This is a genomic window from Myxococcus llanfairpwllgwyngyllgogerychwyrndrobwllllantysiliogogogochensis (assembly GCF_006636215.1).
Lineage (GTDB): Bacteria > Myxococcota > Myxococcia > Myxococcales > Myxococcaceae > Myxococcus > Myxococcus llanfairpwllgwyngyllgogerychwyrndrobwllllantysiliogogogochensis.
Window position 1 is genome coordinate 1 of sequence record NZ_VIFM01000019.1, and the last position, 57,671, is coordinate 57,671.

The window sequence follows — 57,671 nt, forward strand, 5'->3', positions numbered from 1 at the left end:
GTGTATAAGAGACAGCGGCGGGTGGCGCTCGCGTCGGCGCTGGTGGCGCGGGCCCGGGACGTGGGCGTGGAGCTGCGCGAGCGCACGCAGGTGCTGTCGCATCGGCGCGTCGCGGACGGGGTGACGCTGGAGACGGCGGACGGACCCGTGGAGGCGCGGATGCTGGTGGCGGCGGACGGGCTGGGCTCGCCGCTGCGGCGCGCGGAGGGGCTGGAGGTGGCCACGGAGGGGCCTCGGCGCTTCGGGTTGCGCAGGCACTTCCAACTGGCGCCGTGGACACCCTACGTGGAGGTTCACTTCGCGGACGGCGTGGAGGCGTATGTGACGCCCGCCGGAGCGCGACGCGTGGGGCTGGCCTTCCTATGGGAAGACGGTGGCGTGGAGGGGCGCGTGGGCTTCGACACGCTGCTCGCGCGCTTCCCTCGACTCCAGGAGCGACTGCTCGTCGCGGCGCCTGACTCGCAGGTGCGCGGCGCGGGGCCGCTGGCGAGGGTGGCGCGGGTGCGCGTGGCGGACCGCTTCGCGCTGGTGGGCGACGCGGCGGGCTACGTGGACGCGCTGACGGGCGAGGGCCTGTCCCTGGCCTTCGCGTGCGCGGAGTCGCTGGGGACGCTGCTGCCGGACGCGCTGACGAAGGGGGCGACGCGCCAGGTGCTGCGCCCCTACGAGCAGCGCTTCCAGCAGGTGTTTCGCAAGTACGCCTGGGCCACGCGCGCGCTGCTCATGCTGGCGCGAAGGCCCGGGTTGCGACGCCCCATCGTCCGGCTGCTGGGGCGAAGCCCATGGATGTTCGAGAGAATCCTCCACGCCGTCGTGGCGTGACGGGCCCTACTTCGGCATCACCCACCCGACGAACAGCTCCACGGAGCGCTCCAGCAGGGGTTCAATGGAGTCGCTCCGGGTCTTCTTGCGCAGGGGCCCCTCGTTCCACAGCGAGGCGAGGCCGTGCACCCAGGCCCAGACGGTGAACGCGAGTGTGTCCATGTCCACCTTGCCGCCCGTGGTCTCCTTCGCCAGCTCCTGGAGCCGCCCGTAGGCGCGCATGCCCTCCGCGTGGAGGCTCGCGTACTTCTCCTCGTCCCCCCACTCCTGCCGGAACATGACGCGGTAGTGCGCGGGATGCTCCACGGCGAAGCGCACGTAGCACCGGGCGAGCGCCCGCAGCTGGTTGTCCGTCCGGGGGGCTCGGATGCTGGACAGCGACTCGTCCATCCGCTGGTTGAGCGCCCGGTAGCCCTCTTCCGCCACCGCCGCCAGGAGCGCATCCTTGTCCCGGAAGTGGTGGTAGGGCGCCGCCGCCGTCACACCGGCCCGCCGGGCGACCTCGCGCAGGGACACCGCGCCCACGTCCTCCGTCGCGATGAGCTTCAGCGTCGCGTCCACCAGGGCCTGGCGCAAATCTCCGTGGTGGTAGGCGCGCTTTCGCGGCGCCGCCGGTTTCTTCCCGACCCGAGTCGTCATCGCCCCTGCCCTCTTCCTGGGATGTCGTTCATCTTGACACTGCTGAGATTGCCTCTTATCTGAACAGTGCTCATATAGACTGGGAGACGCGGGATGCGCGCATTCGTGACGGGTAGCACGGGCCTGTTGGGTAACAACGTGGTGCGGGCGTTGGTGGCGGGAGGACACACGGTGCGGGCGCTGGCCCGCTCGCCGTCGAAGGCGCGCAAGGTGCTGGGGGGCCTTGCGGGCGTGGAGGTGGTGGAAGGGGACATGCTGGACGTGAAGGGCTTCGCGGCCGCGTTGGAGGGCTGTGACGTGGTCATCCACACGGCGGCCTACTTCCGTGAATACTACGCGCCCGGCGACCACTGGCCGAAGCTGTATGCCATCAACGTGAAGGCCACGGTGGAGCTGGCCGAGGAGGCCCACCGGCGCGGGGTGAAGCGCTTCCTGGACATCAGCTCCTCGGGGACGGTGGGGACGAAGCCGGACGGCTCGGCCGGAGACGAGCAGACGCCGCCCGCACCCGTCGCCTCCTCGAACCTGTACTTCAAGAGCAAGGTGGAGTCGGAGCGGGAGCTGAATGCCTTCAGCGCGCGCTCGGGTCTGGAAGTGGTCTACATCCTGCCGGGGTGGATGTTCGGGCCGTGGGACGCGGGCCCCACGGGCGCGGGCCAGTTCGTGCTGGATTTCCTCGCGGGGAAGATGCCGGCGCTGCTCGACGGCGGCTCGTCGCTGGTGGACGCGCGCGACGTGGCCGAGGCCACGGTGGTGGCGGCACAGAAGGGCCGTGCGGGCGAGCGGTATCTGGTGGGCGGTGAGTTCGTGGACCTCGTGACGCTCTCCCAGGCGCTCGAGCGGGTGACGGGGGTGAAGGGGCCGCGCCGGACGCTGCCGCATGGACTGGCGGTGGCCTTGGGCGCGTTGGGGCAGACGTGGGCCCGCCTGACGGGGGGACAGACGTCGCTGACGGTGGAGGGTGTGCGCGTCATGCACGCGAAGCTGAGCGTGGATTCGACGAAGGCGCGGCGGGAGCTGGGCGCGTCGTTCCGTCCCCTGGACGAGACGCTGCGCGACACGGTGACGTGGCTGCGCGAGCACACGCTCAAGGCCGCGCCCGTGCTGGAGAAGCCCCAGGTCGCCACTTCCCCTTGAAGAGGCCTGCGCGTCGTCACGCCGGCCGTTACGATGGGTCCCCAGCGCGCCCTGGCCGGAGGGCTCGGTCGCTTCGATGGAGTGTCGTGCCCATGCCCCTGGACCGCCAGTCCCCCACCTCGACGGTTCTGTTCCTGTTGCTGTGCGCGCCGCTGCTCGGTGGCTGTCTCTTCGCGGGCCCGAGTCACCAGGGGCCGCCGCTCGCGCACTTCGATGGCGAGAAGTTCCACAACCTCGGGGACGCGCCGGAGCTGAAGACGACGGAGCTGGTGGAGGCGGCGCTGAAGGAGCCTCGCGGAGAGTGGCGGGAGTACGAGGAGCTGACGCCGGGCAGGCCTCCTCCGACGCGGGTGGGGCCGGGCCGGCTGCGGGTGACGCTCATCAACCACGCCACCGTGCTCCTCCAGGCGGACGGGGTGAATGTGCTGACGGACCCCATCTACTCGGACCGGCCCAGCCCGGTGCCCTGGGTGGGGCCCAAGCGCGTGCATCCGCCGGGCATCCGCTTCGAGGACCTGCCGCCCATCCACGTGGTGGTGGTGAGTCACAACCACTATGACCACATGGATTTGCCCACGCTGCGCCGGCTGGAGGAGGCGCACCATCCGCGCTTCATCGTCGGCCTGGGCAACAAGGCGCTGCTGAAGGGCGAGGGCTTCCGGAACGTGGAGGAGCTGGACTGGTGGCAGTCCACGGACGTGACGCCGGAGGTGAAGGTGACGGCGGTGCCCGCGCAGCACCGCTCCAACCGGGGCCTCACGGACCTGTCCGAGACGCTGTGGGCGGGCTACGTCGTCTCCACCACGGGAGGGCCGGTGCTCTTCGCAGGGGACACGGGCTTCGGTCCGCACTTCTCGATGATGGCCGCGCGCTTCGGGCCCATGCGGCTGTCGGTGCTGCCGATTGGCGCGTTCCGTCCGCGCATCATCCACAAGGTGCACATGGGGCCGCGCGAGGCCCTCGATGCGCACAAGGTGCTGAACTCCTCCACGTCCGTGGCCATGCACCACAACACCTTCCCGATGGCCTTCGACGGGCAGGACGAGGCGAAGTTCCTGCTGCTGCGGTTGCTGGCGCGCGAAGAGGTGCGACCGCGCTTCTGGGCGCTGGGGTTCGGCGAGGGGCGCTACGTGGAGCCGCTGCCGACGACCGCCGCGGCCCTCGCGGGCATCTGCCACCCGGATACGGTGGTTTCCGAGTAGCCGCTTCAGCGATTGAACGGAACTTCCTGGACCCAGTTGAAGCCTCGGTTGAGGAGCTGGAGCTGGGAGGTGTCCACCTTGCGCACGCGGACGTGGAGGGCGGCGCCCTCGAAGGTGCCCTGGATGACCAGGTGCTCCGGGTCTGGCTGCTCCAGGGTGAAGGTCGTCTTCTTCGCGTCCTCGCCCCGGCCTTCGGCGAGGACGAGCGTCCGGGTCTCCGGGCTGCCCGACACGTGGTAGCGCTGCGTGGAGTCGTCCATCTTCCGGAGGGTCATCCGGAAGCGGCCGATGGCGAGGCTGCGCCAGCGCGAGGTGTCGCCCAGGAGCGGGGGCAGCACCTGTCCATCCCTCGTGAAGGATTCGACCTCATAGAGGCCGTAGAGCGGCGGCAGCGGCGCGCCATCTCCCCACTTCGCGTGGCCCTCCAGGTTCCGGCTGGCGTTGGAGTAGAGCAGCCAGCCGATGAAGAGGAGCTTCACGCCTCGCAGCGCCCAGGTGACGCGGGAGGAGAAGGCGAAGGGCGTGTCGAGCACGGCGGGCTGGGTGGCGCGGTTGAAGACGAAGACGTCGGCCAGGCGTCGGAGGTCGGGCAGCAGCAGGAAGACGGCGTACAGCAGGAGCAGCGTGGAGTAGAGCTTGACGGGGACGTCGTAGAAGAAGTTCAGCGCCACCACGTTGGACATGACGCCGACGACCACCAGTGAGCCGAGCGTGGTGGTGCGTCGGAAGAGGAGCAGCAGGCCTCCCAGCACCTCCGCTCCCCCGGTGAAGAGGTTGTAGCCCGGGGAGAAGCCCATGAAGGTCCACAGCAGCCCCATGGGAGAGAACTCGCCCAGGGGCTGCGTGAGTCGGTCCACGGTGGGGAAGGGGAACTGGGACTTGAAGACCTTGGCGAAGCCATAGGACAGCATGGCGAGGGCTAGCATGTAGCGGACGTAGACGCGCAGGAAGTCGTGGGCCTTCACGTACAGGGTGCGACGCCGGTCGATGACGGACCACACGCTCGCCGCGATGAAGGCGAGCACCAGGCAGAGAGCCGTCTGCGCGTAGTCGATGGCCTTGTCTCCGCTGCCGGACGTGGCGATGGAGAGCTCTTGCTCGTAGCCGACCACATGCCGGGCGACCCAGGGCACGACGACCTGCCAGAAGCCCGAGATGGCCGTGGACAGGGGCCTGTCGATGAAGGGGAGCGCGTCCAGCGGGAAGGCGAAGCAGTAGATGAGGACGAAGGCGCAGACGAAGCGGAATGCGATGCGCTTCGCGGGGCTCCACGACTCGGGCGCCGGAGGGGCGGGGACGGGCGCCGCTGGCACTGGAGCGACGGACCCTGGCTCGGAGTGAAGAGGGGTGGCGGTGGTCATGAAGGGCTCCTGCGCCCAATCGTAGCCAGGGAGCACGGGGTGCCCAAAAGGATGATTGCCCTGTGGCGCGCTCGCGGGAGCCCGCTCCGTTCCTCCGAGGCGCCTACCGCGCCTTGCGCCGGGCCTTTGTCCGGCGTGTCTTGGGCGCGGTGAGTCCACGCTGCTCGCTGGCGGTGCGCAGGGACTCGATGAGGCGGAGCGCCGCGGGGTTCTCCGGGGCGCTCGCCCGCTGCACGGAGTAGATGAGGTTGACGACCTGCTGGCGGCTCGGGGCCTGGGGCACGACGACGGTGCCCTGACGGGCGGCCTGGGCGACGCAGTGGTCGGGGAGGATGGACCAGCCGTGGCCGGCGGCCACCGTGCCCAGCACCTCTTCCAGCTCCTCGAAGTGGTACGTGCCCCGCACGGAGCGGGGCTGTCGCCCGTAGTGGCCCTCGAACCACTTGCCGAAGACATACTCACACTCGTCATACGTGATGAAGGCCAGGTCCTCGAAGGCCGCGAGCGACGGGAACGCGCGTCCCCGTGCCTGGGGCGGACCGACGAGCACCAGCTCCTCGCGCCACACGGGCGCGGTCAGCAGGCGGCTCGATACGTGGGGCAGGTAGACGAAGCCCACGTCACAGACACCGTCCTCCAGGGATGAGAAGACCTGGTCCGCCGTGGGGAAGCGCAGGGAGTACGGCGCGGAGGCCCGCTCACGGGAGAGGAGGGGATAGAGCACATAGCGGCCGAAGCCGCTCACCGAGGCGATGCGCAGCGGTGCTGGCTGGGTGTCGCCCTCCTTGAAGGTGCGCGCGAGTCGTCCGAACTCGTCGAAGAAGCGTTCACAGAGCGCATGCAGCTTCGTGCCCGCGTCGGTCAGCGTGAGTCGCCGCGTCGTGCGGTCGAAGAGCACGGTGCCCAGCTGCTGCTCCAGTTGATGAATCTGGTAGCTCACCGCCGGCTGCGTCCGGTGCAGCACCGTCGCCGCGCGACTGAAGCCCCGCTCGCGGCTCACCGTCAGGAAGGTCTCGAGATAGCGAGGGTCCAGGTCCATCGAACCATTCTATCGGCTCCATCCAGTCTATCCATTGGATTGATGGCGCGGAGCGCTCGCAGGATGCCCTCCACATCGCGAGGTGCGCGGTGTCGGAGGTGGAGTCATGACGGGTTCATGGAGTCGGACGCTCGTGTCGCTGGGCTGTCTATGGGTGGTGCTGGGTTCGAGTCCGAGCGAGGCACGTGAGCCGGAGGTGTCCTCGGGCAAGGTGGGGTCGCGCACGGTGGCTCCAGCCCGAGGCTCCTCGCGGGCACAGGTATCCGCCGCGGAAGAGGCGCGCCCGTCGTTGGTGGTGTTCCTGGTGTTCGACGGGCTGCGCTACGACGACCTGGAGCGGTGGCGCCATCGGATGGGGCCGGGAGGTTTCCGCAGGCTGCTGGAGGGCGGCACCGTCTTCGACTCCGCGCGCTATCCCTATGCGACGACGAAGACGTGTCCGGGCCACGCCACGCTCGCGACGGGGGCCTTGCCCGGCGCGCACGGAATCATCTCCAACGAGTGGTACGAGCGGGAGTCCGGCGCGGAGGTGAGCTGTGTAAAGGACACCGCGAGCCCACCGCTGGATGACCCGAAGGGAAAGGGCGTGTCACCCCGGCGACTGCTGGTGCCGACGTTGGGAGACCGGTTGCTCGCGACGCATGGGGCATCGTCGCGCGTGCTGTCCGTTTCCTTGAAGGACCGCGCCGCCATCATGCTCGGAGGCCACCGGGGACAGGCGTACTGGTGGGGCGCGAAGGGCTTCACGACGAGCCGTCACCACGCGGAGCAGCTGCCGTCCTGGGTCTCCACCTGGAACCAGGCGCAGGTCTCCCAGAAGGGTGGAGTCTGGGCACGAGGCGCGGAGCCCGGGGCGTACGGCGCGCTGGGGCCCGATGACGATGCGCGCGAGCGTCCACCCGAGGGCCTGGGGCGGACGTTTCCGCATCCCCTCACCACGGAAGACGCCTTCCTCTACACACCGCTGGGCGCGGAGAAGCTGTTCGAGTTCGCCCTGGCGGGCCTGCGTGCCGAAGCGCTGGGGAAGCGTCCTGGTGCGAGGGACCTGCTGGCCATCGGCATGTCGAGTGTGGATGTGGTGAGCCACGCCTTCGGTCCGGAGAGTCACGAGACGGCGGACATGATTCTCCGAATGGACAGGGCGCTGGCCGCGTTCCTGGCGACGCTGGAGCGGGAGCTCGGATTGTCGCGGGTACTGGTGGCCATGAGCGCGGACCACGGGATGGCGCCCGCGCCCGCGCGAGCCGAGCAGCGGATGCCAGGTGCGCTCGTGACGCACGCGGTGGACGCGGCGCTGGACCGCGCGTTCGGACCCGAGGATTGGGTGGAGGCCTTCAGCACGCCGCACCTGTATCTGCGTCAGTCGCGGCTGAAGGCGCGCAAGGTGAGGTTGGAAGATGCCGTCGAGGTGAGCCGCGAGGCGGTCCAGGCGCTGCCTGGCATCTCCGATGTCGTCTCCGCCTCGGACGTGAGCGCGGGCCGTGAGCGGGGCTTCGCTCGAAGGGTGCGCGGGGAGTACGTGCCGGCGCGGTCCGGGGAACTCGTCATCATCGCGGACCCGCATGTGCTGCTGGACCCAGGGGAAGACCATGCGAGCACGCACGGCACGCCGTACGAGTACGACATCCACGTGCCGCTCATCCTCTTCGGCCAGGGCCTCCCCGCCGCGCGGCATGGGCGGCCCGTCACTCCGCTCGACCTGGCGCCCACGCTGGCGACGTGGCTGGGCGTGACGCTGCCGGAGGCCTCGGGAAGTCCGCTTTGCGAGGCCCTGGCGCCTGGGACGTCCGTGCCCGCGAGCTGCGCCGCGAATGCCGCCGCCGCTCGATGAGGGCGAGTGAGGAGGCGGTGGCGCCGCTTGACTGCCCGCTTGGGTGTTCCTGGACCTGACACCTCTTGTTTCGCGTCCGGGTCAGACGCCCCTGGTAGATAGGGGGCCACGTGGACGACGACCGGACCGGACAGGACAGCAGGCCCCCCAGGAAACAGAAGCGACCCCGGAAGGTGTCCGCCCGCTATCTGGAGAACGTGGCGCTGCACTACCTCAAGCGCTACGCCTCCACGGTGAGCCAGTTGAAGCGCGTGCTGGTGCGCCGGGTGGACCGCTCGGTGAAGGAGCACGGCGGAGACCGCGCCGAGGCGCTCGGGTGGATTGACGCGCTCACGCAGAAGCTCGTCCGCAACAACCTCGTCAACGACGACGCCTATGCGGGGATGAAGGCGCAGTCACTGCGCGCCTCGGGGCGCAGCACGCGGATGATTGCCCAGAAGCTGCGGATGAAGGGCGTGGCCTCGGACCTGGTGCAGCGCAAGCTGGCGCTGGCCACCGCGGAGGTCTCCGACGAGGACGCCGCGCGCATCTGGGCTCGGAAGAAGCGACTGGGGCCCTTTCGCAAGGACCTGGCCACGCGTGAGGAGAATCGCAAACGCGACCTTGCGTCGCTGGCTCGCGCGGGCTTCTCGTTCGGCGTGGCGAAGAAGATCATCGACGGAGCACTCGACTAGCGCTGCGACGTCCGGCCCGGCGTGAACTCCCATGCCGTGATGCCGCGAAGCAGTTTTGCGGAAAAGAACGCAGCTATCAAGTTGCAAAAGTCTCCCGTACTTCCCCGCGTGACTGGAACACCTCCAGTCCCTCACGGGAGTCACGGGATGAACGCGACGAAAGACCTGCGGACAGTCACGCTCGATGGCCTGCGAATGCACTGCACGCTGATGGGCGAGGGCCCTCCCCTTGTCCTGCTCCACGGCTTCACGGGGACGGGCGCGGACTGGGTCCATGTGTTCGACCTGGAAGTGCTCGCCCGCAGGTACCGGCTCATCATTCCGGACCTGCGGGGCCACGGCCGGACCGACAACCCGTCAGAGGACTTCACCACGCGCCAGTGCGGGGTGGACGTGCTCGCGCTGCTGGACTCGCTGGGCATCGAGCGGTTTCGCGCCATCGGCATGAGCCTGGGCGGCAACACGCTGCTGCACCTCGCGACGCGTGCACCGGGCCGCCTGGAGCGGATGGTGCTCGTCTCCAGCACGCCGTACTACCCCGCGCAGGCGCGCCGCATCATGGCCACCTTCACGGAGGAATCGCGCACCGAGGCCGAGTGGGCGGACATGCGCTCCAAACACGTCCACGGAGACGCGCAGATTCGCGCGCTCTGGCGACACGGCCGAGGCTTCGCGGACAGCTTCGACGACATGAACTTCACGCCGCCGCTGCTCGGCACGGTGCGCGCGCGGACGCTGCTCGTCCAGGGGGACCAGGACCCGCTCTATCCGCTGGAGCTGTCGGTGGAGCTGTATCGCGCCATTCCCGCGTCCCGGCTGTGGGTCGTCCCGGGCGGGGGACATGGCCCCATCTTCGGGGAGCAGCATGAGGACTTCGCGCGAACGGCGCTGGCGTTCCTGGAGGAGCCCGCGCCGGCGTCGTGAGGTGGCGATGCCCCCGTGTCAATTCGTGGGGAGCAGCTTGCGCGCCAGGGCGATGAAGGCGCGCAGCGGCGCCGACGCGCGGGCCCGGTGGGGGTAGTACAGGAAGATGCCCGGGACGGAAGGCGCCCAGTCCTCCAGTACGGGCACGAGGGTGCCCGCGCGCAGGGCGGGGGCGACCTGCAGCTCCGCCAGATAGGTGAGCCCCACGCCCGCCACCGCCATGCGGTACATGACCTCGGAATGGTCCGTGGCCAGCCGGCCCTTCACCTGGATGCGCAGCTCCTTGCGACCCCGCTCCAGCTCCCAGTGATAGGGCAGGCTCGTCGTGGGCGCGCGGTAGGCGATGCAGTCATGTTTCGCCAGGTCCTCGGGGTGCATCGGGGTGCCGTGGCGCTTCAGGTAGGAGGGGGAGGCGAGGACCATGAAGCGGAAGGCGGGCGTGAGACGCACCTGCACCATGTCCTTCTCCACGGCTTCAATCAGCCGCAGTCCCGCGTCGAGCCCCTCCTCGACGATGTCCACGAACCTGTCGGACAAGCGCACCTCCGCGTGGACATGCGGATTGTCCCGGAGGAAGCGGGGCAGCACCGGCTCGATGATGCTGGCGAGGGCGATGCTGGGCACCGTGAGTCGCAGGGTGCCGGTGAGCTGCGTGGTGTCGGCGGACAGGTGCTCGAGCGCGTTGAGGGCGGACTCCAGTCCCGGGGCGGCGCGCTCCAGCAGTCGCTGGCCGGCGTCGGTGAGCGACACGTTGCGCGTGGTGCGAAAGAACAACGCCTGTTGGACCCGCTCCTCCAGCAGCCGCACGGACTGACTCACCGCGGAGGTGGAGACGCCCAGCTCCTTCGCGGCCCGGGTGAAGCTCTTGTGCCGTGCGACGGAGACGAACACGGCCAGCTCGTTCAGTGGGGTCAGTGCCATTGTGAAGCCATTCTAAACAGTGCTTTCGCGCCGTGCCTCTTCTCCGAAAGGCCCTCGGGCGGCAGTTTGAGGTCATTCACGGAGGCACACATGACGACGACGAACCGCATCGACTCGCTTTCTCGCTACCACCTGTTGGGGCGCTCGGGGCTGCGGGTGAGCCCGCTGGCCCTGGGGACCATGACGTTCGGCACGGAGTGGGGCTGGGGGAGCCCCAAGGACACGGCGCACCGCCTGCTGGCCCGCTACCTGGAGGCGGGGGGTAACTTCCTCGACACGGCGGACGGCTACACGAACGGGACGAGCGAGGAAATCATCGGGGACTACTTCGCGAAGCAGGGCGGGCGTGACGGCGCCGTCATCGCGACGAAGTTCACGGTGAACACGTCGCCGGGAGACCCGAACGCGGGAGGCAACGGCCGCAAGAACATCCACCGCGCGGTGGAGGGCTCTCTGCGCCGGCTGAAGACGGACTACCTGGACCTGTACTGGATGCACGCGTGGGACGGCATCACTCCGATGGAGGAGGTGATGAGCACGCTGACGGACCTCGTGAGGGTGGGGAAGATTCGCTACATCGGTCTGTCGGACGTGCCGGCCTGGTACTTCGCGCGGGCGCAGACGCTGGCGGAGCGCGAGGGCTGGGAGCGCGTCGTCGCGTTGCAGTTGGAGTACTCGCTGGTGGAGCGCAACATCGAGCGGGAGCACATCCCGGCCGCGCTGGAGCTGGGGGCGAGCATCACCCCGTGGAGCCCGCTGGCGTCGGGGTTGTTGTCGGGCAAGTACACGCGAGAGGGCCTGGTGGCGAAGGGAGAGGGGCGACTGCCGGCCGTGCAGGGCCGAGGCAACCCGGGAATGGAGAAGCTCTTCACGGAGAAGAACTGGCGCATCGTGGACACGCTGATGGAGGTGGCGCGGGAGCTGGACAAGCCGCCCGCGCAGGTGGCGTTGGCGTGGGTGACGCGGCGGCCGGGGGTGGCGTCCACCATCATCGGGGCGACAAAGCTGGAGCAACTCGAGGCGAACCTGCGTGCGCTGGACGTGGAGATTCCGGAGGCGCAGTCAGCGAAGCTGGACGCGGCCGGTCGCCCGGAACTCGTCCACCCGTACATCTTCTTCGAGAACGCCTTCTTCACCAGCGGCATGTTCACCGGTGGCACGTCCGTCCGGGCCGAGCCGACGTGGTTCCGCCCGGCGGTGCGCTGAAGCTCGGGAAAGCTGGAGGCTGGTTTCAGTCGGTGCGCTGAAGGGCGCGCCAGAGCCAGCCCCAGCGCAGCTCCAGGTCCTCGAAGGGTGGGACTCGGATGAGGGCGTCGTGCTCGGTGTAGACGCCCAGCTCTGCCCATTGTCCTTCACGTAGCTCGCTCACGGTGAGCGTGCGTGAGTCCAGGTCGATGAGCCACAGGTGTTTGATGCCGAGGCGCGCGTAGAACGGGCGCTTGATGCGCAGGTCATACGCGCGTGTCGACGGCGACAGGATTTCACAGACCCAATCGGGCTCCGTGGTCCATTGTCGCTCGGGAAGACGGGCGACGCGCTCTCTCCGCCAGCCCGCGAGGTCTGGGATGAACTCCGGGGAGCCTCCGGCCTGCACGCCGGGCTCGACCATGAGCCACCAGCCGCCCGGCCCTGGGTTTCCGAGCTGGAACGGACCATCCAGCTCACCAAAAAGTCTCAGCCCGAAATAGACATGCCCGCCACCAAGGCGGGCATGCGTGTACAGCGCTCCATCGATGATCTCGCCCACGACGCCCTCGGGCAGAGCCTCGATATCGGCGAGGGTCGCGACACCCTCTGTCTCGCGCTTGCCGTAGGCCATGCCCCGAGTGTGGAGATAGCAGCGCTGTCTGACAAGCGGACGCAGGAGGCTATATCCCGGCTGCGGGTTCCACGAACGGCCAGAGTTCGCCGAGCCTCAGCTCGAGGTCTTCGAACGGAGGAAGGCGGACGACGTCCTCATCACTGTAGACCCCCACTTCCATCCAGTGTCCATCGCGCAGCGCGCTCACTGTGAGGGTGCGTGCGTCCAGGTCGATGAACCACAGATGCTGGATGCCAATCCGTGCGTAGAACGGGCGCTTGATGCATGTGTCATACGCGCGTGTCGACGGTGACAGGATTTCACAGGCCCAGTCCGGCGCCACGGGCCACGAACCCGCGGGTAGTCGTGCCACCCGGTCCTTCTTCCAGCCCGCAACGTCTGGAATGAACTCCGGTGAGCCCTCCAGCCGGATGCCGGGCTCCACTTGAATCCACCAACCTCCGGGCCCGCTACGGCCCTTCTGGAAGGGCCCCCAGAGCAGGGCATGCAGACTTCCAAGTGTGTCCATATGCCCAGCACGCGGCTGGGCATGCACATACAATGTTCCTTCGATGACCTCGCCCACGACGCCCTCGGGCAGAGCCTCGATATCGGCGAGGGTCGCGACACCCTCTGTCTCGCGTTTGCCGTAGGCCATGCCCCGAGTGTGGAGATAGCAAAGCCCCCTGACAAGCCGCGCCGCTGACGGCGTCCGTTTACAGCTAGAGCTTCAACTTCTTGAACACGGATTCCGGGATGCTCTTGATGATGAGCATGATGAGCGCCCAGATGCCGGGAACGTAGACCTCGTTCTTGCGTGCATCCGCGGCGCTGAGCAGTCCGCGCGCCACCTTCTCCGGCGAGGCGAACAACTTGTTCTTCGGCAGGTGCGCCGTCATCGGTGTGTCCACGAAACCCGGCTTCACCGTCACCACCGCCACGTTGGACTTCGCCAGGCGGTTGCGCAGGCCCTGCAGGAACACGGTCAGCGCGCCCTTCGACGTGCCGTACACGTAGTTGCTCTGCCGGCCGCGGTCTCCGGCCACCGACGAAATCACCACCAGCGTGCCGGCCTTCTGCGCCTCGAAGCGGTTGGCCAGCACCGTCAGGAGCGACGCCGCGCTCAGGAAGTTGGTGCGCAGCACCGCCTCCGTCGCCGTCCACGAGCGCTGCGCCTCCGCCTGGTCTCCCAGCACGCCGTGCGCCAGCACCACGCCGTCCAGCCCGCCCAGCGCCTGGAACGCCCCGTCCACCAGCGCCTCGTGCACCGCGAAGTCGTTCAGGTCCACCGCCTTCGACTCCACCTTCGCGGCGCCCCGCGTGGCGGCATCCTTCGCCACCGCGTCCAGGTTCTCCGCGTTGCGGCCCACGAGGTACAGCGAGGCACCGCGAGCGGCGAGCAGCCGCACCGTCGCCTGGGCAATGGCGCTGGTGGCGCCGAGGACGAGCACTTTCTTCATGGGGTCGGCAATCTCGGAGAGAGGTCAGCGAAGCGCAAGCAGGGACTTGGGATGCGGCGCTCCGGAAGCGCGCTCCGATTCCAGCGAGAAGGGCATGGCTACCGGATTCATCCGCCGCCAGAACGATGAGGAGAACGCCGGGTCGATGTACCCCGCGAACTCCGCGCGACGCGGGAAGTACTCCGCGAAGCTCTCCGGACTCATCCGCGCGTCCTTCGCCGGATACACCGCGCCGCCCGCCTCGCGCGTCACCCGGTCCAGCTCCTCCACCAGCCGGTACGTCTTCTCCCCCCGGTTGGCGAAGTCCATGGCCAGCGTCACACCCTGGCGCGGAAAGGACATCCACCCCGGCGAAGGGAGGTCACCGAAGGTCTTCAGCACCGACAGGAAGCTGGGCAGTCCGCCGCGCGAGCTTCGCTCCAGGATGTCCTTCAGCGCGTCGCGCGCGGTGGAGTAGGGCACCACGCACTGGAACTGGAGGAAGCCCCGGCTGCCGTAGATGCGGTTCCACGCGTAGATGGCGTCCAGCGGATAGAAGAACGGGTCGTAGTGCGTCAGCCGCTGCTTGGGCTTGCCGTTCTGCCGGTGGAAGTAGAGCCAGTTGAACGCCGACACCGACAGCCGGTTGAGGCAGAAGGCCGGCATGTCCATCGGCACCGCGAGGCCAATGCCATGCGACAGGTGGCTCTTGGCCAGCGGGAGCCCGTCGAACTGCGGTGGCGCGAAGTTGCCCCGGTACAACAGGCCCCGTCCCACCTTCTTGCCGCGCGCCAGGCAGTCCACCCACGCCATGGTGAACTCGTGGTCCGCCTCGGACTCGCGCGCCACGACGAGGAACTCGTCCAGGTTGCCGAAGGGCACCGTCTCCTGGAGCACGTACGGGTTGCTGATGGGCTTGAGCTGCACCTCCGCCCACGTGACGAGCCCCGTGAGGCCCAGGCCGCCAATCGTCGCGCCGTACCAGTCCGGGTTCTCGTCCGGCGCGCACACCCGGCGGCTGCCATCCGAGCGCACCAGCTCGAAGCGGCGCACGTAGCGGCCAAACGTCCCGCCCCGGTGGTGGTTCTTCCCGTGTACGTCGTTGGCGATGGCGCCGCCCACCGTCACGTACTTGGTACCCGGCGTCACCGGCAGGAACCAGCCCCGCGGCGCCGCCAGTCGCAACAGCGTGTCCAGCGTGACGCCCGCCTCGCAGCGCACCACGCCCGTGGCCGCGTCGAAGGCGATGAGCTTGTCCAGGCCCGAGGTGAGCAGCAGCGTCCCGCCCCCGTTGAGGCAGGAGTCGCCATAGCTGCGCCCCAGCCCGTGCGGCAGCACGGAGCCAGAGACTTGCGGCAGCGCGTCCGAGCGCCACGTCAGCGCCTGCGTGCGCTGCTCGACTTGGGGGTAACGCCCCCAGGACTCCAGTGACTTCATCGCGGAAGCCCTCTCACGTGGCCGCCCACAAGACCAGGGCGGAGACGAGCCCCACCGCGTAGCTCACCTTGTCCTTGAGCGCGAAGACGAGCGGGTCCTCGTTCACCTGCCCGCGATGCGCCAGCACCCAGATGCGGCCCACCCAGTAGAGCATCACCGGGCACAACAGCCACAGGCGCTCCGGGTGGTCGTAATAGACAGTCACTTCCTTCGACGTGATGTACAGCGCCAGCACCAGCACGGACACCTGGCCTGCCGCCGCGCCCAGGCTGGCGAGCTGCTCGTAGTCCTGCGCCAGGTACCCGCGCCCGTGCGCGGACGTCTCGTTGGACAGCCGCAGCCGGCGCACCTCGCTCAGCCGCTTCACCAGCGCGAGCGACAGGAACAGGAACATGCTGAACATGAGCAGCCAGCTCGACGTGGGCACGCCCACCGCCAGCGAGCCGCCGAAGATGCGCACCGTGTACAGGCCCGCCAGCACCAGCACGTCCAGCATCACCACCTGCTTGAGCCGCAGCGAGTACGCCAGCGTCAGCGCGTAGTACGTCGCCAGCAGCGCCGCGAAGGCGGGCGGCAAGAGCAGGCACACCGCCGCCCCGGCCAGCAGCAGCACCGGCGCCAGCACCACGCCCACGCTCACCGGCAGCGAGCAGGCCGCGAAGGGGCGCTTCTTCTTCGTCGGGTGCCGCCGGTCCGAGTCCAAATCCAGCAAGTCATTGAGCACGTACACGCTGGACGCGCACAGGCTGAACGCCACGAAGGCCAGCACCGCCTGGGCCAACAGATTCGGCGCCGCGGCCTTGTGCGCCGCGAGCACCGGCACGAAGACGAGCGCGTTCTTCGCCCACTGGTGCACGCGCAGCGCCTTCACCCAGACGCGCGGGCCCACCTTGGGCTTCTCGAAGACGCGGTGGACCTGACGCCCCAGTCCCCGGGCCTTCTCCAGCACGCCCGCCGGCGCGTGGACCACCACGATGTTTCGCGACTCGCGCCACAGCGGCACGTCCACCGCGTCGTTGCCCGCGTAGTCGAACGTGCCCAGCGCGGCCTTCAGCTTCGCCAGCTTGCGCGCGCCGGAGAGGTTCACCGTGCCGTCGCTGGCGTGGACCTCCGCGAAGATTCCCAGGTGCGCGGCGACGGCCTGCGCGATTCGCTGGTCCGCCGCCGTGGCCAACACCAGCCGGCGGCCCCGCGCCTTCTCCTCGTGGAGGAACGCGAGCAGTTCCTCGTTGTACGGCAGCTGCGCGGCGTCCAGGCCCGCCCGCCGGGCGACCTCCGCCTTGAAGTACGCCTTGCCCTTGAGCACCCACAGGGGCAGCAGCAGGAGCAGCCACGGCGCGCGCTTGAAGAGCACGAGCAGGTTCTCGTGCAGCGTGTCGGTGCGCACCAGCGTCCCGTCGAGGTCGACGGCGAGCGCCACGTCGGGCGAGTCAGCGGTGAGGGGTGTCTCGGGAAGCATGGGCAACGGGGGCGAAGGCTACCCTGTCGGACCGCTCCTGGGAGCGGGAAGGGCGCGCGGCCCCCCGCCCGCCAGGGCACCGCTCAGTCGAGTCGGGCGATCAGCAGGGTTTGAAGGGGGAGGTTTCGGATGGGTCGGCTGCTCTCGATGCGGTAGCCCGCGTCGTCGAGGAAGCCCTCCACCTCCGCGGGCGTGTAGGCGTCAGCGCCGGAGGTGACGAAGTAGTGCAGGCCGATGAGGGGCGCGGAGCTGGCGGGGTCCTGGATGTCCTCGCGCAGATACTCCAGCACGGCCAACGTCCCCTTGGGGGCCAGCGAGGAGCGGATGCGGCGCAGGAGCGCCACGTTCTGCGCGGGCGTCAGGTGGTGCATCACCTGGAACAGCAGCACGCCGTCATAGAGGCCACCCAGCTCCGCGGAGAGGATGTCCCCGGCCTGATGGGTGACCAGGTGGCTCAGCCCCGCGGAGGCGATGATGTCCCGGCCCACTCGGACGCTGCCTTCCAAGTCCAGCACCGTGGCCTTGAGGCCCCGGTGGCGCAGGCACAGCTCCGCGGCGAACCAACCGTGCGCACCGCCCAAATCCAACAGGTGTCTGGCACCCCGGGGCAGGGGGATGGCGCCGACGACTTCCGGGGCCGCCAGCCGGGCGAGCTGATGCATGGCGTGGATGTAGTCGCGCCAGCGCGGGTCCTCCGGCGCGAAGTCGTGGATGTCCACCGCCTCGCCCGAGCGCACCACGCCCTCCAGCCCCGTCCACCAGTCCCACTGCGCGTAGTTGAACTCCAGGAAGGCGCCCACGTACTTGGGCGAGCGCGGGTCCAGCCACCGCTTGGAGCGCGAAGCCAGCCGGTAGCGGCCGTCGCGCTGACGCTCCACCGCCTCGCACGCCACCAGCGCCTCCAGCAGGGAGCGGGTGCCTTCCGGGGACAGCTTCAGCCGCGCCGCCAGCGCCTCCGACGTGGCCGCGCCGTCCGCCAGCGCGCCGTAGATGCCCAGCCGCACGCCCGCCATCAGCGTGCGCGACGCCATCATCCCGAAGAAGGCATGGGCCAGGGGTTGGGGGGCCAGGTTGAACCAGTCCGCCACTCGCTCCAGCAGGTTGTCCGCCTTGAGCCCCAGCCGCATTCGTGCGCCCCCTAACGCTTCTTCCGGGGGAGGGCCAGGCCGGCCAGTCCCACCATCACCAGCGCGGCCTCCACGCCCATCAGGCAGCCCACCTGCTCCGCCTTGCGAACCCCTGTGTAGCGGCAGGTGCCGTCCTCGCAGGAGAAGCGCGGCGAACAGTCTCCGCTGCTGCGACAGACGGTGTTCACCCGCCCCGTCCCGTCCTCCCCTTCCGGGTTGTCCCGGTCGGGTCCGCCCTCTCCAGTGGATGCGTCCGGGAGGGGGATGATGATGCCTCCGTCCCCCGATGACTGGGCGAGGGCGACGGCGGGCAGCAAGAGGGGGAGGCAGGCCAGCAGAGACAAGCCCTGGGCGCGGACAAGGTGACGAAGGGACATGACGGGGTCGTCACCCTAACCGCCCCGCCGCACAGATGCATCCACCGTGGAAACCGGAACTCGGGGGTAGATTGTCCCACCCCACCGCCTTCATCTGGTAGCGTACGACCCGCGATGGCCGCCCCCAGAATCCTCGTCGTCGATGACAACCCGGAGCTTCTTTCCCTCCTCACGCAGCTGTTCGAGGACGCGGGCTACGAGGTCGTCGGCGCCAGCCGCGGCAGGCAGGCGGTTGACGTCGCTCGGGCCAATCCCCCCGGCGCGGCCGTCTTGGACATCCTGCTGCCGGACATGATGGGCTACCACCTGGCGGACGCGCTGAGGAAGGACAACCCCCAGCTCCCGCTGCTCTTCATCACCGGCGTCTTCAAGGGCGGCAAGCACGCGCTGGAGGCCCGGCAGAAGTACCAGTCCGCCGGCTACTTCGAGAAGCCGTTCGAGGCGCAGAAGCTGCTGGAGGCCGTCACCAAGGTCCTCCCTCCGGAAAAGAAGGCCCCGCCCGCCGGCTCCCTCCAGGACGCCTTCGAGGTGGAGCTGGACATCGACGTGGAGGAGGAGGGCCCCCAGGATGTGATGGAGCTGACGGGCCGCATCAAGGTGACGGGTGGCGGCAACATCACCGCGGAGATTCGCGGCGCCAACCTCACCGCCAGCCCCATGCAGAAGGTGCCGGCCACCCAGGTGCGGCGGCCCACGCCGGGCCATCCGCCGGACTCTCCTCCCGCGGGCTCGGGCGCGCCGGGCAGCCGCCGGGGCGAGCTGAAGGACAACCTGCCCTCGTTGCTCACCGCCTACTACCTCTCCCGTGAGACGGGCGAGCTGGGCATCCAGCGCGGCAAGGTGAAGAAGGTCGTCTACTTCGAGAAGGGCATGCCGGTGTTCGCCCTCTCCAACCTGCTGGCGGACCGCTTCGGGCAGTTCCTCGTCCGCGTGGGGAAGATCAAACCCGAGCAGCTCCAGGACGCCTCCGCCGTGGCGGGAGCGACGAACCGGCGCACCGGCGACGTGCTGGTGGAGCGCGGGCTGCTCAAGGACACCGAGCGGCTCTACTACGTGGGCCAGCAGGTGAAGGCCGTCATCTACTCGCTCTTCGCGTGGGAAGAGGGCACGTATCTGATGAGCTTCCGGGAGAAGGCCAGCTCGGAGTCCATCAAGCTGGACGTGCACCCGGCCAACCTCATCGTCCGCGGCATCAAGAAGCTCTACAAGCCGGAGCGCCTGCGCCGGCTGCTGCAGCCCGAGGACCGGCTCATCCCCGCGGTGGCCCCGGCGTACCAGCTCAACGAAGTGGAGCTGGAGCGGTGGGAAGCGGAGCTGTTGCCCAAGATTGACGGCAACCGGACCGTCGCGGAGCTGCTGGCGTTCGCCAACCGCCCCGAGCACGTCGTCTACGGCTTCCTGGTGGCGATGATGGCGCTGGGCATCCTGGACAAGCGCTCGTAGCGCGTCCGGGTCGCCGGGCGGGCGCCTGCTTGGAGCCTGGGGCGCCCGGGGTGGCTTGGAGCTCGAGCTCAGCCGCCCGTCAGGCGGGAGCCAATCCAGAACAGGCCGAGCGCACCGGAGCCCACGGCGACGACGCGCTGCACCCAGGTGGTGATGCGGTCGTTGAGGCGGGTGAGGCCCTCGGCGAAGAGCAGGCCCACGGTGCCCATGCCGATGAGGATGCCCAGCGCGAAGCCGGGCAGGTACGTCCACGCGGCCAGGCTCATGCTTCCGCCGACGAGCAGCGGGGGCAGGGCGAGCAGCAACGAACGCACGCCGCTGACGGCCATCAGCGCGCCGGCGGCGGTGCTGACGGTGTGCACGTGCTCATGCGGCTCCTTGGAGTGGCCGGGCAGGTGGGGGTGGCCGTGGTTCAGGCTGTTGGGGAACAACAGCGCCGTCACGGCGAGGGCCACCAGCACCGCGCCGCCGAAGATTTCGGCCCAGCGCTCGAAAGTCTCCGAGAGGCCCACGCCGGCCAGGAGGCACAGGGAGGCGATGCCGCCCAGCATGGCCGCGTGCCCCAGCGCGAAGCGGAAGGCGGTGGCGATGGCCGCGCGACGCCGGCCCCCATTCAGGGTTCCGAGCGTGGCCACGGCCGCGCAATGGTCCGGCCCCACGGCGTGGAGCAGGCCCTGGGACAGACCGAGCAGGAAGGCAAGGAGAATGGGCTGCACGACGCGGCACCCTAGCCGCGCTTCCCTCCGGAGGCCAGCAAGAGGTACCTACGCGTCATGTGGACTGCCTTCCGACCGCTGCCGGCCGCGCTTTCACTCGTGTTTTGTTGGGTCCTCTTCACCGGGTGTGACTCGGGGAAGAAGCAATTCCAGGAAGCCAATGCGCAGTACGAGGCGCTGGTGGACCGGGGCGTGCCGCCGACGGACCCGGCGTGGGACGCGGTGGTCGCGTCGCTGGAGAAGGTGCCCGCGAATTCGCGCTCGCGTCCGGAAGCCGACAAGCGTCTTTCGGCCATTCGTGGCCTGCGGGGCAGCCTGCCTCCGCGTCCGTTGGCGACCCCCGGCGCGACGGGGCCCGGCACCAGCGAGGCGGACGTGAAGCGCGCCGCGTGCGAGGCGCTGGCGAAGAAGCTGGGGCAGGCGTCGGACGAGGCCACTCGCGAGCCGCTGCACAAGGCGCTCGAGCAGTGTCACGCGGACCTGGTCCGGCTGGAGGCCAAGAGCCACCCTCCCGGGGAAGAAGGCCACGAGCATGGGAGTCCGCCGCATTGACGCCGTGTGACGTCGCTCACGGATGATTGAGAACACGTCGGGTTTGTGGCTATGGAGCGCGCATGCCCATGCCCCAAGCAGGTGACGCGGCTCCCGACTTCGTGCTTCAGGACCAGGACGGCAACTCCGTGACGCTCTCGCAGCTCGCGGGGAAGAACGTCGTCCTCTATTTCTATCCGAAGGATGACACTCCCGGATGCACCGTGGAGGCGTGCAGCTTCCGCGACGAGCACTCGGTGCTGGAGGCCGCTGGAGCGGTGGTGCTCGGCGTGTCCGCGGACAGCACCGCGAGCCATCGCAAGTTCGCGACCAAGTTCAACCTTCCCTTCCCGCTGCTGGCGGACACCGAGCACCAGGTGTCGGACGCCTACGGCGTCTGGGGGGAGAAGTCGCTGTATGGACGCAAGTTCCTGGGCATCAACCGCGCCACGTTCCTGATTGGACCGGATGGCAAGGTGAAGCAGGTGTGGCCCAAGGTGAAGGTGAACGGCCATGTGGTGGAGGTCCTCGCCGCGCTGGGGGCGAAGCCGAGTGCTCCTGTGTCGGGCGGGTCCGCGTTAGAGGTGGAGGCGGCGGCGCCCGAACTGCCCGCGGCGTCCGTGAAGGACTCGGAGTGGGTAGATGAACTCACTCCGCTCTCGGGCACTCCGTTGACGGCGCCGGCGCAGGTGACGAAGTTCGAGCCCGCGAAGCGGAAGTCCGCGGCGACGAAGGCTCCCGCGAGCAAGGCCGCGTCGCAGGATGAGACCCCGGCCGGAGCGGCTGTCGCGGTGACGACCGCGCCCGAGAAGAAGGCCGCGCCCGCGAAGAAGCCGGCCTCCGAGAAGAAGGCCGCGCCTGTGAAGACCGAGCCTGTGAAGGCCGCGCCCGAGAAGAAGGCCGCGCCCGCGCAGAAGACCTCCGCGAAGAAGGCAGCGCCTGTGAAGAAGGCGGCCGCGCAGAAGACCTCCGCGAAGAAGGCCGAGCCCGTGAAGAAGGCGGCCGCGAAGAAGACCTCCGTGAAGAAGGCAGCGCCTGTGAAGAAGGTGGCCGCGAAGAAGGCCGGGCCCGCGAAGAAGACCTCTGCGAAGAAGGCAGCGCCTGTGAAGAAGGCAGCCGCGAAGAAGGCGTCTGCGAAGAAGGCCACGCCCGCGAAGAAGACCTCCGCGAAGAAGGGGGCCTCGGCGAAGAAGTCCGCTCCCGCGAAGAAGTCAGCTGCGAAGCGGAAGTAGCGGAGCGCTGCCGTGAAGCAGGCCACTTCCCAGATGCGTGGACGCGGCGCCTCAAGCCTCGTCCCCGTATCTGGGGATGTGGCGCCACGGAGCACTGCCTGTGCGGCGACGACCGTCGTACTCGGACGCACGGTGCTTTGAACCAGGCAAGGGAGCAGGGACTCGCCGCGCAAAATTTGCGGCGAGACGCGGGCTTCTGTCCCGAAGAAGTCTCAATCCACCGTGACCATGAAGAAGACGGTGCGCGAGCGCCGAGGAGGGCGTAACTGAGCAAGCGGCCCAAGCGGCCGCCGTGTACCCGCCTCGTGGTTTGGACACCAGACGTGCCCATTCTCCTGGGATGCGGGGGACTTGAAGACAGACATCCGAGGAGTGGGACATGCGCGAGCGGAATTTCCGGCGGTGGGCTCAGGTGGCGGCGTTGACGGTGGGTGTCATGGGCGCGGTGGGCTGCGGTGGCCTGCCCGAGACAGGGGGCAAGCAGCCGGGCGAGAGTCGCGGCGGGCCGTTCGCTCAGCGTGGCATCCAGCCGGATGCGCTCCTGGACATGCAGGGCAACGTGCATCCCGAGAAGTCCCCGCCCTGGTTGATGGTCGCGGACCGGGGCCACAACGGCACCATCAAGGACATTGGCTCCAGCATCGACCCGCGCACGCCCAAGCTGGAGGGACAGCAGAACAAGTCTCTCTGGGACGACAAGGGGAAGATGATGGAGGACCGGTACGGCAGCGAGGGTGGCGCCACCTTCGCGCCGACGGCACAGGGGCTGGGCGGCGAGGATGGCGCGCTTCAGAGCGGCTCGACAGACTTCAACCACGGTTGGGGTTACCGGCCGCTGGGCTGGCAGGACCGCAACGCTCGGCTGCGGCGCTAGGTTCGACTCGGGCGGACGGCTGATTCTTCGCCGGCATCCGCGTACGAGGATGGGTATCCATCCCTCTGGGGCCTGAATGGCTCGCCGGAGGGATGGACACATGAACCAGGGAAACATTCGCCGCTGGCTCCTACCCGGCGCGCTGGCCGTGGCTTCGTTGGTGGGCACGGCGTGTCACCGGGAGGAAGAGCGCGTCCGTCGGGAGATTCCCAGGACGGGCGGCCCCTATCAGGGCGTCGCCAATGACTCGCAGCCCTTGAGCAGCTTCGGCCCGGGAACGGGTGGCTCGGGCACGCCCGACATCGCGCCCGTGCAGGACATCGTGGGCACGAACCTGCCGCCCACGGCGGTGGGCAATGTCCCTCCGCGTGTGGAGCCCGGCATCGCCGCGGGCTCACCGACAGCGATTCAGAAGGAGCAGCAGGAGCAGGACGCACCGCCCCAGGGTGCCCCACCCGCGAAGAACACGACGGATGGAACGTCGGCCCCGAAGCCAGGGGATGCTCCTCCACGCGAGGACTCCCAGGTGCCGCACTAGCTGCTCGGTGCACGGGGCCGGTGCCCCGTGGCGCTCAGCGAGACGCGAGCATGACCTCGGTGGGGTCCTTGCCCGCGAAGGCGCTGTCGAGCCCCTTGGCGAGCGCGTGATGCTCGGCGCCTCCCAGGGTGGCAAGCCGGTCCTCCGCCGGGTGCGCGAAGCGCGCGGCGAGCACATCGAGCCTGCGGTGCGCCTCGGTGATGCGTTCGCGCGGAATCCTGCCGGACTCCACCGCCTTCACCACGGCCTCGATGGCGCGACGCTGCACCTCCGCGTGGTGGCACACGAGGAACAGGTCCACGCCCGCGAGCGTGCCCTGCACCGCCGCCTCCTCCACCGTGTAGTGGTCCGCGATGGCCTTCATCTCCAGGTCGTCGCTGACGAGCACGCCGTCAAAGCCCAGCTCCTCGCGCAGCACCCCCGTGAGCACGCGCTCGCTCATCGTCGCGGGCACGCCCTTGTCCAGCGCGTCGAACAGGACATGGGCCGTCATCAGCGAGGCCAGCCGCGCCTGCGCGAAGGCCCGGAAGGGCACCAGCTCCACACGCCGCAGCCGCTCCAAATCATGCGCCAGCCTGGGCAGCGTCAGATGGCTGTCCGTGGTCGTGTCACCATGCCCGGGGAAGTGCTTGCCGCAGGAGGCGATGCCACCGGCCTCCAGGCCCCGCGCGAGCGCCACACCCAGCCGCGCCACCTCCTCCGCGTCCCGGCTGAAGCTCCGGTCCCCAATGACGGGATTGGCCGGGTTGGTGTCCACATCCAGCACCGGCGCGAAATCCCAGTCGAAGCCCACCGCGCGCAGCTCGTGCGCCAGCAGCCGCCCCACGCGCTCCACCAACCGGGCGTCCCCGCGCTGTCCCAGCTCGCGCATCGGGGGCAGGGCGGTGAACGGCGCCCCGCGCAGCCGCGCCACCCGTCCTCCCTCCTGGTCCACCGAGAGGATGAAGGGCCGACCCGCGCGCGTCTTCAGCTCGCGGCACAGCGTCGCCGTCTCCTGCGCCGTACCCACGTTGCGCTTGAAGAGGATGGCGCCATAGACGCCGTCATCCATCAGGGCCGCCAGGTCGGCGTCGATGCGAGTCCCAGGAAAGCCCACCATGAACAGGCGGGCGCAGTCGCGGTAGAGGGCGGAGGCGGTCACGGGACGCAGTGTCGCAGAACCCGGGCCTCAGCTGGATACCGTTCCTTCGCGGTCCGCACCGGGCGTCGTCTGCCCGTCACCTCCCGGGGCGGTCATGTCCGCTGGCCGCCATCCCGGTCCGCCCGGGGCAGGGGTCGCCCGGCTCCTCCACGTGGCTTCCGGCGGGCTCCTCGCATCGTCATGTTGAGGCACGGCGGCGAGGCGCCAGCGCGGGATGCCAGGGCGCCTGCCCGTCCACCTGTCGGGGGAGCACGGGACGATGATTCAAATCGAGCGGGTGTATCACCACCTGGAGCCGCACGACTCGGAGGGGGCTCGCTTCCTCGTCGAGCGACTGTGGCCGCGAGGTATCAAGAAGACCCACCTGAAGCTGGATGGCTGGCTCAAGGACGTGGCGCCCAGCACGGAGCTTCGCAAGTGGTACGGCCATGAGCCCGCGCGCTGGGAGGAGTTCCAGCGCAGGTACGCCCAGGAGCTGCGGGAGCATCGCGAGGCCCTGGCGCCGCTCGTCGAGGCGGCCCGACGGGGAGACGTGACGCTGCTGTTCAGCGCGCGGGACGAGGACCACAACAGCGCCGTCGTCCTGAAGGCGCATCTGGAGCGCGGGCTGCGTCCAGCCAGGCGGCGCTCGCGCCAGCACCCGACGGTGCATTGACACAGGGGCTTGTTCCGCCACGGACGGCTGCTACAAGGGCCCCGGGATTCCGAGGCACCTTCCGCGCCTCCGTTCAATCGAGGCCCTGATGGATTTCGCCACGCTCGAGCTGTCTCCACCCTTGCTCCAGGTCATCGCCGAGCTGGGTTTCCAGGCCGCCACGCCCATCCAGGCGCAGAGCATCCCCGTGTTGCTCAAGGGCAAGGACCTGGTCGGCCAGGCGCGCACCGGCAGCGGCAAGACGGCGGCCTTCGCGCTGCCCATGCTCCAGCACGTCCAGCTCCAGGACCGACGCCTGCAGGGGCTGGTGCTCTGCCCCACGCGAGAGCTGTGCGCCCAGGTGGCGGGAGAGATTCGCAAGCTGGGGCGCCGGCTGCCGGGCCTTCAGATATTGGTGCTGGCGGGCGGCCAGCCCATCCGGCCGCAGTTGGAGGCGCTGGAGAAGGGCGTGCACATCGCGGTGGGGACGCCCGGCCGGGTGATTGATGTGCTGGAGCGCGAGGCGCTGGAGACGAAGCGCCTGGGCACGGTGGTGCTGGACGAGGCGGACCGGATGCTCGACATGGGCTTCCGCGAGGACATGGAGCGCATCATCGGCGCGATGCCGTCACGGCGTCAGACGGTGCTCTTCTCCGCGACGTTCCCTCCGGACATCGCGGCCCTGAGCCGCGCGTTCCAGAAGGACCCCGTGCGAGTGACGGTGGAGGACACCGAGGCCACGCCCGCGATTCGTCAGGTCCGCTACGACACGAAGCCCGAGGACAAGACCCAGCAGTTGCTGCGCGTGCTCCGGCTCTACCAGCCGTCCTCCGCCATCGTCTTCTGCAACCACAAGGCGACGGTGGTGGAGCTGACGAAGGCGCTCTCCGACGCGGGCGTCAGCGTGGACGGACTCCAGGGGGACCTGGAGCAGTTCGAGCGGGACCGGGTCATGGCGAAGTTCCGCAACCTCACCACGCGGGTGCTCGTCGCCACGGACGTGGCGGGGCGAGGCATCGACGTGGAGGCGCTGGACGCCGTCGTCAACTTCGACATGCCCTTCCAGCCGGAGCCGTACGTGCATCGCATCGGACGCACGGGACGCGCGGGGCGCACGGGGCTCGCGATTGCCCTGGTGGCGCCGAACGACAAGCGCAAGGTGGAAGAGATTGAGCAGTCGCTGGGCCTGAAGCTGGAGCCGGGCGACGCGGCGGAGCTGGAGGCCGCGGCGTCGAAGCCGGGTTCGCTCGGCTCGGATTGGGAGACGCTCTACATCTCCGCCGGGCGCAAGGACAAGATGAGGCCGGGAGACATCCTCGGCGCGCTGACGGGTGAGGCGGGTGGCTTCGCCGCCACGGACGTCGGCAAGATTGAAATCCAGGACCACATCTCCTACGTCGCCGTCGCGCGCCGCGTGATCAAGGTGGCCTTCCAGCGCTTGAGCGAGGGCAAGATCAAGGGCCGCAAGCACAAGATTGAGCGCGTGAAGTAGCCGCCCGCGGAGAACGAACCCGCACGCGGAACGGGCCAGGCCCGCACCTTCTGGCCCTCCCACCCGCGACGGGTGACTCCGTCATGCGGGAATCCTCCAGTGCTGAGTGGCTTGCCGCTTCTGGGCGGGATGCCTCCCGTGGAGGTTCGCCGCGCCAGGGCAGCACCCTGCCGTGCGGTGGCGCCGAGGACCGGTGCCCTCACGGCGCATGACCTGATGCGGGCTCGTGCCTCGCACGACCTGGGAACGAGGTGGATGGCCCGGGCCGTGTCACGTGTCGCGGCGGGGTGACGGGACTCCCCGCTTCCAGCCCGCATGAATTTGTGGCGTCCGTGCATCAGCTTCGAGTCTTTGCGATGGCTGTCTGACGAATGCCAGGTAAAGGCAATCGCGAGAGGGCGTCGCTCTGCCGACACGATGAAATTTCTATGAGTGTGTTGCCCGGCCCGAGGACCGCGTGACGGCCTTCGTTCGTGGCGCTCTCGAGAAGGCAGGTCGAATTTCCTGGACGCGGCGGTGTCCACCGTCTGCCTGTCCTGTGCGGGTATCTCCGAGGGCGCAAGTCATGGATGGCAGTTGTGCAATGTTTTTGCCCGACGAGAGACGCCAGACTCGCCTCGTGGTTGTCTGACTGGGGTCATCAGGCAAATTCATACAGACGTGGCCCCATTTGTTGGGGGGCCACGGTTTTCGCAACCCTGTTTTGTTTTCCAGCAAAACAGGCGGTGCCGCTTTATGACTTGCAACGCACGACAATCTTTGGCATCTATTTTTCCCGCATCGCGTCAAATAGAGGGGAAACGGGTTATGCCAGTTTACGTCTCGCTTTCCAGGAAAACGTCATTGGCTTGCGGGCGCGCGAGTTAGAGGTTCCAGTGTCAGCGAACGATAGTGTGGTGAAGGACGGCCTGGCTGGGATCCAGGCGCGTCTGGCCCGTGTGCTTGCACAACGGTTGGGAGTCGATGCGCGCCAGTTGGACGTGCGCGAGAGCTTCAGCAGGTATGGGCTGGACTCCGTGATGGCCACGGGTTTCATCGCGGAGTTGGGAGCGATGCTCGGGCGGCCGTTGTCACCCACGCTCGCCTGGGAATTCCCTACCCTGGAGTCCCTGGCCGCGCACCTCTCTGGAGCGCGGGCTCGCCCGACCTCGCAGGTCCTTCCCAGACACTCGATGGGGGATGAGCCCATCGCGGTGATTGGCATGGCGTGCCGTCTTCCCCAGGCCCCCAATCCAGAGGCGTTCTGGCGTCTGCTCGCGGGCGGGACGAATGCCATCTCCGAGGTCCCCGCCGAGCGATGGGACGTCAACCGTCTTTATGATCGCGACCCCGCGGCTCCCGGCAAGGTGACCTCCCGCTGGGGCGGGTACCTGGACCGGGTGGATGGGTTTGACCCGCTCTTCTTTGGCATCTCACCCAAGGAAGCGCTCCACATGGACCCGCAGCAGCGGCTCATGCTGGAGCTGACCTGGGAGGCATTGGAGGATGCGGGCATCCCAGCGGACCGGCTGCGGGGCTCGCCCACGGCTGTCATGTTCGGCGCCGTCTGGATGGATTACGAGGCGCAGCTGCAGCGGCTCGGCTTGCGGCGCATCTCTTCGTACACCGCCACGGGTTACCACCACAGCATCGTCGCCAACCGCATTTCCTACGTCCTGGGTTTGCGGGGGCCGAGTCTGTCCATGGACTCGGCGTGCTCGTCTTCACTGACGGCGGTGCATCTGGCCTGTGAGAGTCTTCGCAGGGGCGAGTCGACCCTGGCCCTGGTGGGCGGCGTGAACCTGACGCTCGCGCCCGACAGCACGGTCGCCCTGTCCAAGCTCGGCGCCCTCTCTCCGGACGGTCGCTGCTACACCTTCGATGCTCGCGCCAACGGGTTCGTACGGGGCGAGGGGGGCGGTGTGGTCGTGCTCAAGCCCCTCTCCCAGGCTCTCGCGGATGGCGACTCCATCTGCTGTGTCATCCGAGGCAGCGCCCTCAACAACAACGGTGGAAGCAACGGCCTCACCGCGCCCAACACCAGCGCCCAGGCGGAGGTGATTCGCCAGGCCTGCGCTCGCGCGGGGGTCGCGACGACCGACGTGCAGTACGTCGAGGCGCATGGCACCGGCACGCAGCTCGGTGACCCGATGGAGGCCCGCGCGCTGGGCGAAGTGCTCGGTGAGGGGCGGCCCGTCGACAAGCCCCTTCACATCGGTTCGGCCAAGACGAACGTCGGCCACCTGGAGGCCGCCGCGGGCATCACCGGGCTCATCAAGGTCGCCCTGTCCATCCGGCACCGGGCGCTCCCTCCGAGCCTCCACTTCGAGACGCCCAATCCGCTCATCCCTTTCGAGGCGCTGCGGCTGGAGGTCCAACACACCCTGACGGATTGGCCGGAGCCGGACCGGAAGCTCCTCGCGGGGGTCAGCTCCTTCGGCTTCGGCGGCACCAACTGCCACGTCCTGCTCGAGGAGCCGGACGCGCCCCGAGCCGAACTCGTGCGCGTGTCGGCGGAGAGTCCGGAGGCGCTCCGGGCCGCGGCGCAGCGGCTGTTCGAGCGTCTGGACGGCGCCATCCACCAGCCCTGGTCCGAGCTGCTGCGCTCGGCGGCGGACGAAGACGGGGCGCACGCGCATCGCCTGGCGATGACGGTCCGGTCGCGCAAGGACCTGCGCGCGAGCCTCCAGGCCTTCCTGTCCGGAGAGGCCCGGGCGGGCGTGTGCGTGGGCAGCGTGGGGCCCGAGCACGGCTGGAAGCCGGTCTTCGTCTTCTCCGGCCATGGCGCGCATTGGCCCGGCATGGGGTTGTCCCTCATGCGCACCGAGCCGGTGTTCCGGGCCGTGCTGATGCGGTGTGAGCGGCTCATCCAGCAGAACGTGGGCTGGTCGCTGCTGGAGGTGCTGGGCGCGGAGGACTCGGCGGCGCGGCTGAAGCGAATCGACCTCGCGCTGCCCGCCATCGTCGTCCTGGAGATGGCCCTGACGGCGCTCTGGCGCTCCTGGGGCGTCGAGCCCGCGATGGTGATGGGGCACAGCATCGGCGAGGTGGCTGCGGCCCATGCCGCGGGCATCCTGGGCCTGGAGGACGCCGTTCGCGTCGTCTGCTTCCAGAGCCGGCAGATGCACCGGCGCAGCGGCGAGGGCGCGATGGCGCTCGTGGCCGTGCCCTGGGCCGAGGCCGCCGAACTGCTGGTGGGCTACGAGGGGCGGCTGGACCGCGCCATCGACTCCGGCCCGGACTCGACGGTGCTGTCGGGGGAGCCCGCGGCGCTCGCCGAGGTGCTCGCCGCCCTGCAGGCGCGTGGCGTGTTCTGCCGCCAGGGAGACATCGACGTGGCGGCGCACAGCCACCAGATGGACGTGCTGGGTGAGGTGCTCATCGAGGAGCTGCGGGGAATTCGTCCCGCGTCCGCGCGCCTCCCCATGGTGTCCGGTGTCACCGCCGCGGTGCTGGAGGGTGCTCAGGCCGATGCCCCCCACTGGCAGAAGAACATCGCGATGCCCACGCTCTTCACGGGCGTGCTCACCCACGCGCTTGGCGAGGGGCACCGCGTCTTCCTGGAGGTGGGCCCCCACGCGATTCTCAAGCACCCCATCGAGTCGACCCTGCGCCACGCCGGCCAGCCGGGGCTGTTCGTCCCCACCCTGCGTCGACAGGAGGACGCGCGGGGCACGATGCTCGACACCCTGGGCGTCCTGTACGTCCACGGCCAGCCGGTCCGCTGGGAGTCGGTTTCCAGGGGGAGCGTGGAAGAGGGCGAGGCTTCGGCGCGGGTGCTGCCCCTGTCGGCCCGAAGCCCCGACGCCCTGACGTCCCTGGCCTCCGCCTTCCGTGACGTGCTGGGCGAGGCCTCCGGTGCGTCGCTCGAGGACCTCACCTACACGGCAGGCGTGCGCCGCGGTCAGCTTTCGCACCGTCTGGCGGTGGTGGGTGGCTCGCGGCGGGAGATGGCGGAGGCGCTGGAGGCCTTCGCGCGTGGCGAAGCCCATCCGGGCGTGAGCCACGGGAAGGTGAGTCCGGAGGGGAAGGCCAAGGTGGCGTTCGTCTTCCCCGGTCAGGGCTCGCAGTGGCTGGGCATGGGCCGCCAGCTCCTCGCCGAGGAGCCTGTGTTCCGCGAGGCCATCGAGGACTGCGAGCGCGCGATGCGGCCCCATGTGGACTGGTCGCTCACCGAGGAGCTCCTCGCCGAGGAGCCTTGCTCGCGCCTCCAGGACATCGACGTCGTGCAGCCGGTGCTGTTCTCGATGCAGGTGGCGCTGGCCGCGCTGTGGCGCTCGCGGGGAATCACGCCGGATGCGGTGGTGGGCCACAGCATGGGCGAGGTGGCCGCGGCGCACGTGGCCGGCACGCTGAGCCTGGAGGACGCGGCGCGCATCATCTGCCTGCGCAGCCAACTGCTTCGCGGCAAGAGCGGGCAGGGGGCCATGGCCGTGGTGGAGCTTGGCCTGGAGGAGGCCCGCGCGGCCCTGACGGGCTACGAGACGCGGCTCTCCGTGGGGGTGAGCAACAGCTCGCGCTCGACGGTGCTCTCCGGTGACACGGAGGCCCTGGAGGCGCTGCTGCCCACGCTGGAAGGGCGGGGCATCTTCTGCCGCCGGGTGAAGGTGAATGTCGCCTCACACAGTCCTCAGATGGACTCGCTGAAGGACGACCTCCTGCGTGTGCTGGAGGGCCTCGCGCCCCAGCCCGCGCCGGTGCCCATCTACTCCACTGTCACGGGGCAGACGAGCGACGGGGGCGACTTCCATCCGGCCTACTGGGTCCGGAACCTGCGCGAGCCGGTGCTGTTCCACGGCGCCGTCGAGCAGCTCTTGGAGGACGGCTACAGCGTGTTCCTGGAGGTGAGCCCGCATCCGGTGCTGCTCGCGCCCATCGAGGAGACGCTGCGCGAGTCGAAGCGGGAGGCCCTCGCGCTCGCGTCGCTGCGGCGACAGATGCCTGAGCGGCGCAGCCTCCTGGAGTCGCTCGCGGCGCTGTACGCCTGGGGGTGCTCCGTCGACTGGTCGTCGCTGCACCCTTCGGGTGGGCGGGTCGTCGCGCTGCCTGGCTACCCGTGGCAGCGGGAGCGCTACTGGCTGATGGACGAAGCGGAGGCGGACCCGGAGCTCAGGGGCTCCGGGGATGAGGGCCGCGCGGGACATCCCCTGCTCGGCGCTTCGCTGTCCTCCTCCGTGCAGCCCGGCACCCACTTCTGGGAGCGGAGCGTGAGCACGGCGGCGTTCCCGTATCTCTCCGACCACTGCGTCTGGGGGGACGTCGTCTTCCCGGGCGCGGCCTATCTGGAGCTGGCGCTCTCCGCCGGAGCGGAGGTGCTGGGTGAGGCGGGGCTCGTGCTCGAGAACGTCTCCCTCAGCGAGATGCTCGCGCTCAAGCCGGCGGAGTCGCGGCGCGTGCAGGTGGTGCTGAACGAGGAGGAGGCGGGGCATGCCTCCTTCCAGATTTCCAGCCGCGCCGAGGGCGACGCGGGCTGGCGCAAGCATGCGGCGGGGCGCCTGCGCCGTGAGGAACACGCGGCCACGAGGCCCGTCTCCGAGCCTCCCGAGTCACTGCGGCAGCGGCTCCCCGTGGAGCTCTCCTCCGAGGCCCACTACCAGCGCAGGCAGGAGCAGGGGCTCATGTACGGCCCCACGTTCCAGGGCCTGCGGCGGCTGTGGCGAAGCGAGCGTCAGGGATTGGGACGTGTGGAGCTTCCCGAGCAGGTGGCCGCCGAGAGCGGAGCGTACCGGCTTCATCCCGCGCTCCTGGACGCGAGCCTCCAGGTCGCGGTGGAGCTGATTGCGTCCGTGGCGGAGGCGTCGGCCGTGGCGCCCACCTATGTGCCGGTGGGACTGGGCCGGGTGCGGCTCTTCCAGCGGCCTGGGCGCGCGGTGTGGGTCCACGTGACTGCCGTGGGCGACGGGGCGGCGAACGAGCGGGAGCGCTCCTTCGACCTGCGGCTCCTGGATGACCAGGGACAGGTGCTGCTGGAGCTGGACGAGCTGCGCCTGTACCGGCTCGACGCGGGCGTCGCGGCCCGCAAGGCGCTCGGTGAGTGGCTCTACCAGGTGGACTGGGAGAAGCAGCCCCTGCCGGTGGAGCCGACGTGGCCGGAGCGCACACCGGGAAGCTGGTTGATTCTCGGTGACCAGGGGGGCGTGGGGCTGGCGCTGTCCACCCTGCTGCGAGCGCGCGGGGAGACGTGCGTGCTCGTCGTCCCTGGAGAGACGTATCGGCTCACGGGGCCGGGGCGCGCCGAAGTGGACCCCCGGAACGCGGAGCACCTGCGCCGGCTGCTCGGGGAAGCGCTGGAGGCCGGGACGCCTCCTTGCCGCGGGGTGGTGCACCTGTGGAGCCTCGATGTCGCCGCGAATGACGCGCTCACGCCGCGGGCGCTGGAGGACTCGCGCCGGTCCACCACCACCAGCGTGCTGCACCTGACGCAGGCGCTCTCCCAGGTGGGCTGGAGGGATGCTCCCCGCCTCTGGCTGACCACGCGGGGCGCGCGGTCCGTCGGCGGGTCGCCGGAGCGCGTCGCGGTGGCGCAGGCGCCGCTCTGGGGCTTGGGACAGGTGCTGGCCGTGGAGCAGCCGGACCTGCGCTGCACGCGCGTGGATGTCGAGGGCGGTGTGGACGCCTGCGCCGACGCGCTCCTCCGCGAGCTGTCGTCCACGACGTTCGAGGACCAGTCCGCCTGGCGCGGTGGCACGCGCTTCGTGGCGCGGCTGTCCAGGGCCCCGGACGCGCTGGTCGCTCGGGAGCCCTCGACGCTGCTTCGCGACGACGGCACCTATCTCATCACGGGTGGACTCGGCGGACTGGGGCTCGAAGTCGCCCGCTGGCTCGTCTCCCATGGGGCGCGTCACCTGCTCCTGCTGGGGCGCCGTGCTCCCACCGAGGCCACCGAGCACATACTCACGGAGCTGCGCCAGACGGGCGCGCGCGTGGAGTCCTTCCAGGCGGATGTCGCCGTCGCGGATGACGTGGCGCGAGCGCTGGCCCGGGTGGACGAGGCGATGCCACCGCTGCGCGGCGTGTTCCACGCGGCGGGGCTCCTCGAGGATGGCCTGCTGCTCAACCTCACCGAGGAGCGCTTCGCCGCGGTGATGGCCCCCAAGGTCCTGGGGACCTGGAACCTGCACGCCCAGACGCACCACCTGCCGCTGGAGCACTTCGTGCTCTTCTCCAGCGTGGCCGCCTCGCTGGGCACGCCGGGGCAGGCGAACTACGCCTCCGCCAACGCGTTCATGGACGCGCTGGCCCATGACCGCCGCGCGCGGGGACTGGCCGCGCTGAGCATCAACTGGGGAACCTGGACGAGCGTCGGGCTCGCGGCGGCGCAGTCCAACCGGGGTGAGCGGCTCGAGGCCCGGGGCCTGCGGGGCATGTCTCCGGACAAGGCGCTCAGCGTGCTCGGCATGTTGATGGGACAGACGCGGCCACAGCTCAGCGTGATGTCGTTCGACGCGAGGCAGTGGCTGGGCTTCTACCTGTCCGCGGCGCAGTCGCCCTACTTCACCCGGCTCGCCCAGGAGCCTTCTGCCCGGCCCTCCGTGAGCGCGGGACGGAGCCGGATTCGCGAGCAGCTCTTCGCCGCTCGTGCCTCCGAGCGCCGGGCCCTGCTGGATGGCCACCTGCGCGAGCTGGTGGGTGGCGTGCTGCGCATGGCGCCCGCGCGCATCGACCCGAGGACGCCCTTGATGAACCTGGGGCTCGACTCGCTGATGAGCATGGAGATTCGCAACCGCCTGGAGGCGGCGCTCGGGCTGAAGCTCAGCGCGACGGTGGTGTGGACCTATCCGACGGTGGCCACGCTCACGCCCTTCCTGGCGGAGAAGCTGGGGCTTCCGCTCGAGGACCGGGCTCCGGAGCCACTGGACGAAGCGGCGCCGCCGGCCATCGCCGAGGCGAGTGCGATTGACGAGATGTCCGAAGAGGAAGTCGAGCGGCTGTTCGCTCAGCGCATGGGGCAGGGCACATGACGAGCTTCGCGGAGAAAATCGCGCAGTACTCCCCCAAGCGGCTCGCGCTGCTCGCGATGGACCTCAAGTCCCGCCTGGACGCGGTGGAGGGCACCCGCTCGGAGCCGGTGGCCATCATCGGCATGGGGTGCCGTTTCCCGGGTGGAGGCAAGGACCCGGAGTCGTACTGGAACCTCCTGCGCGATGGCGGGGACGCCGTCACCGAGGTGCCCTCCTCGCGGTGGACGCGTGAGGAGATGGCGCGGATGGACCCCGAGGCCCTGGAGAAGTTGGGGGCGCGGTGGGGGGCCTTCATCCAGGACGTGGACCAGTTCGATGCGGACTTCTTCGGCATCTCGCCGCACGAGGCGCACCGGATGGACCCGCAGCAGCGCATCCTCCTGGAGGTCGCCTGGGAAGCGCTGGAGGACGCCGGGCAGGACATGTCGCGGCTCGCGGGCAGCCGCACGGGCGTGTTCATCGGGGTGTACAGCGACGACTACGCGTTGCTCCAGGTGGGCAACCCGTCCGCGCGTGACTCCAGCAGCGTGACGGGCGCCATCAACTGCGTGGTGCCGGGGCGCCTGTCCTACCTCCTGGACTTCCAGGGCCCCTGCCTGACCGTGGACACCGCGTGCTCCTCGTCCCTGGTGGCGCTGCATCTGGCCGCGCAGAGCCTGCGGAACCAGGAGTGCTCGATGGCGCTGGCGGGCGGCGTCAACCTCATCCTCTCGCCGCTCTCCTCGAGCAGCGTCTCCAGGGCCCAGGCGCTGTCGCCGGATGGGCGCTGCAAGACCTTCGACGCGCGCGCCAACGGCTTCGTGCGCGGCGAGGGCTGTGGCGTGGTCGTCCTCAAGCGACTGTCGGATGCCATCGCCGCCAAAGACCCCATCCTGGCGCTCGTGCGGGGCTCGGCCGTCAACCAGGACGGCAAGTCGGCGGGGCTGACGGCGCCCAACGTGCTCGCCCAGAAGGCGCTCATCCGTCAGGCGCTCCAGAGCGCGAACCTGGAGCCCGCCGACATCGACTGCGTCGAGGCGCACGGGACGGGGACGTCGTTGGGTGACCCCATCGAGATGGAGGCGCTCCACGAGGTCTACGCCAGCGGCAGGTCCGCGCGGCAGGCGCTCGTCGTGGGCGCGGCGAAGACGAGCATTGGCCACCTGGAGTCGGCCGCGGGAATCGCCGGCATCATCAAGATGGTCCTCTCGCTGCGGCACGAGGCCGTTCCGCCGCTCACGCACTTCCAGCGGCTCAACCCGCGAATCGACTTCACCGGCGAGTCCATCACCCTCCCGACGTCACTCCACCCGTGGCCCGTCCAGGCCGAGCGCAAGCGCCGGGGCGCGGTCAGCTCGTTCGGCATCAGCGGGACGAACGCGCACGTGATTCTCGAGGAGCCGCCCGCGCCCGTGGCCGCGCCGTCCCAGCGCTCGGAGGGTGCCCACCTGCTGCCCCTGTCGGCGCGCTCGCCCGCCGCGCTCCAGGCCCTGGCGCGCGGTTATGCAAGCCTCCTCGTGGCGTCGCCGGACGTGTCGCTCCGGGACGTCTGCTACACGGCCTCGCTGCGGCGCACCCACCAGGAGTACCGCCTGTCCGTCGCGGGCGACTCCCCGGCCGCCATCGCCGAGAAGCTCCAGGACCTCGCCTCGTCGGGCGTCACCGCCGCCATGAAGGGCACGGACGAGCGGCCCAAGGTGGCCTTCGTGTTCCCGGGCCAGGGCTCGCAGTGGCACGGCATGGGTCGTCAGCTCCTCGACCAGGAGCCTGTCTTCCGCGATGCGCTCGAGCGCATCGACGCGGCCATGCGCCCCCATGTGTCCTGGGGGTTGCTCGACGTGCTCCGGGCGCCCTCCGAGTCGTCGCGCCTGGGGGAAATCGACGTCGTGCAGCCGGTGCTGTTCGCCATGGCCGTGGCGCTGTCGGCCCTCTGGCGCTCCTGGGGAATCGAGCCGGACGCGGTGGTGGGGCACAGCATGGGCGAGGTGGCCGCGGCGCATGTGGCGGGCGCGCTCACCCTGGAGGATGCGGCGGCCATCATCTGCCTCAGGAGCAGGCTGCTCAAGCGCATCAGTGGCCAGGGCGCGATGCTGGCGACGGAGCTGTCCCTGGCGGACGCGCGCAAGGTCCTGGTGGGGCATGAGCAGCGCGTGGCCATCGCGGTGAGCAACAGCCCGACGTCCACGGTGCTGTCCGGCGATGCGGTGACGCTCGAGGAGCTTCGCGGGTCGCTCGAAGCCCGCAACGTGTTCTGCCGCTGGGTGAAGGTGGACGTGGCCTCTCACAGCCCGCAGGTCGACTGCCTGCGAGAAGAGCTGCTCTCCGTCCTCTCCTCGGTCCGGCCGCGCTCCGCCTCGGTGCCCATCGTCTCGACGGTGACGGCCACCGGCTGTGATGGCTCGGGCTTCGATGCGGCGTACTGGGTGCGCAACCTGCGTGAGCCGGTGCTCTTCTCCTCGGCCGTGCTCGGCCTGGTCGAGGGCGGGCACACCGTGTTCTTGGAGATGAGCCCGCATCCGATTCTGCTGCCCGCCGTCGAGCGGTGCATGCAGCACGCAGGACGCGAAGGGGTGACGGCGCCTTCCCTGCGCCGCGAGGAGTCCGAACGCACGGTGATGCTGGAGTCCGTGGGCACGCTGTACCGCGCGAGCTGCCCCGTGGCGTGGACGCGGCTGTTCCCGGAGGGCGGACAGGTCGTCCCGCTGCCCACGTATCCCTGGCGGCACAAGCGGTACTGGCTCGACGCGGTGGCGACGCCCGTCGTCTCCATCGCCGAGCAGGTGACGTCCCTGAAGGGCCGACCGGTCCGTGTCGCGCATGGAGTGGATGGCCAGATTTTCGAGCTGGAGCTGAGCAGCACCTCCCTGCCGTGGCTGGGGGCGCACCGGCTGGGCGGCGTCGCCGTGGTCCCTGCCTCGGCCCTGGTCGAACTCGCGCTGAGCGCCGCGTCCGAGTCGCTGGGCTCGGGCGCCCGGGAGCTCTCCGACGTGGAGTTCGAGCGCGCGCTGGTGCTGACGGAGTCTTCACGGCGCATCGTGCAGGTCCACCTCTCCTCGGCTTCGGAGGGGCGGCACATGTTCCATCTCCACAGCCGGGCGGTGGACGGAGCCGCGTCCGAGACGGAGTGGGTGCGGCACTGCCGGGGTCAGGTCCGGCCGCTGGGGGTGCTCACGGGAGTGCCGGACGTCATCGAGGCGGTGCGCTCACGCTGCGCACAGCACGTCCAGGGCGCGGCCATCTACGAGGAGCTGGAGCGCAGCGATGTCCAGTACGACGCGCCGCTGCGGACGCTGAGCGAAGCCTGGAGGCGGCCCGGTGAGGCGCTCGGGCGCGTGGTGATGGGACCGGAGCGGATGCAGGAGTCCGCGCGCTACCAGCTCCACCCGGCGCTGCTGGACGCGGGGCTCCAGACCCTGGCGCTCGCCCTCGCGGCGGAGCCCGAGAAGGCCGCGCTGTTCATGCCCCTGAGCCTCGAGTCGTTCGAGTGCCTTCCGGGCCGCGCGGACGTGCAGTGGGCCCATGTGTCCATCGAGCCCACGGCCCGCTCCGAGGAGCGCGTGGGGACGCTGACGTTGCTGGATGCCGCCGGTCGCCCGGTGGCCGTGGCGCGCGGGGTGCGGCTGCGGCGCGTGGCGACGGAGCGGCTGTTGGAAGTGCTGGGCGAGGTTCGCACCCAGGACTGGTTCCATGACGTGACGTGGGAGCCCAGGCCGGTGTGCGTGGCCCCGCCTGTGCCCGCGGACTGGCTGGTGTTCGTCGATGGTGGGGGCTGGGGCGCCGGGCTCGTGGAGGCGCTGCGTCGCCAGGGTGCTTCGCCTGTCACCGTGACCTCGGGAGGCGGATTCCAGCGGCTGGATGCACGGCGCTTCGTGGTGGACCCGAAGCGGCCGGAGGACATGGAGCGTCTGCTGCGCGAGTTGCCCGCGCTGCCCTCGGGACACGAAGGCCGTGCGCTCTTCCTGTGGGGCCTCGACGCGGTGCTCGACGAGCAGACGGGGACGCCGGAGTCCTCCGTGGCCGCGCTGCACCTGGTGAAGGCGCTCATGGGCTCACCTGGCCGCGCGCGGCTCTGGATGGTCACTCGGGGCGCACAGGTCACCGGCGTGGGCGACGAGCGGGTGTCGCTGGCCCAGGCGCCGCTGTGGGGCATGGGTCGCAGCGTGTCCCTGGAGCAGCCCGGAGTATGGGGAGGCCTCATCGACCTGTCGCCGGAGCGTCATCCCGAGGAGGCGCTGGCGGTGCTTCGCGAGGTCTCCGCGTTCGGCGTGGATGGCGAGGACCAGCTCGCGCTCCGCGAGGGGCGTTCGCTGGTGGCCCGTCTCACTCGTGGCCGGGTGACGGCACCCACGGAGCCGCTGAGGCTGCGCCAGGACGCGACCTACCTCGTCACGGGTGGGCTCGGCGGACTGGGCCTGAAGGTGGCGCGGTGGTTGGTGGAGCGGGGCGCGCGGCACCTCGTGCTGCTGGGCCGTGGGGGGCTGTCGGGCTCCGGCGACGCGGCGTCGGAGCGGCGCCGTGAGGCACTCGAGTCGCTCCGGGCACTCGGTGCGACTGTCACCGCGCTGGCCGCCGACGTGGCGGACCGGGAGCGGATGGCGACGCTCCTGCGCGAGACGGCCGAAACGCTTCCTCCGCTGCGTGGGGTGATTCACGCCGCGGCGCTCCTGACGGAGCGACGGCTGGAGGACCTGGACCTCACGGCGATGACGGCGATGCTGCGGCCGAAGGTGCTCGGCACCTGGGTGCTTCATGAGCTGACTCGCGGGTTGGCGCTCGACTTCTTCGTGATGTTTTCGTCGACGTCGACCTTGTGGGGCGCCTCCGGCCTGGCGCACTACGCGGCGGGCAACCAGTTCCTGGAGGCGCTGGCGCACCACCGAAGGGCCTCGGGGCTGCCCGCGACCACCCTGCACTGGGGGACGTGGGACGAGATTGGCGGCGAGCGCGCCGACAGCGTGCGCGGCTTCGCGCGCTTCGGACTCAATCCCATGGCTTCGGAGCGTGCGCTCGATGCGATGGGTCAGGTGCTGGGCTCGGGCGCGAGCCACAAGACGGTCGCGTCGGTGAACTGGAGCGTGCTCAAGCCCATCTGGGAGGCCCGGCGCCGCCGGCCCTTCCTGCGACACATGGGCGAGTCCGCGTCCGCGTCGGTGGGTGAGGCGTCTTCGCGGGCGCGGTTGCTCGCGGAGCTCCAGTCGCTTCCGCCCGACCGCCGCTTCGACACGCTGGTGCTCCGCATCCAGGGAGAGGTCGGCCGCATCCTCGGGTTCGCGCCCTCCGAGCTTCCCCCCACGGACCGGGGCTTCTTCCAGATGGGTATGACGTCCCAGATGTCCGTGGAGCTGCGCGCGGTGCTCCAGCGGGGGCTGGAGAAGGAGCTGCCCGCGAGCCTCGCGTTCGACCACCCCACCGTCATGGCGCTGGCGAAGCGTCTGGCCAGCAGTGTCACCGCGGTGGAAATCCCCCTGCCCACCGTGGCGGGGGCGCAAGAGCCGCGAGCGCAGGTGGCGCCCGCGCGAATCGATGACCTCTCCGCGCGCCTGTCGCAGGTCACGGAGCTGTCCGACGACGAAGTCGAGCGGTTGATTGCACAGAAGCTGAGCTGACGCGGCGGGCACGACGGCGATGAGCAAAGAATTCTACGAGAAGATTTCGAGCCTCCCTCCCAAGAGGCTCGTGTTGCTGGCGCTCGAACTGCACGCGGAGAGCGAGGCCCTCAAGCGGACGCGTTCGGAGCCCATCGCCATCGTCGGCACCTCGTGTCGCGTGCCGGGCGGAGCGCGGACGCCGGAGGCATTCTGGCGACTGCTGCACGAGGGCGTGGACGCCATCACCGAAGTGCCCCGTGAGCGGTGGGACGCGGAGGCGTTGTTCGACGCCGACCCGATGAAGCAGGGCCGCACCTATGCGCGCTGGGGGGGATTCCTCGACGGCGTGGAGAACTTCGACGCCGCGTTCTTCGGCGTGTCGCCCCGCGAAGCCGCGCGCATGGACCCGCAGCAGCGCATGCTGCTCGAAGTCGCGTGGGAGGCGCTCGAGCGCGCGGGCCAGCCGCCCGACCAGCTCGCCGGAAGCAAGACGGGCGTCTTCCTGGGCATCATCGGAAGTGACTACGCGCAGCTCCAGGCGCGGGAGCTCGGCGGGGCCCCGGACATCTACCACCTGACGGGGACCTCCCTGAACGCGGCGGCGGGCCGGCTCTCCTACACGCTCGGCCTCCAGGGGCCGTGCATGGCCATCGACACGGCGTGCTCGTCGTCGCTGGTCGCGCTCCACCTGGCCTGCCAGAGCCTGCGCAACCGCGAGAGCGACGTGGCGCTCGCCGCGGGCGTCAACCTGATGCTGATGCCGGACGCGACCATCGCGCTGTCCAGCAGCAGGGGGCTCGCGCCCGACGGGCGCTGCAAGACGTTCGATGCCTCCGCCAATGGCTTCGTGCGCGCGGAGGGCTGCATCGTCCTGGTGCTCAAGCGGCTCTCCGATGCCCTGGCCCACGGTGACGAGATTCTCTCGCTCGTCGCAGGCTCGGCGGTGAACCAGGACGGCGCCAGCAGTGGACTGATGGTCCCCAACGGCCCGGCGCAGGAGCGCGTCATCGCCCAGGCCCTGGCGAGCGGTGGCCTGGAGCCCTCGCGAATCTCCTACGTCGAGGCCCACGGGACGGGCACCTCGCTGGGCGACCCCATCGAGCTTCAGGCCCTGGCGCGGGCGCTGGCGACGGGCAGGAGCGCCGAGTCGCCGCTCTTCGTGGGTTCGGTCAAGACGAACCTCGGCCACCTGGAGGCGGCGGCCGGGCTCTCCGGCGTCCTCAAGACGGCGCTCGCGCTGCGCAACGAGGCGATTCCTCCGAACCTGCACTTCCAGCGGCTCAACCCGGACATCGTCCTGGACGGCGCGCCGGTGGTCGTCCCGACGCAGGTACAGCCGTGGCCGCGTGCCGGGCAGCCGCGTCTGGCGGGGGTGAGCGCGTTCGGAATCAGTGGAACGAACGCGCATGTCATCCTGCAGGAGCCTCCGCTTCCGGCGCCCCAGCCTCCGCTTCCTTCGCGGGGCGCGGAGTTGCTCGTGCTCTCGGCGCGCGGCGCTGACGCGCTCCGGGCGATGGCCGCAAGTCACGCGCATTGGCTCACCGAGCACCCGGACGTGTCGCCGCGCGACGTGTGCGCCACGGCGGCCCTGTCGCGCTCCCACCACGAGCAGCGGTTCGCGCTCGCGGGCCGCACGCACGCCGACTTCGTGGAGAAGCTGGAGGCGTTCGCGCGGGGCGAGTCCGTGCCCGGGGCGGCCATCGGGCGCGGCTCGGGGCAGGTCCGCCGCCGGGTCGTCTTCGTCTTCCCGGGCCAGGGTTCGCAGTGGCTGGGCATGGGCCGGAGGCTGCTTGAGGAGGAGCCCGCGTTCCGCGCCGCGCTGGAGCGGTGCGACGTGGCCATCCGGGCCTGCGCCGACTTCAGTGTCCTGGCGGAGCTCGCGGTCGAGGAGGGCCAGGGTCGTCTGCACGAGATTGACGTCATCCAGCCCGTGCTCTTCGCCATGGAAGTGGCGCTGGCGGAGCTGTGGCGCGCGTGGGGCATCGAGCCGGACGCGGTGGTGGGCCACAGCATGGGCGAGGTGGCCGCGGCACACGTGGCCGGCACGCTGAGCCTGGAGGACGCGGCGACCATCATCTGCCGACGAAGTCGGCTGCTGCGCGGCGTGAGTGGCCAGGGCTCGATGCTCCTGGTGGACCTGACGCTGCAAGAGGCGAAAGAGGCCCTGCGCGGCTTCGAGGACCAGGTCTCCGTCGCGGTCAGCAACAGCGTGCGCTCCACCGTCCTCTCGGGAGCCCCTGGGGCCCTCGAGAAGATTTCCGGCGTGCTCACGCAGCGGGAGGTCTTCTGCCGCTTCGTGAAGGTGGACGTCGCGTCGCACAGCCCGCAGATGGACTCGCTGCGGCCGGAGCTGCTCGCGGCCCTTCAGGGCATCTCACCCCGCGCGTCGCGTGTCCCCATCTGCTCGACGGTGACGGGAGCGCTGACGGATGGCGCGGCGTTCGGCGCCTCCTACTGGGCCGACAACCTCCGCGAGCCGGTGTTGTTCTCGACGGCCATCGAGCGACTCGCGGTCGACGGACACGACATCTTCATCGAGCTGAGCCCGCATCCCATCCTCCTGCCCGCCGTGGAGCAACACCTGAGGCACCTCGGGCGCGAGGGCGCGGTGCTGCCTTCACTCCGGCGCAACGAGGATGAGCGGGGCTCGATGCTGTCGTCGCTGGGCTCCCTGTACGCCGTGGGGCATGCGGTGGACTTCCAGCGCCAGCACCCGGTGCGAGGCCTCCGGGCGGCGCTCCCCACCTATCCCTGGCAGCACGAGCGCTTCTGGTTCGAGTCATCCCCGCGCGCGCGTCAGGTCCTGGTCGCCGGGCAGCACCCGTTGCTGGGGGCCCACGTGGCGCTGGCCGGAGAGGACGGCGCGCATCTGTGGCAGACCGGGCTGCTGGCGGACAGCCCGGCGTATCTGGGTGACCACGTCGTGCACGGAGAGGTCGTCCTTCCTGGGACGGGTTATCTTGAGATGGCGCTCGCGGGTGCCGCCGAGGCGCTGGGACCCACGCGCCATGCGCTCGAGGACGTCAGCTTCCAGGAGATGATGGTGCTCTCCCGCGACGAGCCGCTCGCGGTGCAGATGCGCTTCACCCCGGACGAGGGCGGAGCGAAGCGGTTCCAGATTTTCAGCCGGTCCACGGAAGCGGGCGGTGGTTGGACGCTGCACGCCGAGGGCCGGCTCCGTGAAGCCGAGGCGGCGGAGGCCTTCGCGCTCGACGAGGCGCGTGCGCGGTGCACGGAGCGGATGGACGGAGAGACGCACTACCAGCTCATGAAGGAGCGAGGCGTCGACTTCGGTCCCAGCTTCCAACTGCTGAAGGAGCTGTGGAAGGGGCCCGGCGAGGCGGTGGGGCGCCTGGAATTGTCGTCGTCGGTTGCTTCGGAGATGGCGGCCCATCAGCTCCATCCGGCGCTGCTGGATGCCTGCCTCCAGGTCATCAACGGAGCGGGGTTGGGCGACCGGCCGGGAGAGACGTTCGTTCCGATGGCTGTCGAGAGCCTGCGCGCCCACGGGCGCCCCGGCGGGGAGCTGTGGGGACACGCCCGCATCCGGCCCGGCACGCGCAGCGGCGCGGGCTCGCTCGAAGCGGATGTGACGTTGCTGGACGGCGAGGGCCGCGTGCTGATGGAGGCCCGGGGGCTGCTGTGCCGCCGGCTGGAGGCGATGCGGCGGCGGTCCTCCGACGAGGTCGATTCGTGGATGTATCAGGTCGACTGGCAGGAGATGCCGCGTGAGCAGGTGACGCCCGCTCCGGCCTCCACGCCCGGGGCCTGGCTGGTGCTCCTGGACCGGCAGGGCTTCGGCCGGAAGTTGCAGGCGGCGCTGAGCGCGCGCGGCGAGCGGTGCATCCTCGTCTCTCACGGCGAGGAGTCCCGCCTCATCGAGCCCGGGCACTACGTGGTCGACCCGTCCCGGGTGGAAGGCTTTGAGCGGATTCTGGAAGCCGAGTTCGGCGCCGGGCGGCAATCGTGCCGGGGCGTCGTCCACCTCTTCAGCCTGGATGCGCCTCGTCCCGACGACGGGCCCCAGGCCCTGGCGCGAGCGCGGACGCTCGGGGCGGGCAGTGCGCTCCACCTCGCGCAGGCCCTGGTGGCTTCGGGCTTCCGTGACATGCCTCGGCTGTGGCTGGTGACGGAAGGTGTCCAGGCGCCCCGTCCCTCGGAGCAGGTCCTCCATGTGGAGCAGGCCCCCATCTGGGGATTGGGCCGGGTGCTCTCGCTGGAGCACCCCGAGCTCCGGTGCTGCTCGGTGGACCTGGGCGCGCTCGACGAGGACCAGGCACGCGGGCTCGCCAGTGAGTTGCTCGCGTCGACGCCGGAGGAGCAGGTCGCGCTTCGGGGGCCCGCGAGGTTCGTGGCCCGACTGTCGCGCATGGAGCGAAGCAAGGCCGCGCCGGCGGAGCTTCGCGCCGATGGCACGTACCTGATTACCGGCGGCCTGGGAGGTCTGGGCCTGAAGCTCGCGGAGTGGTTGGTGGAGCGCGGTGCCCGCCACCTCGCGCTGCTGGGTCGGGGTGGTGCCTCCGAGGAGGCGCAGCGGACGCTGGAGGGGCTGCGCGCGGCGGGCGCGGAGGTCCGGGTGTGCAAGGCTGACGTGGCGGTGCGAGCGGACCTGGAGCGGGTGCTCGGTGAACTCGCGGCCCAGATGCCTCCGCTGCGGGGAGTCTTCCACGCGGCGGCGGTGCTCGATGACGGCGTGCTGGCGAACCTGACCGCGGAACGCCTGCGCAAGGTGATGGAGCCCAAGGTCCATGGCGCGTGGAACCTGCATGTGCTGACGCAGGCCCTGCCGCTGGACAGCTTCGTGCTCTTCGCGGCGGCGGGCTCGCTGTTGGGCTCACCGGGACAGGGCAACTACGCGGCGGCCAACTTCTTCCTCGACGCGCTGGCGTCGTACCGGCGGGGACTGGGCCTGCCCGCGCTGAGCGTCGACTGGGGCGCTTGGGCTGGCGTGGGACTGGCGGCCGCGGCGGAGGCTCGCGGCGAGCGCATCTCCCAGCGAGGCGTGGACAGCATGCCGCCCGCACAGGCGCTCGAGGCGTTGGGCCGGATTCTGACGGGCTCCCAGGCGCGGGTGGTGGTGATGCGCTTCGACATGCGCCAGTGGAGCGAGTTCTACCTGACGGCGGCGAAGTCGCCGTTCCTGTCACGGCTCGCTGGCGAGCAGTCCCGTCGCGCGGAAGGCCCGGCGGACCGGGGCGCCTTCGTGGAGACGCTCCGCGCGGCGGAACGGCCGAAGCGGGCTCAACTGCTGGAAACACACCTGTGCGAGCAGGCCGGGCATGTGCTCCGGCTGGCGCCCTCCCGCATCGACCCGCAGCAGCCCTTCGGCAACATGGGGCTGGACTCGCTCATGGGGCTGGAGCTGCGCAACCGGCTCGAGGCCAGCCTGGGGCTGCGGCTCCCGGCGACGCTGGTGTGGCGCTACCCGACGGTGGAGTCACTCGTCGAGCACCTGGCCGAGCAACTGAAACTTCCCATCACGACTCAGGCCGAGCAGCCCCGCGATGAAGCGGCGGCGCTCGAAGCCGTGCTCGTCAACAACGTCAAGCAGCTCTCGGACGAAGAGGCCGAGGCGCTCCTCGCGGAGAAGCTCGCCGCATTGGCTGAGTGAAGAGAACCCCCATGGCAAACCGCAACGACGAGTCCAGCGAGCTGTCCCCCGCCAAGCGCATGCTGGTGGCGTTGGAGAAGATGCAGACGCGGCTGAACGCGGTGGAAGGCGCCGCGAAGGAGCCCATCGCCATCGTGGGCATGGCGTGCCGCTTCCCCCAGGCCGACGACGTGGACGCCTACTGGCGGCTGCTCGAGGCCGGTGTCGACGCCGTGCGGGAGATTCCGCTGGAGCGCTGGCGGCGGGATGAGGTCTCCGGCCTGGGTGAAGGGGCGATGCGCTGGGGCGGCTACCTGGACGCGGTGGATGGCTTCGACCCGGGCTTCTTCGGCATCTCCCCGCGTGAAGCGGTGCAGATGGACCCCCAGCAGCGCCTGCTGCTCGAGGTGGCGTGGGAGGCGCTCGAGGACGCGGGGCTGGATGTCGACAAGCTCTCCGGCAGCCGCAGCGGCGTCTTCATCGGCGCCTGCAACGACGACTACCACTGCATGCAAGTGGAGCAGCCGGAGACGGGAGACGCGTTCAGCGCCACGGGCGTCGCCGCGAGCGTCCTGTCCGGCCGCCTGTCCTATCTCTTCAACCTCCAGGGGCCGAGCCTGGTGGTGGACACGGCGTGCTCGTCCTCGCTCGTGTCGCTCCACCTGGCATGCCAGAGCCTGCGGGCCCGCGAGTGCAACCTGGCGCTCGCCGGCGGCGTGAATCTCATCCTCTCTCCGCAGTCCCTGCTGCTCGTGTCCAAGCTGCAGGCCCTGTCTCCGGATGGCCGGAGCAAGGCGTTCGACGCCTCCGCCAACGGCTTCACCCGAGGCGAGGGCTGCGGAATGCTCGTCCTCAAGCGCCTCTCCGACGCGCTCGCCGACGGTGACCACATCCTGGCGACGATTCGCGGCTCAGCCATCAACCAGGACGGAAAGTCGACGGGGCTCACCACCCCCAACGTGCTCTCGCAGCAGGCGCTCATCCGTCAGGCCCTGGAGAACGCGGGGCTGAAGCCGGAGCACGTCAGCTACGTGGAGGCACACGGCACCGGGACGCCGCTCGGCGACCCGATAGAGGCGGAGGCGCTGCGGGAGACCTACGGCGTCCCGCGCGCCGATGGCGGCGTGTGCGGCGTCGGCTCGGTGAAGACCAACCTGGGGCACCTGGAGTCCGCGGCGGGCGTCGCGGGCATCATGAAGGTCGTCCTCGCGATGCGGCATCAGCGCATCCCGGCGCACCTGCATCTCAAGCAGGTCAACCCGCGCATCCAGCTCGAGGGCAGCGCGCTCACCATCCCCACGCGGCTCACCCCGTGGGAGGTGTCCGGGCAGCCGCGCCGCGCGGGCGTCAGCTCTTTCGGCATCAGTGGCACCAATGCCCACGTCATCCTCGAAGAGGCACCGGCGTCCCCGGTGAAGGACGTGTTGCCCCAGCGTCCGGAGCTGTTGCCCTTGTCCGCGCGCAGCCGGGAGGCGCTCCAGGCGCTCGCGGAGCGTCATGCGGAGCGGCTGGGTCGGGACGGGGGCGGAAGCCTCGCGGACGTCTGCTACACGGCCTCCGCGCATCGCACGCACCACGCCCACCGCCTCGCGGTGCTGGCGGACTCCCGCGAGCGCACCGCCGAGCGGCTTCGGGCCTTCGCGCGCGGAGAGCAGCCCGCGGATGCCTGGACGGGCCGCAAGTCGTTCGGCGCGCGCCGCAAGGTCGTCTTCGTCTACCCGGGGCAGGGCGCGCAGCGCGCCGGCATGGGGCGGGCGTTGATGGAGCAAGAGCCTGTCTTCCGCGACGCGCTCGTCAAGGTGGACCAGGCGCTGCGGCCGCACCTGGGCTGGAGCGTGCTCGACGAAATCGCCGCGGACGAGCAGCACTCGCGTCTGGCGGAGATCGACGTCAACCAGCCCGTGCTCTTCGCGGTGGAGGTGGCCCTCACGGCGCTGTGGCGCTCGTGGGGCGTCGAGCCGGACGCGGTGATGGGTCACAGCATGGGCGAGGTGGTCGCCGCGCACGTGGCCGGGGCGCTGAGCCTGGAGGACGCCGTCCTCATCATCTGCCACCGCAGCAAGCTCATGCGCACCCTGGGCGGGCGGGGCGCGACGATGGCGATGGTCGAGCTCTCCGCGGAGGAGGCCGAGGAGGCCATCCGTCCCTGGAGTGGCAGGCTCTGGCTGGGAGGCCTGAATGGCCCCCGCTCGCAGGTCCTGTCCGGAGACCCGGAGGCGGTCAAGGAAGCGGTCGACGCGCTCGGGCAGCGGGGTGTCTTCACCCGCTGGGTGAAGATGGACGTGCCGTCGCATACCCCGCTGGTGGAGGTCATCAGTCGGGAGCTGGAAGGGCGCATCGCACGCATCACTCCGCGCGCCTCGGACGTGCCCCTCTGCTCCACCGTGACGGGCGAGTTCCTCGACGGCGCGAAGCTCGACGCGGCCCACTGGGGCAACAACCTCCGACTCCCGGTGCGCTTCGAGGCGGCGGCGCGGCGGCTCCTCGCGAGCGAGCACACCCTCTTCATCGAGGTGAGCCCCCACCCCGTCCTGCTCCCGGCCGTCGAGCAGACGATGAGCGCGGAGGGCACGCAGCAGGGCCTGGTGCTCGCCTCCCTGCGGCGGGGCGAGGACGAACGGCACACCCTGCTGGCTTCACTGGGCTCCCTCTATGCCTCGGGCCACCGCGTCGCGTGGAACCGCGTGTATCCGGGCAAGGGGCAGCTCGTGCCACTGCCCGCGTATCCCTGGCAGCGCGAGCGCTTCTGGATGGAGCCTGTCTCCCGTGCCGCGCGCTCGTCGCGGAGCACCTCCGGGCATCCGCTCATCGGTGAACGCATCGACCTGTCCGCGCAGGGGGACGTCTCCCGCCTGTGGCAGGTGCAGTTGGGCCCGAAGCACTTCCCGCTGCTCGCGGAGCACCGCGTCCAGGGCGTGCCCGCGCTGCCGGCGGCGGCCATGGCCGACATGGCGCTCAGCGCGGCGAGGCAGACGCTCGGAGAGCCCGTCTCTCTGGAGGATGTGACCTTCAGCGCGCTGATGTCGTTCCCCGAGGACGAGGAGCGGGTCCTCCAGCTCTGGCTGTCGACGGAGCGTCCGGGGGCCCACACGTTCCGCCTCTTCAGCGCCCCCGTCATGCGCGAGGTGCCTTCGGACGAGCTGAACTGGACGCTCCACGCCGAAGGCTCGCTGCGACAGGGCGAGGTCGCGGTGGAAACATCCCCCGTCGTGCTCGCGGAGCTTCGCGCGCGGCTGGGTGAGCAGTCCCCGGTCGAGGCGCACTACGAGACGCTCCGGGACATCGGACTGGACTATGGCCCCACCTTCCGTGTCGTGCGGGAGCTGTACCGGGCGGACGGTGAGGCGCTGGGCCGCGTGCGGCTCGAAGGCGAGCTGACGGCGTCGGAGGCGCACTACAGCCTGCATCCGGCACTGCTCGACGGCTGCTTCCAGGTCCTGGGCGCGGCGCTGGAGAGCATCGACAGCGAAGGGGGCGTCTACGTCCCCGTGGAGCTGAAGCACCTGCGCGTCCTGTCGCGCCCCCCGTCGGCCGGGCTCTGGAGCCACGTTCGCATCGTCAGTGGCGCGGCCACGGGTTCGAGCGCCATCGAGTGCGACGTCACGCTCCTGGATGACCAGGGTGGGGTGGTGGCGGAGGTGCGGCGGCTGGTGTGCAAGAAGGTCTCCGTCACCAGCGCCCCCGTCGATGAAGTGGACCGCTGGCTCTACTCCGTCCAGTGGCGGTCGCAGCCGCGTCCGACGGGGACGGTGGGCGCGCGCGGCGAGGGCCGCTGGCTCGTCTTCGCGGACACGCGGGGCCTGGGCGCGTCGCTGGCCACGGGACTCGGTGAGCGCTCCGGAGGCAGCGTCGTGGTGGAGGTGGGCGCCGCCTACGAGCGGCTCGACGCGGAGCACTACCGCGTCAATCCCTCCCGGCTCGAGGACTTCCAGGCGCTGCTGCGGGATGCGTTCAGCGAGCAGTCGCCGTGCAGGGGCATGGTGCACCTCTTCGGGCTCGATGTGGCGTCCGACGTGTCGAAGCCCGAGGCGTTCGAGCGCGCGGTCTCCCTGGGTGGCACCAGCGTGATTCACCTGCTCCAGGCGTGGGCACAGCGCGGCTGGCGTGACACCCCTCGACTGTGGCTGGTGACGGCGGGCATGCAGGTGCTGGCCCAGGGCGAGCCGTCTGGCGCGCCCGCCGCGGCCTTCCTGTCGGGGCTCGCCGCGGTCATCACCCACGAGCATCCCGAGCTGCGATGCGCGCACGTGGACCTGGGCGCGGAGCCCTCACCCGAGGAGCTGGCGTCGCTGACGGAGGAACTCCTCGCGGATGGGGCGGAAGACCGCATCGCCTTGCGTGGGACGTCTCGTCACGTCGCGCGGCTGGAGCGGGGTACCTCCGGGCACGTGGCGTCGGAGCCGCATGAACTCTCCGCAGCGGGTACCTACCTCATCACCGGCGGCCTGGGCGGACTGGGGCTGGAGTTGGCGAAGTGGCTCGTCCAGCAGGGGGCTCGCAACCTGGCGTTGACGGGACGGAGCGCTCCCTCCGAGGAGGCGCTTCGCGTGCTCGGAGAGCTTCGAGCGGGCGGAGTCGAGGTGCGCGTCTACGGCGCGGACGTCACGAGCGCCGCCGAGGTGGCACGCCTGCTCGGGACGATGGACGCGGAGCTGCCGCCGCTGCGAGGCATCGTCCACGCGGCCGGCGTCATCGCCGATGGTGTGCTGACGCAACTTGATGAGACCCGGCTGCGCACGGTGCTGGCGCCGAAGGTCCAGGGCGCATGGAACCTGCACGCGCAGACGCAGGGGCGGCCCCTGGATTTGTTCGTGATGTTCTCCTCGGCGGCGTCGATGCTGGGCTCGCCGGGGCAGGGCAACTACGCGGCGGCCAACGCCTTCATGGACGTGCTGGCCCATCACCGCCACGCGGCGGGCCTTCCCGCGCTGAGCGTCAACTGGGGGCCGTGGGCCGAGGTGGGCCTCGCGGCCGTGGCCACGAGCCGGGGCGACCGTCTGGCGCTGCGGGGCGTGGGCAACATGCCGCCGTCGCAGGCCCTCGATGCGCTGGGCCGGCTGCTGGCGCGCGAGGCCGTGCAGGTGGCGGTGGTGCCGCTGGACCTGCGGCAGTGGCGTGAGTTCTATCTGAGCGCGGCGCAGTCGCCCTTCCTCTCCGTGCTGATGCAGGAGCGGGCGAGCACGCAGCCCTCGCGCAAGGGCGACGCGCGCGAGCAACTGGCGGCGGCGGAGCCAGCCCGGCGACGGGGGCTTCTGGAGTCCTACCTGCGCGAACAGCTCGGGCGCATCCTCCGCATGGAGCCGGCGCGCATCGAAGCCGACCAGCCCTTCGGCGACGTGGGCATGGACAGCCTGACGGGCCTGGAGCTGCGCAACCGAATCGAATCGGGTCTGAAGCTCACGCTGTCCGCGACGCTCGTCTACGCCTACCCCACGGTGCAGGCGTTGACGGAGTACCTGTTCAGCAAGCTGGAGCCCGCGCTCGACGCCGAGGCGCGTCCCTCGGCTCGCCCCTCGGTAAAGCAGACACGGACGTCCGCCCCGGAGACTTCCTCCGGACAGGGCCCCGAACTGCTCGCCGTCGTCGGCATGGGCTGCCGCTTCCCGGGTGGCGCCAACGCTCCGGAAGCGTACTGGCGGCTGCTGAGTGAAGGCGTGGACGCCGTCCGCGAGGTCCCCTCGGACCGCTGGCGGAGCAGCACGGACGCGGCGGAGCACAAGGGCACGCGCTGGGGTGGCTTCCTGGACCGGGTGGATGGCTTCGACCCGGAGTTCTTCGGCATCGCCCCTCGCGAGGCCGTGGCGATGGACCCGCAGCAGCGACTGCTGCTCGAGGTCGCCTGGGAGGCGCTCGAGGACGCGGGGTTGCCCAGGTCGCGTCTGGTGGGCAGCCGGACGGGTGTCTTCGTCGGCGTCTGCGGCAATGACTACGCCATGCTTCAGGCGGAGCGTGATGTCGCGGGTGACGTCTACTCGGTCATCGGTTGCTCCAACAGCGTGATTGCGGGACGCCTGTCGTACCTGTTGGACCTGCGCGGCCCGGCGCTGTCCGTGGACACGGCCTGCTCGTCCTCGCTGGTGGCGTTGCACCTGGCGGGACAGAGCCTGCGCAACGGCGAGTGCGACGCGGCGCTCGTCGGCGGCGTCAACCTGCTGCTCTCCCAGCGGCCCAGCACCTGGCTCTCCAAGCTGACGGCGCTGTCTCCCGACGGTCGCTGCCGGACGTTCGATTCGAGGGCGAACGGCTTCGTGCGTGGCGAGGGCTGCGGCGTCGTCGTGCTGAAGCGGCTCTCCGATGCCCTGGCCCAGGGGGACAACGTCCTCGGCGTGATTCGCGCCTCGGCGGTGAACCAGGATGGTGGCTCCACCGGCCTGACGACTCCCAACGTCCTGTCCCAGCAGGCGCTGATTCGCGAGGCCCTGGCGGCCGCGAGCCTGTCGCCCAAGGACATTGGCTACATCGAGGCGCACGGCACCGGGACGCCGCTCGGTGACCCGATAGAGGTGGAGGCGCTGCGGGAGACCTACGGCGCGCGGCGCGAGGACGGCTCTCTCTGCTACCTGGGCTCCGCCAAGACGAACCTCGGACACCTGGAGGCCGCCGCCGGCATGGCGGGCCTCATCAAGGTCCTGCTCGCGCTGCGGCACGAGGCCATCCCGAAGCACCTGCACTTCAAGGCGCTCAACCCTCGCATCTCCATCGAGGACACGCCCTTCGTCATCCCGACGCGGCAGCAGCCGTGGCCCGTGTCCCAGCGTCGTCGCTACGCTGCAGTGAGCTCCTTCGGCATCAGCGGGACGAACGCGCACGTCATCCTGGAGGAGGCTCCCACGCCGCCGCCCGCGTCCGAGGCCACCGACGTGGGAGCCCAGCTCCTCGCGCTGTCCGCGAGGAGCGAGGGCGCGCTGCGGGCGCTGGCGCGCTCGTACCAGGAGCTGCTGAAACTACCGGAGGACCAGGCACCGAATCTCGAAGACGTCGCCTACACCGCCGCGCTCCGACGAAACCCCTACGAGCATCGGCTCGCGGTGGCGGGCCGCTCACGGCAGGAGTGGGGCGAGCAGCTCCATGCCTTCCTGGAGGGCGCGGCGCCGCCGTACCTCACGACGGGGCTCGCCGAGAGCCGACGGGAGAAGGTCGTCTTCGTCTTCGGTGGCCAGGGCTCGCAGTGGCGGGGCATGGGCAGGGACTTGCTCGCAGGCAACGAGGCCTTCGCCGCCGCGCTGCGCGAGTGCGACTCGCTGCTGGCCCCGCACACCGGTGCCTCCATCATCCAGGCGCTCGAAGTCGAAGGGGACGCGTCGCGGCTGGACGAGACGGAGGTGGCACAGCCCGCCATCTTCGCCATCCAGGTCGCGCTCGCGGCGGCCTGGCGCGCGCTCGGGGTCGTCCCGGTCGCCGTCGTGGGACACAGCGTGGGTGAGATCGCCGCCGCGCACGTGGCCGGGGCGCTGAGCCTCGCGGAGGCCGCGCGCCTGGTGGCGCATCGCAGCCGCATCATGCAGCGGGTGACGGGCCAGGGCCGCATGGCCTCGGTCGAGCTGTCGCCCGAGGAGGCCGAGCGGGAGCTGTCGCGCTACGCCGGGCGGCTGTCGGTGGGCGCCATCAACGACGCGCGCGCCGTCGTCCTCTCGGGAGAGTCGGCGGCACTCGGAGAGGTGCTCGAGGCCCTGCGCGCGCGGGGTGTCTCCACGCGCGACCTGGGAGTGAACTACGCGTTCCACAGCCAGCAGATGGCCCCGCTCCAGGCAGAGCTCGTCCAGGCACTGGGCCGGCTCGAGACGCGGCCGACGTCCATCCCGATGATTTCGACGGTGACGGGCCAGGTCATCGCGGGTGAGTCGCTGGATGCGACCTACTGGGCGAGCAACATCCGGGAGGCCGTGCGCTTCTCCGACGCCATGAGCACCCTGCTCGATGAGGGCCAACGGCTCTTCGTGGAGCTGGGGCCGCAGCCCGCGCTGGGCCGGTACGTCCTCCAGATGCTGGAGCGCCGCGAGCTGGAAGGCGCGGCGGTGCCGTCCCTGCGCAAGGGCCGGGATGGCCAGACGGTGATGCTCGGCGCATTGGGTGGGCTCCATGTGAAGGGGTTCCCCGTGGAGTGGGGCCGCCTCTTCCCGTCGGGAGGCCGGCTGGCGGCGCTGCCGCTCTACCCGTGGCAGCGCTCGCGGTACTGGATTGAGGCCGACGACGCGAAGGCCCCTTCGGTGGTGGCCGCAGCGCCCGCTTCGGAGGCGAAGCGGCCGGAGGACTGGGTCTACGACCTCACGTGGCAGGTGCGTGAGCGTGGAGCCGCTTCACCGCGCGCGCCGCGCGATGAGGGGACGTGGCTGGTCTTCGGTCACCGCGAGGGCACGGGCGCGGCGCTGGCGGCCCTGCTCGAGAAACGGGGCGAGCCGTGCTGGCTGGTCATCCCGGGTGACGAAGAGGCGGTCCAGGGCCCCGGGGTGCGGTCGCTGAATCCGCGAAGCCCCGAGCACTTCGACCGGTTGCTTCAGGAAGTGGGCCCCGTCCGCGCCGTCGTCCACCTGTGGGGCGCGGAGGTCGCGCCGGTCTCCGAGCCCACGCTCGCGCAGGTCGAGTCCGCGCAGCAGCTCGGAGTCCACGCGGCGCTGCGCCTCGCGCAGGCACTCATGCGCAAGGGGACCGAGAGCGCCGCCCGGCTGTGGCTGTGCACACGCGGCAGCCAGGCCGTGGGAGGAGTCACGGGAGGCTCGCCGCTGTATGCGCCCCTGTGGGGCCTCGGTCGCGTCATGGCGCTGGAGCACCCGGAGGTCTGGGGTGGGTTGCTGGACCTGGACCCGCGCGCTTCCGAGGGTGAAGTGGAGACGCTGTGGCGCGAGCTGTCCGGCGCGGATGAAGAGGACCAGTCGGCCTTCCGTGGCGGAGTCCGCTACGTGGCGCGCCTCGTCCCCTCGGCTCCGGCACGCGGGCTCGCACCCGTCGCGCTTCGCGCGGACGCGGCGTACCTCGTCACGGGTGGCCTGGGTGGGCTGGGGCTGCATGTGGCGAAGTGGCTGGTCTCCAAGGGCGCGCGGCACCTCGTGCTGCTGGGCCGCAGGGGGCTGCCTGACCGTGCCGCGTGGCCAGCGCTGTCGCGCGAGAGCGACGTGGGCCGGCAGGTGGCGGCCATCGAGGCCCTCGAAGCCGAGGGCGCCGTCGTTCACGCCGTCAGCGCGGACGTGGGTGACCCGACCCGCATGGCGGAGGTCATCGGGCTCCTCCAGCAAGGGCCCGCGCCGCTGAAGGGCATCATCCACGCCGCGGGTGTGTCCACCGTCCAGCCGCTCGAGACGATGGACGAGGCGGCGCTCGCCTCCATCCTGCGTCCGAAGGTGTGGGGCGGCTGGGTGCTGCACCAGGCGACGCAAGGGCTGGACCTGGACTTCACCGTCTACTTCTCGTCCGTCTCCGCCGTGTGGGGTTCGGCCCGGATGGGCCACTACGCCGCGGGCAACCAGTTCCTCGACGCGCTGGCCCACCACCGTCGCGCGAAGGGCCAGCACGCGCTGAGCATCAACTGGGGGCCGTGGGCCGCCGAAGGCATGGTCGCCGAAGAAGGACTGCGCTGGTTCGAGCGGATGGGCGTCAGCGGTCTCTCGGTGGAGGGTGGGCTCCAACTGCTCGGGGCACTGCTCACCACGGATGCGACCCAGCGCACCGTCGCCCAGATGGACTGGAGCCTCTTCAAGTCCGTGTACGAGTCGCGGTCGCGCAAGCCGATGCTGGAGGCGCTCGGCCCTGCTTCCGTGCCCGCGCCGCGGCCGGTGGTGCTGCCTTCCGGGAGCGACGAACTCGCACCGCTGCGCAACGCCTCTCCGGCGCGTCGCCGGGAGCTGGTGACGGCCTGGGTGCGTGACGAAGTGGCGCGGGTGCTCGGCTTCCCGTCGAGCGCCTCCGTCAAGCTGGAGCAGGGCTTCTTCGATACGGGCATGGACTCCATCACCGCCGTGGAGCTGCGGCGGAGACTGGTGGCCCGGTTCGGCGTCCAGCTTCCGACCACGATTGCCTTCGACAAGCCGACGGTGCTGGCCCTGTCGACCTATCTCCTTCAGGACGTGCTCCAACTGGACGTGGTGGCGAAGGAGGAGACGGTCCGGTCCGCGAGCAACGCGACGGAGCCCATCGCGATTGTCGGCATGGGCTGCCGCGTGCCCCAGGCCTCGGGCCCCGAGGCTTTCTGGCAACTGCTGGAGGGCGGCGTGGACGCCATCCGCGAGGTGCCTGCCTCGCGGTGGAAGGTCGACGACTACTACGACCCGAAGCCGGGCGTTCCCGGGAAGACCTACACCCGCTGGGGCGGGTTCCTGGACGACGCCGACCAGTTCGACGCGCAGTTCTTCGGAATCTCCCCGCGAGAGGCCGCGAACATGGACCCGCAGCAGCGCCTGCTGCTGGAGGTGGCGTGGGAGTCCCTGGAGCACGCGGGGCTCGCTCCGGCGCGCCTGGCGAACACCCGCACGGGTGTGTTCATCGGGATTGGCAGCAACGAGTACGCGATGCTCAACGGGGTGGGGAGCGCTTCGGCCGCGGGCGACGCGTATATCGCCACGGGCAACGACGCGAGCTTCGCCGCGGGCCGGCTGGCCTACCTGCTCCGGTTCCAGGGGCCGACGATGAGCTTGAACACCGCGTGCTCCTCGTCGCTGGTGGCGGTGCACCTGGCCTGCCAGAGCCTGCGCTCGGGAGAAGCCAACCTGGCGCTCGCGGGTGGCGTCAACATGACGCTCGCGCCGCACTCGACCATCTACCTCGCGCAGCTTCGGGCCCTGTCCCAGGACGGACGGTGCAAGACGTTCGACGCCTCGGCGGATGGCTACGTGCGCAGCGAGGGCTGCGGCATCGTGGTCCTCAAGCGCCTGTCCGACGCGAAGCGGGACGGGGATGACATCCTCGCCGTCATCCGTGGCTCGGCGGTCAACCATGACGGCCCGAGCAGCGCGCTCACGGTCCCCAACGGGGATGCGCAGCAGCAGGTCCTCCGCGCCGCCCTGGCCAACGCGGGCGTGGCCCCCTCGGACGTTGACTACATCGAAGCGCACGGCACGGGCACGTCCCTGGGCGACCCCATCGAGGTCCAGGCCGTGGCCAAGGTGCTCGGTGAGGGCCGCACGTCCGAGCAGCGGCTGTTGATGGGTTCGGTGAAGACCAGCATCGGTCACCTGGAGGCGGCGGCGGGCATCGCCGGGCTCATCAAGGTGGTGCTCGCGCATCGGCACGGCGTGGTGCCACCGCACCTGCACCTCACGCGCCTCAACCCGCACATCGAGCTGGACGGCTTCCCGCTGGACATCCCGACGAAGGCCACGCCCTGGCCCGAGCGCGCGCGTCCGCGCATCGCCGGCATCAGCGCCTTCGGCCTGAGCGGCACCAACGCGCACGTCATCGTGGAAGAGGCCCCCGCGACCGAGCCGCTCGCGGCGCAGCCCGAGCGAAGCCTGCACGTGCTCGCGCTGTCGGCGAAGACGAAGGGCGCGCTCTCGCAGCTCGCGGCGCGGGTCGGTGAGCACTTCACCGCGCGACCGGAGCTGTCGCTCGCGGATGTCTGCCACGCCGCGAACACGCAGCGCACGGGCTTCTCCCACCGGCTCGCGGTCGTCGTGGACTCGGCGGAGCAGGCCCGGGAGCGACTGCTGGCGCTCGCGCGGGGAGAAGAGGTGGCCCGGCTGGCCCAGCACCGCTTCGAGGGCGAGCCTCCCAAAATCGTCTTCGTGTTCACCGGTCAGGGCTCGCAGTACGCGGGCATGGGCCGGGAGCTGTATGAGACCGAGCCTGTCTTCCGC

The 57,671-nt window shown here is 70.3% G+C and carries 31 protein-coding genes (1 of these 31 running past the window's edge); 18 read left to right on the top strand and 13 right to left on the bottom strand.

The genetic code is table 11. The features are described from left to right. A partial coding sequence (locus tag FJV41_RS07020; RefSeq protein WP_141641638.1) for an NAD(P)/FAD-dependent oxidoreductase occupies positions 1 to 822 on the top strand: 822 nt, incomplete at its 5' end. A gap of 6 nt (positions 823 to 828) precedes the next feature. On the opposite strand, the gene FJV41_RS07025 is transcribed toward FJV41_RS07020, so the two are convergent. Beyond that, complete coding sequence (locus FJV41_RS07025) at positions 829 to 1,461, bottom strand: TetR/AcrR family transcriptional regulator (RefSeq protein ID WP_141641639.1); 633 nt, start codon at positions 1,459 to 1,461, stop codon at positions 829 to 831. Positions 1,462 to 1,554: 93 nt separating this feature from the next. On the opposite strand from FJV41_RS07025, the gene FJV41_RS07030 reads away from it, so the two are divergent. Then, positions 1,555 to 2,598: an SDR family oxidoreductase gene (locus FJV41_RS07030; protein WP_141641640.1), complete on the top strand. Its 1,044-nt coding sequence runs from the start codon at positions 1,555 to 1,557 to the stop codon at positions 2,596 to 2,598. Between the two features lie 92 nt (positions 2,599 to 2,690). After that, positions 2,691 to 3,800 (top strand): MBL fold metallo-hydrolase, encoded by a 1,110-nt coding sequence (locus FJV41_RS07035; protein WP_141641641.1) that lies wholly within the window; start codon positions 2,691 to 2,693, stop codon positions 3,798 to 3,800. A 5-nt stretch (positions 3,801 to 3,805) separates the two neighbouring features. Here FJV41_RS07035 and FJV41_RS07040 read toward each other — a convergent pair whose 3' ends face one another. Both FJV41_RS07040 and FJV41_RS07045 read right to left on the bottom strand, forming a co-directional pair. Further along, positions 3,806 to 5,161: a hypothetical protein gene (locus tag FJV41_RS07040; protein WP_141641642.1), complete on the bottom strand. Its 1,356-nt coding sequence runs from the start codon at positions 5,159 to 5,161 to the stop codon at positions 3,806 to 3,808. Between the two features lie 103 nt (positions 5,162 to 5,264). Then, entirely contained in the window at positions 5,265 to 6,200 is a 936-nt protein-coding gene (locus tag FJV41_RS07045; RefSeq protein WP_141641643.1) for a LysR family transcriptional regulator, read from the bottom strand. Positions 6,201 to 6,306: 106 nt separating this feature from the next. Here FJV41_RS07045 and FJV41_RS07050 point away from each other — a divergent pair, with 106 nt between their 5' ends. The 3 genes from FJV41_RS07050 to FJV41_RS07060 all read left to right on the top strand — a co-directional run bounded on the left by FJV41_RS07050 (position 6,307) and on the right by FJV41_RS07060 (position 9,629). After that, the gene (locus FJV41_RS07050; RefSeq protein WP_141641644.1) at positions 6,307 to 8,031 is read left to right on the top strand and encodes an alkaline phosphatase family protein; all 1,725 of its coding nucleotides are present in this window, start codon (positions 6,307 to 6,309) and stop codon (positions 8,029 to 8,031) included. 110 nt (positions 8,032 to 8,141) lie between these two features. After that, a complete protein-coding gene (locus FJV41_RS07055; protein WP_141641645.1) occupies positions 8,142 to 8,705 on the top strand; it encodes a regulatory protein RecX in 564 nt (187 codons plus the stop codon). Between the two features lie 147 nt (positions 8,706 to 8,852). Beyond that, positions 8,853 to 9,629: an alpha/beta fold hydrolase gene (locus FJV41_RS07060; RefSeq protein WP_141641646.1), complete on the top strand. Its 777-nt coding sequence runs from the start codon at positions 8,853 to 8,855 to the stop codon at positions 9,627 to 9,629. A gap of 18 nt (positions 9,630 to 9,647) precedes the next feature. On the opposite strand, the gene FJV41_RS07065 is transcribed toward FJV41_RS07060, so the two are convergent. Then, complete coding sequence (locus FJV41_RS07065) at positions 9,648 to 10,550, bottom strand: LysR family transcriptional regulator (RefSeq protein WP_141641647.1); 903 nt, start codon at positions 10,548 to 10,550, stop codon at positions 9,648 to 9,650. A gap of 90 nt (positions 10,551 to 10,640) precedes the next feature. Here FJV41_RS07065 and FJV41_RS07070 point away from each other — a divergent pair, with 90 nt between their 5' ends. Further along, the gene (locus tag FJV41_RS07070) at positions 10,641 to 11,756 is read left to right on the top strand and encodes an aldo/keto reductase (protein ID WP_141641648.1); all 1,116 of its coding nucleotides are present in this window, start codon (positions 10,641 to 10,643) and stop codon (positions 11,754 to 11,756) included. 25 nt (positions 11,757 to 11,781) lie between these two features. Here FJV41_RS07070 and FJV41_RS07075 read toward each other — a convergent pair whose 3' ends face one another. The 7 genes from FJV41_RS07075 to FJV41_RS07105 all read right to left on the bottom strand — a co-directional run bounded on the left by FJV41_RS07075 (position 11,782) and on the right by FJV41_RS07105 (position 18,190). Beyond that, positions 11,782 to 12,369 (bottom strand): Uma2 family endonuclease, encoded by a 588-nt coding sequence (locus FJV41_RS07075; RefSeq protein ID WP_141641649.1) that lies wholly within the window; start codon positions 12,367 to 12,369, stop codon positions 11,782 to 11,784. A 49-nt stretch (positions 12,370 to 12,418) separates the two neighbouring features. Next, on the bottom strand, positions 12,419 to 13,009 hold the full coding sequence (locus FJV41_RS07080; protein WP_141641650.1) for a Uma2 family endonuclease: 591 nt from the start codon (positions 13,007 to 13,009) through the stop codon (positions 12,419 to 12,421). Positions 13,010 to 13,073: 64 nt separating this feature from the next. After that, a complete protein-coding gene (locus FJV41_RS07085) occupies positions 13,074 to 13,811 on the bottom strand; it encodes an SDR family oxidoreductase (protein WP_141641651.1) in 738 nt (245 codons plus the stop codon). 24 nt (positions 13,812 to 13,835) lie between these two features. Beyond that, the gene (locus FJV41_RS07090; protein WP_141641652.1) at positions 13,836 to 15,227 is read right to left on the bottom strand and encodes an FAD-binding oxidoreductase; all 1,392 of its coding nucleotides are present in this window, start codon (positions 15,225 to 15,227) and stop codon (positions 13,836 to 13,838) included. Positions 15,228 to 15,240: 13 nt separating this feature from the next. Next, on the bottom strand, positions 15,241 to 16,686 hold the full coding sequence (locus tag FJV41_RS07095; RefSeq protein WP_141641653.1) for a UbiA family prenyltransferase: 1,446 nt from the start codon (positions 16,684 to 16,686) through the stop codon (positions 15,241 to 15,243). Between the two features lie 83 nt (positions 16,687 to 16,769). Continuing rightward, a complete protein-coding gene (locus tag FJV41_RS07100; protein ID WP_141641654.1) occupies positions 16,770 to 17,813 on the bottom strand; it encodes a class I SAM-dependent methyltransferase in 1,044 nt (347 codons plus the stop codon). Positions 17,814 to 17,824: 11 nt separating this feature from the next. Continuing rightward, on the bottom strand, positions 17,825 to 18,190 hold the full coding sequence (locus FJV41_RS07105) for an MXAN_6627.5 family MYXO-CTERM protein (protein WP_141641655.1): 366 nt from the start codon (positions 18,188 to 18,190) through the stop codon (positions 17,825 to 17,827). A gap of 114 nt (positions 18,191 to 18,304) precedes the next feature. On the opposite strand from FJV41_RS07105, the gene FJV41_RS07110 reads away from it, so the two are divergent. Continuing rightward, entirely contained in the window at positions 18,305 to 19,633 is a 1,329-nt protein-coding gene (locus FJV41_RS07110) for a response regulator (RefSeq protein WP_141641656.1), read from the top strand. Positions 19,634 to 19,701: 68 nt separating this feature from the next. Here FJV41_RS07110 and FJV41_RS07115 read toward each other — a convergent pair whose 3' ends face one another. Next, a complete protein-coding gene (locus FJV41_RS07115; RefSeq protein ID WP_141641657.1) occupies positions 19,702 to 20,349 on the bottom strand; it encodes a hypothetical protein in 648 nt (215 codons plus the stop codon). Positions 20,350 to 20,406: 57 nt separating this feature from the next. Here FJV41_RS07115 and FJV41_RS07120 point away from each other — a divergent pair, with 57 nt between their 5' ends. From FJV41_RS07120 to FJV41_RS07135, 4 genes are all read left to right on the top strand, one after another. Then, positions 20,407 to 20,901: a hypothetical protein gene (locus FJV41_RS07120; RefSeq protein WP_141641658.1), complete on the top strand. Its 495-nt coding sequence runs from the start codon at positions 20,407 to 20,409 to the stop codon at positions 20,899 to 20,901. A 68-nt stretch (positions 20,902 to 20,969) separates the two neighbouring features. Next, positions 20,970 to 22,112, top strand: coding sequence for a thioredoxin-dependent thiol peroxidase (gene bcp, locus FJV41_RS54540; RefSeq protein ID WP_281291384.1), 1,143 nt, complete (start codon positions 20,970 to 20,972; stop codon positions 22,110 to 22,112). A gap of 379 nt (positions 22,113 to 22,491) precedes the next feature. Then, positions 22,492 to 22,986, top strand: coding sequence for a hypothetical protein (locus FJV41_RS07130; protein ID WP_141641660.1), 495 nt, complete (start codon positions 22,492 to 22,494; stop codon positions 22,984 to 22,986). A 100-nt stretch (positions 22,987 to 23,086) separates the two neighbouring features. Next, positions 23,087 to 23,524, top strand: a complete 438-nt coding sequence (locus FJV41_RS07135; RefSeq protein WP_141641661.1) for a hypothetical protein — start codon at positions 23,087 to 23,089, stop codon at positions 23,522 to 23,524. Between the two features lie 34 nt (positions 23,525 to 23,558). Here the strand turns inward: FJV41_RS07135 and nagZ are convergent, their stop codons facing one another. After that, positions 23,559 to 24,623, bottom strand: a complete 1,065-nt coding sequence (nagZ, locus tag FJV41_RS07140) for a beta-N-acetylhexosaminidase (protein ID WP_141641672.1) — start codon at positions 24,621 to 24,623, stop codon at positions 23,559 to 23,561. A gap of 256 nt (positions 24,624 to 24,879) precedes the next feature. On the opposite strand from nagZ, the gene FJV41_RS07145 reads away from it, so the two are divergent. The 6 genes from FJV41_RS07145 to FJV41_RS07170 form a co-directional block, all read left to right on the top strand. Then, the gene (locus tag FJV41_RS07145; RefSeq protein WP_246137056.1) at positions 24,880 to 25,320 is read left to right on the top strand and encodes a DUF488 domain-containing protein; all 441 of its coding nucleotides are present in this window, start codon (positions 24,880 to 24,882) and stop codon (positions 25,318 to 25,320) included. Positions 25,321 to 25,408: 88 nt separating this feature from the next. After that, positions 25,409 to 26,791: an ATP-dependent RNA helicase DbpA gene (gene dbpA / locus FJV41_RS07150; RefSeq protein WP_141641662.1), complete on the top strand. Its 1,383-nt coding sequence runs from the start codon at positions 25,409 to 25,411 to the stop codon at positions 26,789 to 26,791. Positions 26,792 to 27,666: 875 nt separating this feature from the next. Next, on the top strand, positions 27,667 to 34,731 hold the full coding sequence (locus FJV41_RS07155) for a type I polyketide synthase (RefSeq protein WP_246137057.1): 7,065 nt from the start codon (positions 27,667 to 27,669) through the stop codon (positions 34,729 to 34,731). Further along, positions 34,728 to 40,316 carry a type I polyketide synthase gene (locus FJV41_RS07160; protein ID WP_141641664.1) on the top strand — a complete coding sequence of 1,863 codons (5,589 nt, stop codon included), beginning with the start codon at positions 34,728 to 34,730 and terminating at the stop codon, positions 40,314 to 40,316. Before FJV41_RS07155 ends, FJV41_RS07160 begins: the two co-directional genes overlap by 4 nt. 19 nt (positions 40,317 to 40,335) lie before the next feature. Continuing rightward, positions 40,336 to 45,909 (top strand): type I polyketide synthase, encoded by a 5,574-nt coding sequence (locus FJV41_RS07165; RefSeq protein WP_141641665.1) that lies wholly within the window; start codon positions 40,336 to 40,338, stop codon positions 45,907 to 45,909. A gap of 11 nt (positions 45,910 to 45,920) precedes the next feature. Then, positions 45,921 to 57,671, top strand: partial view of a type I polyketide synthase gene (locus FJV41_RS07170; protein ID WP_141641666.1) — the 5' portion only. Its footprint extends 3,792 nt past the window's final position; only the first 11,751 of its 15,543 coding nucleotides appear in the window; it begins with the start codon at positions 45,921 to 45,923; its stop codon lies off the right edge, out of view.

Bases quoted from the DNA above. Each gene is read 5' to 3' on its own strand.
- FJV41_RS07060 (WP_141641646.1), top strand. From the start codon at position 8,853: ATGAACGCGACGAAAGACCTGCGGACAGTCACGCTCGATGGCCTGCGA.
- FJV41_RS07105 (WP_141641655.1), bottom strand. From the start codon at position 18,190: ATGTCCCTTCGTCACCTTGTCCGCGCCCAGGGCTTGTCTCTGCTGGCC.
- FJV41_RS07085 (WP_141641651.1), bottom strand. From the start codon at position 13,811: ATGAAGAAAGTGCTCGTCCTCGGCGCCACCAGCGCCATTGCCCAGGCG.
- FJV41_RS07100 (WP_141641654.1), bottom strand. From the start codon at position 17,813: ATGCGGCTGGGGCTCAAGGCGGACAACCTGCTGGAGCGAGTGGCGGAC.
- FJV41_RS07160 (WP_141641664.1), top strand. From the start codon at position 34,728: ATGACGAGCTTCGCGGAGAAAATCGCGCAGTACTCCCCCAAGCGGCTC.
- FJV41_RS07145 (WP_246137056.1), top strand. From the start codon at position 24,880: ATGCCAGGGCGCCTGCCCGTCCACCTGTCGGGGGAGCACGGGACGATG.
- FJV41_RS07030 (WP_141641640.1), top strand. From the start codon at position 1,555: ATGCGCGCATTCGTGACGGGTAGCACGGGCCTGTTGGGTAACAACGTG.
- FJV41_RS07035 (WP_141641641.1), top strand. From the start codon at position 2,691: ATGCCCCTGGACCGCCAGTCCCCCACCTCGACGGTTCTGTTCCTGTTG.
- FJV41_RS07065 (WP_141641647.1), bottom strand. From the start codon at position 10,550: ATGGCACTGACCCCACTGAACGAGCTGGCCGTGTTCGTCTCCGTCGCA.
- FJV41_RS07120 (WP_141641658.1), top strand. From the start codon at position 20,407: ATGTGGACTGCCTTCCGACCGCTGCCGGCCGCGCTTTCACTCGTGTTT.
- FJV41_RS07040 (WP_141641642.1), bottom strand. From the start codon at position 5,161: ATGACCACCGCCACCCCTCTTCACTCCGAGCCAGGGTCCGTCGCTCCA.
- FJV41_RS07075 (WP_141641649.1), bottom strand. From the start codon at position 12,369: ATGGCCTACGGCAAGCGCGAGACAGAGGGTGTCGCGACCCTCGCCGAT.
- FJV41_RS07025 (WP_141641639.1), bottom strand. From the start codon at position 1,461: ATGACGACTCGGGTCGGGAAGAAACCGGCGGCGCCGCGAAAGCGCGCC.
- FJV41_RS07110 (WP_141641656.1), top strand. From the start codon at position 18,305: ATGGCCGCCCCCAGAATCCTCGTCGTCGATGACAACCCGGAGCTTCTT.
- FJV41_RS07050 (WP_141641644.1), top strand. From the start codon at position 6,307: ATGACGGGTTCATGGAGTCGGACGCTCGTGTCGCTGGGCTGTCTATGG.
- FJV41_RS07045 (WP_141641643.1), bottom strand. From the start codon at position 6,200: ATGGACCTGGACCCTCGCTATCTCGAGACCTTCCTGACGGTGAGCCGC.
- dbpA (WP_141641662.1), top strand. From the start codon at position 25,409: ATGGATTTCGCCACGCTCGAGCTGTCTCCACCCTTGCTCCAGGTCATC.
- FJV41_RS07135 (WP_141641661.1), top strand. From the start codon at position 23,087: ATGAACCAGGGAAACATTCGCCGCTGGCTCCTACCCGGCGCGCTGGCC.
- FJV41_RS07165 (WP_141641665.1), top strand. From the start codon at position 40,336: ATGAGCAAAGAATTCTACGAGAAGATTTCGAGCCTCCCTCCCAAGAGG.
- FJV41_RS07095 (WP_141641653.1), bottom strand. From the start codon at position 16,686: ATGCTTCCCGAGACACCCCTCACCGCTGACTCGCCCGACGTGGCGCTC.
- nagZ (WP_141641672.1), bottom strand. From the start codon at position 24,623: ATGGTGGGCTTTCCTGGGACTCGCATCGACGCCGACCTGGCGGCCCTG.
- FJV41_RS07090 (WP_141641652.1), bottom strand. From the start codon at position 15,227: ATGAAGTCACTGGAGTCCTGGGGGCGTTACCCCCAAGTCGAGCAGCGC.
- FJV41_RS07070 (WP_141641648.1), top strand. From the start codon at position 10,641: ATGACGACGACGAACCGCATCGACTCGCTTTCTCGCTACCACCTGTTG.
- bcp (WP_281291384.1), top strand. From the start codon at position 20,970: ATGCCCCAAGCAGGTGACGCGGCTCCCGACTTCGTGCTTCAGGACCAG.
- FJV41_RS07130 (WP_141641660.1), top strand. From the start codon at position 22,492: ATGCGCGAGCGGAATTTCCGGCGGTGGGCTCAGGTGGCGGCGTTGACG.
- FJV41_RS07080 (WP_141641650.1), bottom strand. From the start codon at position 13,009: ATGGCCTACGGCAAACGCGAGACAGAGGGTGTCGCGACCCTCGCCGAT.